Source organism: Muricoccus nepalensis (assembly GCF_006438825.1).
GTDB lineage: Bacteria > Pseudomonadota > Alphaproteobacteria > Acetobacterales > Acetobacteraceae > Roseomonas > Roseomonas nepalensis.
The window spans coordinates 1-50255 of the sequence record NZ_RCZP01000040.1; the positions used below are offsets into that span (position 1 = coordinate 1).

General features: G+C 65.2%; 41 protein-coding genes, 1 tRNA gene and 7 pseudogenes. 22 read left to right on the forward strand and 27 right to left on the reverse strand.

Going from position 1 to position 50255, the window contains the following annotated elements; genetic code table 11:
- The 8 genes from EAH89_RS24770 to EAH89_RS24805 form a co-directional block, all read right to left on the reverse strand.
- The coding region (locus tag EAH89_RS24770; protein ID WP_140886391.1) for a GDP-mannose 4,6-dehydratase at nt 1–682 on the reverse strand (682 nt) is incomplete at its 3' end.
- Between the two features lie 141 nt (nt 683–823).
- Nucleotides 824–1969: an alginate O-acetyltransferase AlgX-related protein gene (locus EAH89_RS24775; RefSeq protein ID WP_161993741.1), complete on the reverse strand. Its 1146-nt coding sequence runs from the start codon at nt 1967–1969 to the stop codon at nt 824–826.
- 62 nt (nt 1970–2031) lie between these two features.
- Complete coding sequence (locus EAH89_RS24780) at nt 2032–3441, reverse strand: MBOAT family O-acyltransferase (protein ID WP_140886393.1); 1410 nt, start codon at nt 3439–3441, stop codon at nt 2032–2034.
- A 6-nt stretch (nt 3442–3447) separates the two neighbouring features.
- Nucleotides 3448–4749 (reverse strand): glycosyltransferase, encoded by a 1302-nt coding sequence (locus EAH89_RS24785; protein WP_140886394.1) that lies wholly within the window; start codon nt 4747–4749, stop codon nt 3448–3450.
- An 8-nt stretch (nt 4750–4757) separates the two neighbouring features.
- Nucleotides 4758–5801: a glycosyltransferase family 4 protein gene (locus EAH89_RS24790; protein WP_140886395.1), complete on the reverse strand. Its 1044-nt coding sequence runs from the start codon at nt 5799–5801 to the stop codon at nt 4758–4760.
- A 33-nt stretch (nt 5802–5834) separates the two neighbouring features.
- Nucleotides 5835–6878, reverse strand: coding sequence for a glycosyltransferase family 4 protein (locus EAH89_RS24795; protein WP_140886396.1), 1044 nt, complete (start codon nt 6876–6878; stop codon nt 5835–5837).
- Between the two features lies 1 nt (nt 6879).
- Nucleotides 6880–8553 carry a class I SAM-dependent methyltransferase gene (locus EAH89_RS24800; protein WP_140886397.1) on the reverse strand — a complete coding sequence of 558 codons (1674 nt, stop codon included), beginning with the start codon at nt 8551–8553 and terminating at the stop codon, nt 6880–6882.
- Nucleotides 8553–9935: a class I SAM-dependent methyltransferase gene (locus tag EAH89_RS24805; RefSeq protein ID WP_140886398.1), complete on the reverse strand. Its 1383-nt coding sequence runs from the start codon at nt 9933–9935 to the stop codon at nt 8553–8555. Before EAH89_RS24805 ends, EAH89_RS24800 begins: the two co-directional genes overlap by 1 nt.
- A gap of 196 nt (nt 9936–10131) precedes the next feature.
- Between EAH89_RS24805 and EAH89_RS24810 the strand changes: the two genes are divergently transcribed.
- The 13 genes and pseudogenes from EAH89_RS24810 to EAH89_RS24865 all read left to right on the forward strand — a co-directional run bounded on the left by EAH89_RS24810 (nt 10132) and on the right by EAH89_RS24865 (nt 20335).
- Nucleotides 10132–11268, forward strand: a complete 1137-nt coding sequence (locus EAH89_RS24810) for a glycosyltransferase family 4 protein (protein WP_161993742.1) — start codon at nt 10132–10134, stop codon at nt 11266–11268.
- 379 nt (nt 11269–11647) lie between these two features.
- Nucleotides 11648–12450 (forward strand): annotated as a pseudogene (locus EAH89_RS24815) (IS5 family transposase).
- Between the two features lie 476 nt (nt 12451–12926).
- A complete protein-coding gene (locus tag EAH89_RS24820) occupies nt 12927–14198 on the forward strand; it encodes a DUF4214 domain-containing protein (RefSeq protein WP_140886400.1) in 1272 nt (423 codons plus the stop codon).
- Between the two features lie 260 nt (nt 14199–14458).
- Nucleotides 14459–14830, forward strand: a complete 372-nt coding sequence (tnpA, locus tag EAH89_RS24825; protein ID WP_140886401.1) for an IS66-like element accessory protein TnpA — start codon at nt 14459–14461, stop codon at nt 14828–14830.
- 17 nt (nt 14831–14847) lie between these two features.
- Nucleotides 14848–14910 (forward strand): annotated as a pseudogene (locus EAH89_RS33205) (hypothetical protein); the annotation flags it as partial.
- Between the two features lie 49 nt (nt 14911–14959).
- Entirely contained in the window at nt 14960–15223 is a 264-nt protein-coding gene (gene tnpB / locus EAH89_RS24830) for an IS66 family insertion sequence element accessory protein TnpB (RefSeq protein WP_277753891.1), read from the forward strand.
- 78 nt (nt 15224–15301) lie between these two features.
- A pseudogene (locus tag EAH89_RS24835) lies at nt 15302–16249 on the forward strand (IS5 family transposase).
- Nucleotides 16250–16625: 376 nt separating this feature from the next.
- Nucleotides 16626–17153, forward strand: a complete 528-nt coding sequence (locus tag EAH89_RS33555; RefSeq protein ID WP_140886429.1) for an acyltransferase — start codon at nt 16626–16628, stop codon at nt 17151–17153.
- Nucleotides 17154–17358: 205 nt separating this feature from the next.
- Complete coding sequence (locus EAH89_RS24845) at nt 17359–18069, forward strand: PEP-CTERM sorting domain-containing protein (RefSeq protein WP_140886402.1); 711 nt, start codon at nt 17359–17361, stop codon at nt 18067–18069.
- A 100-nt stretch (nt 18070–18169) separates the two neighbouring features.
- Complete coding sequence (locus EAH89_RS24850) at nt 18170–18559, forward strand: MarR family transcriptional regulator (RefSeq protein WP_140886403.1); 390 nt, start codon at nt 18170–18172, stop codon at nt 18557–18559.
- A gap of 248 nt (nt 18560–18807) precedes the next feature.
- Nucleotides 18808–18881, forward strand: a tRNA-Gly gene (locus EAH89_RS24855).
- A 181-nt stretch (nt 18882–19062) separates the two neighbouring features.
- The gene (locus EAH89_RS33780; RefSeq protein WP_140886404.1) at nt 19063–19647 is read left to right on the forward strand and encodes a PEP-CTERM sorting domain-containing protein; all 585 of its coding nucleotides are present in this window, start codon (nt 19063–19065) and stop codon (nt 19645–19647) included.
- A 343-nt stretch (nt 19648–19990) separates the two neighbouring features.
- The gene (locus EAH89_RS24865; protein ID WP_140886405.1) at nt 19991–20335 is read left to right on the forward strand and encodes a MarR family transcriptional regulator; all 345 of its coding nucleotides are present in this window, start codon (nt 19991–19993) and stop codon (nt 20333–20335) included.
- 520 nt (nt 20336–20855) lie between these two features.
- On the opposite strand, the gene EAH89_RS24870 is transcribed toward EAH89_RS24865, so the two are convergent.
- The 7 genes and pseudogenes from EAH89_RS24870 to EAH89_RS24900 form a co-directional block, all read right to left on the reverse strand.
- Nucleotides 20856–21374 (reverse strand): hypothetical protein, encoded by a 519-nt coding sequence (locus EAH89_RS24870; protein ID WP_140886406.1) that lies wholly within the window; start codon nt 21372–21374, stop codon nt 20856–20858.
- A gap of 304 nt (nt 21375–21678) precedes the next feature.
- Complete coding sequence (locus EAH89_RS24875; protein ID WP_140886407.1) at nt 21679–22047, reverse strand: hypothetical protein; 369 nt, start codon at nt 22045–22047, stop codon at nt 21679–21681.
- Nucleotides 22048–22080: 33 nt separating this feature from the next.
- Nucleotides 22081–24297: a DNA mismatch repair protein MutS gene (gene mutS / locus EAH89_RS24880; RefSeq protein WP_161993743.1), complete on the reverse strand. Its 2217-nt coding sequence runs from the start codon at nt 24295–24297 to the stop codon at nt 22081–22083.
- A gap of 17 nt (nt 24298–24314) precedes the next feature.
- A pseudogene (locus tag EAH89_RS33565) lies at nt 24315–24617 on the reverse strand (MutS N-terminal domain-containing protein); the annotation flags it as partial.
- Nucleotides 24618–24873: 256 nt separating this feature from the next.
- A complete protein-coding gene (locus EAH89_RS24890; protein ID WP_241667201.1) occupies nt 24874–25686 on the reverse strand; it encodes a replication protein RepA in 813 nt (270 codons plus the stop codon).
- A 365-nt stretch (nt 25687–26051) separates the two neighbouring features.
- The gene (locus EAH89_RS24895) at nt 26052–26894 is read right to left on the reverse strand and encodes a ParB/RepB/Spo0J family partition protein (protein WP_140886410.1); all 843 of its coding nucleotides are present in this window, start codon (nt 26892–26894) and stop codon (nt 26052–26054) included.
- A 4-nt stretch (nt 26895–26898) separates the two neighbouring features.
- Nucleotides 26899–27918 (reverse strand): AAA family ATPase, encoded by a 1020-nt coding sequence (locus EAH89_RS24900; RefSeq protein WP_140886411.1) that lies wholly within the window; start codon nt 27916–27918, stop codon nt 26899–26901.
- A gap of 1431 nt (nt 27919–29349) precedes the next feature.
- Here EAH89_RS24900 and EAH89_RS33570 point away from each other — a divergent pair.
- Together EAH89_RS33570 and EAH89_RS33575 are read left to right on the forward strand one after the other, a co-directional pair.
- On the forward strand, nt 29350–29541 hold the full coding sequence (locus EAH89_RS33570; protein ID WP_408906322.1) for a DUF3606 domain-containing protein: 192 nt from the start codon (nt 29350–29352) through the stop codon (nt 29539–29541).
- 330 nt (nt 29542–29871) lie between these two features.
- Nucleotides 29872–30039, forward strand: a complete 168-nt coding sequence (locus tag EAH89_RS33575; RefSeq protein ID WP_408906324.1) for a DUF3606 domain-containing protein — start codon at nt 29872–29874, stop codon at nt 30037–30039.
- Between the two features lie 481 nt (nt 30040–30520).
- On the opposite strand, the gene EAH89_RS24915 is transcribed toward EAH89_RS33575, so the two are convergent.
- The 4 genes and pseudogenes from EAH89_RS24915 to EAH89_RS24930 form a co-directional block, all read right to left on the reverse strand.
- A complete protein-coding gene (locus tag EAH89_RS24915; protein ID WP_140886414.1) occupies nt 30521–30817 on the reverse strand; it encodes a hypothetical protein in 297 nt (98 codons plus the stop codon).
- Nucleotides 30814–31095, reverse strand: a complete 282-nt coding sequence (locus tag EAH89_RS33580; RefSeq protein WP_161993745.1) for a recombinase family protein — start codon at nt 31093–31095, stop codon at nt 30814–30816. The genes EAH89_RS24915 and EAH89_RS33580 overlap by 4 nt, the downstream gene beginning before the upstream one ends.
- Nucleotides 31071–31412, reverse strand: a pseudogene (locus tag EAH89_RS24925) (transposase domain-containing protein); the annotation flags it as partial. The gene EAH89_RS33580 and the pseudogene EAH89_RS24925, both read right to left, overlap by 25 nt.
- A gap of 68 nt (nt 31413–31480) precedes the next feature.
- Nucleotides 31481–32197 (reverse strand): IS6 family transposase, encoded by a 717-nt coding sequence (locus EAH89_RS24930; RefSeq protein ID WP_140886415.1) that lies wholly within the window; start codon nt 32195–32197, stop codon nt 31481–31483.
- Nucleotides 32198–32333: 136 nt separating this feature from the next.
- On the opposite strand from EAH89_RS24930, the gene EAH89_RS24935 reads away from it, so the two are divergent.
- A complete protein-coding gene (locus EAH89_RS24935; RefSeq protein ID WP_140886416.1) occupies nt 32334–34988 on the forward strand; it encodes a hypothetical protein in 2655 nt (884 codons plus the stop codon).
- A 135-nt stretch (nt 34989–35123) separates the two neighbouring features.
- On the opposite strand, the gene EAH89_RS24940 is transcribed toward EAH89_RS24935, so the two are convergent.
- The 4 genes from EAH89_RS24940 to EAH89_RS24955 all read right to left on the reverse strand — a co-directional run bounded on the left by EAH89_RS24940 (nt 35124) and on the right by EAH89_RS24955 (nt 40451).
- Nucleotides 35124–35669, reverse strand: coding sequence for a nicotinamide mononucleotide transporter (locus EAH89_RS24940; RefSeq protein ID WP_140886417.1), 546 nt, complete (start codon nt 35667–35669; stop codon nt 35124–35126).
- 96 nt (nt 35670–35765) lie between these two features.
- On the reverse strand, nt 35766–37235 hold the full coding sequence (locus EAH89_RS24945; RefSeq protein ID WP_140886418.1) for a PAS domain-containing protein: 1470 nt from the start codon (nt 37233–37235) through the stop codon (nt 35766–35768).
- A 129-nt stretch (nt 37236–37364) separates the two neighbouring features.
- Complete coding sequence (locus EAH89_RS24950) at nt 37365–40004, reverse strand: histidine kinase dimerization/phosphoacceptor domain -containing protein (protein ID WP_140886419.1); 2640 nt, start codon at nt 40002–40004, stop codon at nt 37365–37367.
- Nucleotides 40005–40202: 198 nt separating this feature from the next.
- The gene (locus EAH89_RS24955) at nt 40203–40451 is read right to left on the reverse strand and encodes a site-specific integrase (RefSeq protein WP_140886420.1); all 249 of its coding nucleotides are present in this window, start codon (nt 40449–40451) and stop codon (nt 40203–40205) included.
- A 499-nt stretch (nt 40452–40950) separates the two neighbouring features.
- Here EAH89_RS24955 and EAH89_RS24960 point away from each other — a divergent pair, with 499 nt between their 5' ends.
- Together EAH89_RS24960 and EAH89_RS24965 are read left to right on the forward strand one after the other, a co-directional pair.
- Complete coding sequence (locus EAH89_RS24960) at nt 40951–41307, forward strand: hypothetical protein (protein WP_140886421.1); 357 nt, start codon at nt 40951–40953, stop codon at nt 41305–41307.
- 1131 nt (nt 41308–42438) lie between these two features.
- Nucleotides 42439–43815, forward strand: a complete 1377-nt coding sequence (locus EAH89_RS24965) for a TIGR03013 family XrtA/PEP-CTERM system glycosyltransferase (RefSeq protein WP_140886422.1) — start codon at nt 42439–42441, stop codon at nt 43813–43815.
- A gap of 360 nt (nt 43816–44175) precedes the next feature.
- On the opposite strand, the gene EAH89_RS24970 is transcribed toward EAH89_RS24965, so the two are convergent.
- Together EAH89_RS24970 and EAH89_RS24975 are read right to left on the reverse strand one after the other, a co-directional pair.
- Nucleotides 44176–45533, reverse strand: a protein-coding gene (locus tag EAH89_RS24970; RefSeq protein ID WP_408906323.1) for an IS3 family transposase whose coding sequence is annotated in 2 segments (ribosomal slippage) — nt 44176–45189 and nt 45192–45533 — 1356 coding nt in all. Because the reading frame shifts where the segments join, the coding sequence is not laid out codon by codon here.
- A 595-nt stretch (nt 45534–46128) separates the two neighbouring features.
- On the reverse strand, nt 46129–46461 hold the full coding sequence (locus EAH89_RS24975) for a hypothetical protein (RefSeq protein WP_140886424.1): 333 nt from the start codon (nt 46459–46461) through the stop codon (nt 46129–46131).
- Nucleotides 46462–46904: 443 nt separating this feature from the next.
- Between EAH89_RS24975 and EAH89_RS33785 the strand changes: the two are divergent.
- A pseudogene (locus EAH89_RS33785) lies at nt 46905–47042 on the forward strand (IS256 family transposase); the annotation flags it as partial.
- Here the strand turns inward: EAH89_RS33785 and EAH89_RS24980 are convergent.
- Nucleotides 47025–47481 (reverse strand): annotated as a pseudogene (locus tag EAH89_RS24980) (transposase); the annotation flags it as partial. The pseudogenes EAH89_RS33785 and EAH89_RS24980 sit on opposite strands and share 18 nt — an antisense overlap.
- A 54-nt stretch (nt 47482–47535) precedes the next feature.
- Nucleotides 47536–47901 carry a hypothetical protein gene (locus EAH89_RS24985; RefSeq protein ID WP_140886425.1) on the reverse strand — a complete coding sequence of 122 codons (366 nt, stop codon included), beginning with the start codon at nt 47899–47901 and terminating at the stop codon, nt 47536–47538.
- A 399-nt stretch (nt 47902–48300) separates the two neighbouring features.
- On the opposite strand from EAH89_RS24985, the gene ctrA reads away from it, so the two are divergent.
- The 3 genes from ctrA to EAH89_RS25000 form a co-directional block, all read left to right on the forward strand.
- Nucleotides 48301–49050, forward strand: a complete 750-nt coding sequence (ctrA, locus tag EAH89_RS24990; RefSeq protein ID WP_140886426.1) for a response regulator transcription factor CtrA — start codon at nt 48301–48303, stop codon at nt 49048–49050.
- A gap of 306 nt (nt 49051–49356) precedes the next feature.
- Nucleotides 49357–49998 carry a PDC sensor domain-containing protein gene (locus EAH89_RS24995; RefSeq protein ID WP_140886427.1) on the forward strand — a complete coding sequence of 214 codons (642 nt, stop codon included), beginning with the start codon at nt 49357–49359 and terminating at the stop codon, nt 49996–49998.
- A 54-nt stretch (nt 49999–50052) separates the two neighbouring features.
- A partial coding sequence (locus tag EAH89_RS25000; protein ID WP_140886428.1) for a transposase occupies nt 50053–50255 on the forward strand: 203 nt, incomplete at its 3' end.

The window sequence follows — 50255 nt, forward strand, 5'->3', positions numbered from 1 at the left end:
CGTAGTCGCGCGCGTGGCCCCAGTCGCGCTTGGCGTCGAGGTTGCCCATGAGCAGCTCCGAGGCCAGGCCGAGCTTGATGCGGGCCGCCGCGTCCGTGACCTTGCGAGTGACGAACTCGATGCCGCGCAGCGGGCTCTCGTGGTTGAACAGGATGCCCGAGGAGGCGTGCAGCCCGAAGCTCTCGCGGTAGTTTACGGTCAGCCAGTGGCCGTAGAGCTTGGCGACCGCGTAGGGGGAGCGCGGGTAGAACGGCGTCTTCTCGCTCTGCACGGGCTCCTGGATCAGGCCGTACATCTCGGAGGAGGAGGCCTGGTAGAAGCGCGCCTTGGGCGCCATGAGGCGGACCGCCTCCAGCATGTTCCCCGCGCCCAGCGCCGTGACCTGGCCGGTCAGCAGGGGCTGGTTCCAGGAGGTCTTCACGAAGGACTGGGCGCCGAGGTTGTACACCTCGTCCGGCTTCACCTCCTGCAGGATGCGCAGGAGAGAGGACAGGTCGATGAGGTTGCCGTCCATCATCCGCACCTTGCCGGCGATGCCGAGCCAGCGGAGGCGCTCATCGATCACGTCGCCAGAGGAGGAACGGCGGAGAAGCCCGAAGACCTCGTAGCCCTTCTCGAGAAGAAGCTGCGACAGGTAGGCCCCGTCTTGTCCGGTCACACCGGTGATGAGCGCGCGCGGCATGTTATCCAGTTTCGCTGGTGATCAAGCCGGGTGTCTATAAGGACAAACGGTTGCGCTCAGAATAGAGTGCCTAGCGAAGGGCGCACAGATGGTGGATCCGACAAGCGGATAATATGCCGCGTTCGCCGGCCGCTGTCGACATTACGGGACGCCCATTTGCTCGCGCACGAGTTCGTAAAACGCGAGCCCGTGATCTGATCGCGGGGCGATCTGCTCGTTTTCTTCCAACACCACGACTTCGGCTGCGTCCAGCAGCATCCAGGAACGACGCTTAGGATCGACAGGGAAGCGGGTGTCACCGGGATAGAAGGCCATGGTGTTCTTGAAGTACTCATATAGATCTACCCTTGGCGGGCAGGGCAAGCGCTGCATCGCCTTGTTGACCTGATAGGCAAAGCTGCCGCCGACCTGGGCCATCAGCACAGGGTGGCAGGATGGCGCCAACGGGGTCGTGACCGTGATGTCCGGCGCCAGCACCGGCGGGCCGGGCCGGGGGATGTTCAGTGCATCCAGGAGGTCGGTGTCAACCTCGTTGGGTGGGGCCATGTGCCAAGTGAAGCTGAGGTCGTCCATGCGCCGCCAAGAGCTGGCTCGGTTGACCGCGTCGATCACCGCCTGTGCCGCCCTGGCAGCGGACACCGTGTTGAAGTGGATGCCCGTGCGTGGAAAGGGTGGGAACGGGTACTCGCGCTTAGCGGCGTGTGTCGTTTCGATGCTGTCGGCAACGTTCACGCCGGCTCGGTCAAGGATCGCGCGATACGCCGCGTGCAGGCCCTCTCGGTCAGCCTGCCCGGCCGGGCACGGCCACCCCGCCGGCAGGTTCTCCGGCTCGACCGCCGCCTTCGACGGCGTCAGCAGGTAGACGAACAGCTTGCCACGCACCGCGTACCAGCGCTGCACCTCGGCCAGTTTCGCTGCCCAGTCCTCGGCGACAGGGGTAAAAGCAACAAGGTCGCGCGAGCAGTACTCCTCGATGTACTCGGTTTCAAACAGTGTCCGATTGCGGCCGATAGTGATGTACCAGGCTGGCGACTGCCTCAGCACCGACCAGTAAAGCTGCGCCTTTGCGCGCACTGCGGGGCCTAGAAGCGGGAAGTGCTGGCCAAAGTAGGCCACGAAGCTGCGCGAAAACTGGCCCGACAGCACGTCGTCCAAGCTCAGCGACGGCTTCGGCGCCGGGACCTGCACGCCGCGCAAGGCGGTATCGCTGTAGACCGGCACCCCCGAGACGAGCCGGTGCAGCGCGTTGCCGTAGACAACGATGCTTGGCCCCGCAATCATCGCCATGCCCAATAGCACCGGCAGCCGCCAGAGCAGGCCACTCCGAATCAGATCCCACAGCCTGCGCATTAAAACCGAAAGTAGAGAAAGGGGCGGAACGGGTCCGTGACTGCCTTGATTAGCGCCACTGCGAACAAGACGGCTCCAAACGCCTCGACCATGAAGCGCCCCGACCGACGTGCCAGTACCTGAGACAGCACGGCGTCCAGATACGGCAAACGCGGAGCAAGGCTGATCGCGATTCCGGCTGCCAGCGCGAGCAGTGTCGTGTTCTCCCAATGCAAGACGACGCCGGGCTGACCGGGATGGGTCATGGCATGGAAGAAGGCGCCCAGCTGCGGCAGAGATGAGGCACGGAAGATCGTCCAGCCAACCATAACGATTACCAGTGTCAGCAGATTAGCTATAATTTGCGGCATCCGGTCTAGCAGCCGCAACAGCACCAATCGGTCCAGGACGAGGAGTAAACCATTATAGGCGCCCCAGAGCACGTAAGTCCACGCAGCGCCGTGCCACAGGCCGCTCGCGAGAAAGCAGATCCAAAGGTTGGTCATGCGCCGCCACGGCCCCACTCGGTTGCCGCCCAGCGGGATGTAGAGGTACTCCCGTATCCAACTCGTCAGCGAGATGTGCCAGCGCCGCCAAAACTCGGTGATGCTGCAGCTGATGTAGGGTCGGTTGAAGTTCTCGCTTAACTGATAGCCAAACATGCGGGCGAGGCCGATAGCCATGTCGGAATAGGCGCTGAAGTCAACGTAGATCTGCACGGTGAACAGCAACACGCCGGACCAGGCGCTCGCGAAGCTTAGCTGGTTTGACGGAATCGCGAAGGCGGCGTCTGCCATGGGAGCGACAGAGTCGGCGATCAGTACCTTTTTAATCACGCCTAGCATAAAGCGCGTGAAGCCGTCGAAGACCGAGGTCTCGGCCAGCGGGGCGGGGCTGTGAAACTGCGCGTCAATCTCGTGATACTTGATGATGGGGCCGGCAAGAAGCTTGGGGAAGAAGAAGACGTAGGTCAGATAGTCCCGGAAGGCGCGCGCCGGCGGGCTGAGCCCACGCCAGATGTCGACGAGATAGGTGACCTTCTCGAACACAATGAACGACACGCCAATCGGCAGCGCGACCTGCAGGGTGGCCCCTGTTACCGCCGGGACGCCAAACAGGCTCAGCACGGCGAACAGGCTGTCGGTCAGGAAGCCCACGTATTTGTAGAACACCAGGATCGCTAGGTTCGCGACCAGCCCGAGCGCTAGCGCCCAGCGCGCCCGCCGCGCTACCAGTGGACCAAGGGCGTAGTCCAGCGCCGACGAGGCGAGGACCACGGGCACGAACAGCGGCTCTCCCCAGGTGTAAAACAGCAGACTGGCCGTAAGCAGCACAAAAAGCCGCCGGTCCGCGCTGTGGCGCCGCCGCCATGTTAATGCGAAGGCGGCCGGAAAGAAGACGAAGAGGAACAGCGGCTCGTAGAACAGCATGGAGCGTCAGTCGCGCGTTAGCTCGGCAATGCGCCGGGCGACCTCTGCCCCCAGCGGCCGGGCAAGCTCGGGCGGCGCGACCTGAAGCAGAGCGGCCGCCGCGCGGCGCGCAAGCGCGTGACCCTGGTGCCGAGCGTGCTGCGCCACGTGCTGGGCGGCAATGCGCAGCAGTCCGTCCGCGTAGGCGTCCGGCGCGTGCAGGCGCTCGAGCACGCGGCGTCCAGCCAGCCCGGCGCGGGCATAGACGGCGGGGTCACGACGAAGCGCGCGCAGGTGCGCCTCGATTCCGCCGCGCTCGTCGCTGGGGTCGATGTGGAACACTGTCTCGGGCGGCAGCTGAGCATACCAGCCGACGTCGGTGACCAGAGACGGGCAGCCGGCCGCCCAGAGGCGGAGCTGCGCGGCCGATGCCTCTCCCATGGTCGGCCAGCGCAGGTTCAGCGCCAAGTCCGCGGTCGCCAGCGCTGCGTCCAATTCCGCATCGGGCACGAAGCCGTGTCGGGTTACGCGTTCACTTAGTCCAGCCCGAGAGATCAGCGCATCCGCCTCGTCCGCCTGCTCAACGATGCCATAAATATCGAGGCGGTATCGATCCCGATCCGGCATGGCTGCCAACGTTTCGAGCACCGGTAAGAGCCGCCGATTGTTGCCAATATAGCCGAACATCACCAATCGGCTCAGCTCGTCACCGTCGGCGAGCTTGCGCCGTGCCGGCAGCGGGCCAAAGTCGGACGACAGCGGCAGGCTGTACAGCGGCACGTGCGTCTGCCCCTTCAGCGCCGCAAGCTCTGCGGCGTTGTGGAGTACGCCCCCGGTCGCGCCCGCCAAAGCTGCGAGCGTCATCGGCGCCTGGGAAACCAGTTCCTCAAAGTCGAGCCGGCCGGCGAGAAACGCCTCGCCCTTTTCGCGCAGCACCGGGCCGTGGCTCGCCTCGAGTTGGGCGAGGTAGTACTCGCGGTCAGCCCCCGGACGCTCGCCGTAGTTGGCGAAGAAGTGCTGCAGCTTAATGTCATGTAGCACGACAATGCCAGGCATACGCCGCGCCGCCTGGTGGATGTCGAGATGGAAGCGCGCATTGTTGCCTAGGTTGTAGAACGTCGCTTCCGCTTGATTCAACGTCGCAACCGGCAGGTCGTCCGGCCGAAAGCGGCGCACCTCCACCTCCGGCGCGGCAAGCTCGACCGGGCCCTCCTGCGACGTCCAGGCCCGGACCCGCACCTTGCGGCCAAGCGCGCGCAACACGCCAGCGGTATGGTTAGCGATTTCGGTCTGGAGCGGCGGCAGCGGGGAGAATACGTCGATCAGCATGGGTCGTGTCATGCCGTCAGGGCCTCAACCACCTGGGGCCAACCGATGCCAAGCTGGTGGTAGCGCTCCCGCCCCTGCGCACCGAGCCGGCGGGCGAGCGCGGGGTCGGACCACAGCCGGTCGATCGCGGCGGCGAGCGCGACCGGATCGGGCTCGGCGACCAGCCCAGTTTCGCCATTGGTCACGAACTCGAGCACGCCGCCACTGTCGGTGCAGGTGACGACCGGCTTGCCCGATAACATCGCCTCGAGCGTGACGTAGCCGTAATCCTCGTCATAAGGAACGAACACCACGCCGCGGCAGGTCGCGTAAAGTCGCAGTTTCTCGTCGTCGCTCACGACACCGGCGAAGGTCACACGGCCGGCCGCCAGCGCCGCCGCCCGGGCTTTCAGGCCTAGCAGCAGGTCCTCGGCCTCTGGGCGGCCGACGATCACCACGCGCACATCGGAGCGGACATGAAACATCGCTTCGAGCAGCAAGGATTGTCGCTTCGTCGTGTTGATTCGGCTCGGCACCAGCAGGAAGCCCTCGTCCGTGCCACAGGTGTAGCGGCCCGCATCCGGGGGCGGGTGGTAGAGTGGCTCGCTCGCGATGCCGTTGTAGCGCTGTAGGCGCTCGGAGACGCGACGCGAATTGGCATATACCCGGATCGCGCGCGGGATGACCCGATCGTCGGCAGCGCGGACAGCCTGCATCGCCGCCTCGCCGCCGGGTTGGCTGTGCAGGTCACCCAGGTTGGTGCCCCATAGATCGTAGGCGGTGCGGTGCTGGTGCAGGATCCACAACACCTTGTTCGGATGCTCCATCAGGTAGGCCGGAAATTTGAGGCCGATCACCCGGTCGATCGACATGCCCGAGCTTTCCGTCACGTCCAGCAGCCGCGCCGCCAAGATCTGCGGGGCGATGCGGTCGGGTGGGAACCACTTGAATGGCATCGAAAGAATCTCGGCCTGATGCCCGGCGTCGCGCAGTGCGGCGCACAGATTGCGGGCGTGCAGCTCGGCCCCGCCCTCAACAAACGGAATTTGGTCTGTCAGGACCCCAATCCGCATCGTCCTACCCTGCCTTCCAGCGCGGCGCGGCGGTCATGCTAGCAGCCCCGACACCACATCCGCCCAGCTAAATCCAAGCGCCCTGTAGCGCGCGAGGCCGGCCTGTCCCATGTCTCGCGCCCGGCGCCGGTCTTGCCATAAGCGGTCCAGCCCGTCTGCGACGGCGCTGGCATCGGGCGCGCAGACAAAGCCGGTTGCGCTGTCCTCCACGAAGTCCAACGGGCCGCCGCTGTCGCTGCAGGTGAGCACCGGCTTGGCCGATAGCATTGCCTCGAGTGTAACGTAGCCGTAATCCTCGTCGATCGGCGTGACGATCACCCCCAGGCAGCGCGCATACAGGTCGAGCTTTTCCGCCTCCGTTACGGCTCCGCGCCAAGTCACGCGCTCGCCCAAGCTGGTCTCACTGCGGCGCGCTAGGTCCGCTGCGTATGCCGGGCTATCGGGCACGCCGGTGAACACCACCCGTGCCCCGCTGCGGCAACGCAGCAGTGCGTCCACTACCAATCCCTGCCGCTTCGTCGGGTTGATCCGTCCAGGGCACAGGAAGAAGTCCTCCGCCTCCGCTTGGCGGAACAACTCGGCTCCCGGTGGCGGGTGATAAAGCGGCATGCTGTCGATGCCATTGAAGCGTCGTAGCCGGTCGGTGACGTTGCGGGAGATGGTGTACACTGCCCGGCTCTCCGCCATCGCGGCGGCGTCCGCCAGGTGAATCATGTCGCGAACTGCCCGGCCGGCGGGGGCGTTGCTGAGGTCGCCGATTGGCGACCCCCACAAATCATAGGCGCCGCGGTACTGATGCAACAGCCACATGACCTTGCAGGGGTGACGCATCAAGTAAGCCGGGAACTTCAGGCCAATCAGTCGGTCAATACGGCCACCGCACCACTCGTCGACCTCTAGTAAGCGGGCGGCTAGCATCCCATCGCAGATGCGCTCGGCAGGATACCACTTGAAGGGCATCGTCACGAGCTCGGCTTCGTGCCCAGCCTCCTTCAGGGTAGCCAACAGGTTGTCGGCGAGCATCTCGGCCCCACCGCGCACAAAGGGCGTCTGAGCGTTAACGATGACAACGCGCACCTCAAGGCCTCCGGGCGATCAGCGCATAGTCCTGCGGTCCGTGGAAGATCGCGTCGAGCTCCCGCGCGAGCACTTCGTCGCGCGCCTCGAACCGGGCCTGCATGGGATGGAGGGGGCGGATGCTCACCTCCACGAAGCCGCGCGCCTCGGCAATCATGGCGACCATCTCGCCCGGCAGCGGGTTGCGGTGGGTTGGGTCGAGATAGAACCAGCGGCTGGCCACCAGCAAGTTTGCGGGGTTGGGCGTCTCAAACACGATGATACCGCCAGGCGCGAGGGCGTGCAGGCTGGCGTCGAGCAGGGCGACCATGACGGGGAAGGGCAGGTGCTCGATGATGTGGAACCCCGTCACCGCGCCGAGGCTCCCGGGCTCAAGTCCGGCCAAGTAGGCCACAGCGTCGCCCTTGGTGCAGTCAAGGCCGGCGGCGGTGCACAGCGCCACCATATGACCGTTCAGGTCGACACCGCGCGCATGCAGCCCCTCATCGCGCAGGAGCTCCAGCAGCTCGCCCCGGCCCGATCCCACGTCGACGATGGGGCGGGCGGCCGTACCGGCGCCTGCGGCACGCAGAGTGTCCAGGTAGACGCTCTGGCGCTGCTTGATGTCGGCCCGCGTGCCGCGGAACCGGTCCTCGAAAGCAACATAAAGCGGGTCGAGCAGATTTGCCTGCTCCACCGCCGCTGTGGTGTCCAGCGGCGTGCCCGGCGCCAGGCGGCGGGCCTCATGCAGGATCAGGGACAGGCGCGATTCCTGAGCGTGCACGCGGGTCTCAAGCGCCCCCGCCGCGTTCGCGGCGCGGATCGCCAGGTTCCGTCCGTCAGTTAGCGCCTCCTCCACCATACTGGCGAGAGCGGCGGCATCCTGCGGCCAGCCCATGCGCTCGCGCAGCGCCCCAAAGGTGCCGGCCGCCTCCCGGACCAGGGAGCTCGCATCCTCATCGGCAATCGCGCGCGCCTCAGCCCGGCCGAGCCGCTCCCGGAGCCCATCGAGTTGCGTGGCAAGTTCCAGGATCGGAGGCGACCACGGCTCGCCCTCAATCCGGCGGGACAGTGCCGCGACCTCCGCAGCAGCAGCCTGAAATTGCTCCACGCCTCGGCCAGCGGGGCGGGCTTGGTTGCCGACCGCTTGCAGCCGCAACTCGGCATCGGCCAGCCCAGCGCGCAGGGCACGCACATCGGCGGTAAGCCCAGTCAACTCTGTGCCCAGGCGGGCCACATCGCGGAGCAGTCCCGGCAACGCGGCTATCCCCGTCAGAACGCGCAGCAAGCGCCCCAGCAGCCGGACGCGATAGGCGCGGTGCAGCAGGAAACGCCCGCGAAGGCCCGGAACCGGGGTGGCGATCCGCCGGCCTTCCGCGCTGTAGCGAAGCTCGCCGAGGACCAACACCCGGCTCCGGCCCGCCGCGAGCTCTGCTGTGTAATGCTGCAGGCCCGGCGCGTCGGGAGGCCGCTGCAGCAACCCCTGGTAGGCGGCCTGCAGGAAGCTTAGGTCATCGAGGCGGCTCAGCGCCTCAATCCGCAGCGGCTGTCCGAGCTGGGCCGGCACCTCGGCCGGCGCGGCGCCCATGGCGGGGGGCGGGGCGGCCGAGCTCAGTGGTCCCCGTCCGTCGATAGCATTCTCGTAAGCGGCCTGGAGCTCCGCCGGCGACAGGGGGCGCGCCGCTTCAATCGGCATCAGCGTGCGCCGTCTGGCTGGGCGTGGACCAGTCGGGCTTTCAGCGAGTTCATGTCCACCTCTACCTCCGCCGCCTTCAGGTCCGCGCGCCGGAACATCAACTCGTACTCGCGAAGAGAAAAGCTTTGCTCGTTCACGCCGCGCTCCAGCTCGGTCAGGAAGGCCGGATGGACCGCACCAGGCCAGACGTGCCCGACCGGCTCGCAAAAAAGCCCGATGAAGCCGCCGGGGCGGAGCCGATGGCGCAGCCGCTCGAGCAGGGCATCGGGCTCTGGGAAGTGGTGAAGTGAGGCGAAAATCACGATGGCGTCGAAGTGGCCGGACGGAAATGGCAAGTCGAAGGCATCGGCGCAAACATGGTGAAGCCCGGCGCCGCGCTGCAAATCGCGCAGGCGCGCGATCTGTAAGCCGAGGAGGTCAACGTCTGCGTTCACTAAGTCGGTGCCGAAGCCCTCGCTCAGGCGTGCCAACATCGGGGCGGCGTTCCCCCCTACCTCGAGCACGCGCGGACGCGGCGAGGCATGGCGCCGCAACCAGTCTTGCAGCAGCGCGCACCCGAGGTCGTGATCGGCGTCGTAGCTGGCTGGGGGGTCGGGCCGGACGAGCCAGCCCTCAGGTACCGGGCCAGGCACGTCGCCGCTGACCTTCACGGCCAAGGTCAGCGCGCCTTCGTCGAGCCAGCGCACGTTCTCCTGCACCAGCGTCGCCGTCAGCAGGTACGCGCCGGTACGCTCCGGCGGAGCGATGTGGATCGCAATCGTCACCGCACAGCCCGGCGCGAGATCGATCGGCAGCGGTGTGCGCATGTCCGGCGCCGGAACGGACGCGCCATCGCGGTGTTGCCAGCGCAGCGCAACTTGGGCGCAGCCCTCACCAGATCGGTACAGCGGCACAGCACCGACGTTTTCAAGCCGGATGTTCGCTAGGATCGGCACGCTAGGCAGGAAGCGGCGCGGAAGATAATCCTTTGTCCATCGGTAGCGCGGGACTGCGACCATGTCGCGGACTGTGTTCGTATCACCCCTCGGCACCCTAGCGGCCTCTACCTCATGACCGGAGTTGCGCACGCGATGCAGGAATTGCTGGCTCTCCGCCTGCACCAGCAGGTTGCCGAAGCGGACTTTCATGCGCAGCATCGTTCGGATGCGTAACAGGGTCAGGGGGTCGTCCGGCAGATCGAATGCGCCGGCCACCTGGCGCGAGGCAAGGTCATCCTCGGCTCCGGCCTCGCTGTTGACTGCAACAGCGTTGAACATGACAGGCACTCCGCCCAGCACCGGATGGTCCTGCCCGCAGGTGCGGCAGGTCAACGTATCGCTGCCGTGGTTAAGGCGGTCGGACCGGCAGACGGTGCACAGGAGGCCGCTGATGGATATGCTCATGCGAGTGACAGGCTACCCAGCAGATGCCAATTGTGCATAGAGGGCGAACTCAGCCGAATCAAGCCGCCGCGCGCAACAGGCTTAACCTTGTCCAGTCGTGACTAGGCACTTATGAGGAGGGATGCAGCAAGCTTCTCCCTTCAGCGCTATTATTGGGGCGGACAGTCTGCGTAGTCAGCGCTCTGGTGTAGGGCGCATGACACTCGAAATCATCCGGGCCACCCGGTACCGACCCGAGCTCGCCAGGCTCGATCTGCTCCTGGCCGGTCGGCTGCGCGATACGGGTACCGTGCTCGCGCAGGTGGAGGCAGGATTAGATCCTGTCCGTGTGCCCTCGCCGCTGCTGCGCTTCAAGCGACTGGTCGCCGACGTACCCGGCGTCCAAGCGGCGCGGCGCCTGAAGCACCTGAGTGGCCAGCGCCAGCGCATGGCCGCGCTGCGAAGCCGTGGGGGTGGCCGGGTCGTGTATCACGAACCGAACATGATTCCCGAGCTGTTCTACAGCCCCTTTGAGGGCCCAACCGTTGTGACCATGAACGACCTGTCGTGGCACCACCATCCCGAGTACCACCCACCCGAACGTCTGCGTTGGATTGACCGCAACCTGCGCCGCATGCTCGACGGTTCGGCCCGCTTCGTCGCCATCTCCCATTTCACCGCCGGTGCACTTGTGCAGGAGTTCGGCATCTCACCCCTGCGGATTGACGTCGTGCCGCTCGCCGCGGGGAGGGAGTTTCGGCCGGTCAGCCGTGAGGACGCGGCGCTTGTACTGCAACGGCACGGTTTGGAGGACCGTCACTACTTTCTATCAGTTTCGACGCTGGAACCGCGCAAGAACTTTGATCGACTTGTCGCCGCGCACGACAGTCTGCCCATGGCTTTGCGGCAGCGATTTCCACTGGTTATCGTGGGCGGAAGCGGCTGGGGCAACGCCCTTGCCAATCCCTTAGCGCAGCGCGCCCGTGACACCGGGACCTTACGTCTGCTTGGGCACGTGCCCGACGCCGACCTCGTAATACTTTACGCTCGTGCAGCGGCGTTCGCTTACGTGAGTATCTATGAGGGCTTCGGGTTGCCGGTTGTTGAGGCGATGGCCACCGGCACCCCAGTGCTCGCGTCAAGCACGACAGCGACGGGCGAGACGGCCGGCGATGCGGCCGCGCTCGCCGACCCCCTGGATGTCCATGCCTTGACCGTTGCACTGCGGCGCTTGGCCGATGACAAAGACTACGCTGAAACGCTCCGCGCCCGCGGCCTGGCACGCGCGGCGGAGTTCAGCTGGGACCGGACTGCGTCCGGGCTGATCGCAAGCTGGTCGCGCGCCTTGGCCTAATTCTGCGGGCGCGCCGAGGGTACGCAACGTCGGGTTCACCGAACCACGACGACATGACCGTCCCAATCCGTTGAGCCCTCTGACTAACCGGAAGGTGCCACCCCTTAGGCCGAGCCGCCGTCGCTTGCGTGCCCGAAAGCTCGTAGAAGCCAGGGCGCTCGGCCACGCGCTTTCAGTTGATCAGGCTCACCTCAACAAGGCTCATTGGGCGACGACCCGGTCAACCCATCGCAGTGAAGCCCGCGATGTGGAGCCGTGTCCCGAACGTGCGTCCTTCCGGCGCCGCAATCGCGGGAGAGAGATGGCCAGGACGAACATAAAAGGTTCTCGTTTCCGGCTTAAAGCTCGGGACACAACCTGGGTTGAGGCGTTGAGGGGGATGGCACTCCTCGTTCCTGATGACCTCTGGTTGGCGGTGGAACCGCTGTTGCCGCGGGCGCGGCCGAAGCCCAAAGGAGGTCGGCCGCGCGCGCCCGACCGGGCGGCGCTGGCGGGCATCTTGTTCGTGCTGCGAATGGGCATCCAGTGGCACGAGGTGCCGACCGAGCTGGGCTGCTGCGGGAAGACCTGCTGACGTCGGCTGGGTGAGTGGCATGCCGCGGAGGTCTGGAGGGGGCTGCACCGGGTGCTGCTGGAGCGCCTTCAGGATGCAGGTGCCCTGGACTGGAGCCGGGCAGCGCTGGACAGCGCCAGCCTGCCCGCCAAAAAGGGGGCGAGGAGGTTGGGCCGAACCCGACGGATCGCGGCAAGCCCGGCACGAAGCGCCACCTTGTCACGGACGCTCAGGGCACGCCGCTCGGCCTGACGCTGAGCGGGGCCAACCGCCACGACAGCCGCATGCTGGCGCCCACGCTCGATGCCGTTCCGGGCGTGCGAGCCAGGCGCCGCAGGCGACCCCGCCGCAGGCCCACCAAACTTCACGCCGACAAGGCCTACGACCACCGCCGCTGTCGCCGTGAGTGCCGAGCCCGCGGCATCACGCCGCGCATCGCACGGCGCGGCATCGAGAGCAATGCCCGCCTTGGCCGTCACAGGTGGGTGGTCGAGCGCACCTTCGCCTGGCTGGCCCGGTTCCGGCGCCTGACGGTCCGCTACGAGCGCCGCGCCAACCTCCATCTCGCCCTCACAACCCTCGCCTACGCTGTCATCTGCCTGCGCCAGATCAGGAGGTTTTGTCCCTAGCTTTTAGACGCGAGCCTACTGCCGTGCCAAACTTAGCTTTGACGCGCTTTGGCTCAGCAGGTGAGGTGCAGCCGCTCCTTGCCGCGTCCGATGTCTCGCGGCCACTGCCCTCGGCAACGTCACCTAACGACGGCCAATCAGCGCTGTTCAACTCGCGGCCAGACGTTTGGGACCGAGCGACAGGAGGCCCTCGTCAGGAGGACGGCGTGAGGTCAGCTGACCTCGAGCGCAACCCGAACCTCACTTTCATTTCCCCCGAACACTGATTGGGGGCTGACACTGTGTTTCTGACGTGAAAGCGGAGGGAACCTTTGTCTCCGAAGTCGGTGCGCCAAGTCGAGCGTAGGCGTTTTGAGAGAGGCGCATTCACTACCAAGTGATTAGAGATCTGTTAGACGGGCCTCGCACAAAGGATATCATATCGTTATTATTGCGTTATCATTGGGTGCTCCCCTGAGCCAATTGGAGAAAGTGCAGTGTCTTTCAGCCCCCTTCCTACAAATAGCGACGATAATGTGATCGGCGATGGCGACAACGATGTTATTGACGGGCTGGCTGGTAACGATCGCCTTGCAGGCGGCGGCGGGAATGACTCACTTCACGGAGGCGATGGGAATGACACGCTTCTGGGAGGAAGCGGCAGCGACGTTCTCTATGGAGAAGGCGGAAATGACCGCCTGGAGGGCGGTGATGGTCCCTTAGACACCTTTTTTGGCGGCAGTGGTAACGACACCCTGATCGGCGGCAGCGGTGCAAACGCGCTCTTTGGCGAGGATGGCAATGACGTCTTCATCCGAGGCGGTGTCGTTAACCAGTTTAATGGCGGTCTCGGCTACGACATTGAGCTTGCCTCTGGTGTAGGCCGAAGAGGCGCGGATTTCAGCTATTCCGCATCGTCAGGGGTGACCACGCGTACGATCAACGGGACGACTGACGACTTCCGAGACGTCGAGGAAATTCAATATGCGGATGGTCGCGTGGTGTTCGACCTCAACGCCCCTGCGGCCCAGGTTGTCCGGCTCTACCAATCCGGTCTAGGCCGCGGACCTGATCAAGGCGGCCTGCATTTCTGGAACCAGGAGTTGGAGTCAGGGCAGTTCACTCTCACTGACCTCGCGAGCGGCTTCCTGTCTTCGCCCGAGTACGTGAGCCGCTTCGGCACGAACCTCAACAACCATGACTTTATGGTTCGCATTTATGAAAACATCCTCGGCCGCGAGCCTGAACAAGACGGACTAAGCTTCTGGGTGAACTCCTTAAACCAAGGAAGTTCGCGGCCTCTTGTGCTCTCCCTCGTTTCCGAGTCACCGGAGAACTATACTCACACTGCGCCGTTGATTGGGGCGGGCGTTTGGGATCTGTCCGAGTCCGCTGCACAGGTTGCACGCCTCTACGACACGGCCTTAGGTCGTTTGCCTGATGTGACTGGACTCCAGTTCTGGCGCAACGCAATTGACAGTGGACAAGCGCATCTCGCCGACCTCGCCGATACTTTTGTAAAATCGAACGAGTTCCAAGCCACCTATGGCGCGCTCTCCAATCGCTCTTTCGTGCAGCTCATCTACCAGAATACGCTCGACCGGCCCGGCGAGCAGGAAGGGGTCAATTTCTGGACCGCCATGCTGGATTCCGGGACTGCACGCCGCGATGTGGTTATCGGCTTCTCCGAAAGTCCCGAACATCAAGCACTCACCGCGCCCAATATTATGAGCGAGGACCCAAGCCACTTCGGCATCCTCTTCGCATGACACAGGTGAGTGTCGTGATGAGGTCTTAGCAAAACACTAAGGGGCGAGGGCTCTGGACCAGTAGGTCGTGGTCCAGGGGCGGCGAAGCCTTTTCAGGAACGCGGCACCCTCGCCGTTTCCTGGGATGGCTGGGGCGGCTCGACAATCTCCATCTGGTCACCTTGGTTTGTAACCATCCGGCGAGGGCCGCCTTTTGTGGGGGATGATGACCTCTGACCTTAGTGACGCTCGTAAGGGCGACGCTAAGGACGGGGGGCGGGATGGAGCTCATCACCGGAGTGGAGCGGCGTCGTCGCTGGCGTGCCGAGGACAAGCTGTGGGTGCTGGCCGAGGCGGCGCAGCCGGGAGCACGGACGCCGGAGGTGGCTCGGCGGCACGACATCAGCCGCGGGTTGCTGTGGTACTGGCGGCGTCAGCTGCGGCAGGGGCGCCTAGCGGTAGCTCCGGCGCCCGAACCGGTGTCTCTACCGGTACAGGTGAGCGACCCGATCCATCCTGGGCCTGTGGCACCCGCCGTGGCGGTCGCCGATCCGCGGATCGAGATCGCGCTGCCGGATGGCACGCTTGTTCGGGTGGGGGCTGACGTGGACGCGGCGGCGCTAAGGCGCGTGCTGTCGGTGTTGCGGCGGTGATCCCGGTTCCCGCTGGTGTGCGGGTCTGGCTGGCAGTGGGCCACACCGACATGCGCCGCGGCATGAACGGACTAGCGCTGCAGGTGCAGGAGGCGCTTCAGGCGCGACCCGCACGCGGGCGATCTCTACGTGTTCCACGGCAAGCGCGGCGACCTGCTCAAGATCCTCTGGCACGATGGGCTCGGCATGTCGCTCTATGCCAAGCGGCTGGAAAGGGGACGCTTCCTGTGGCCCGCGCCCGCGGCTGGTGCCTCTCCATTTCGTCGGCGCAGCTGGCCTACATGCTGGACGGGATCGACTAGAGGAACCCGCAGCACACCTACCGGCCACAGGTCGCGGGCTGATCCTGGCACGACCAGGGCGATTGTGCTGGCGGTAGGTTCCGCCCTTTGATGAAACCTGTGCGCGGATGTTTGTGAACCCGGCGCGACGTAGGCTGATTCACTGCCTGTCTAGACGAGGAAGGTCGACATGGCGCGGCAGCGGATCGGTCAGGAAGACCTCGTCGCACGGGCGGAGCCGCGAGCGGCCCTGCCGCTCTTGGACCTCGCCGCCTTGCTGGATTGGACTGAGATAGATCGTCACCTGGCCGGTATCTCGGCTGCGGCAAAGGGCGAACGTGGCTGGCCGCCACTGGCTCTCTTCCGTGGCTTGTTGCTGGCCACCTGGTATGACCTCTCGGACGTGAAGCTGGCCGAGGCGCTGGACGACCGGACCAGCTTCCGCCGGTTCTCTGGCTTCGCTGCCCACGAGCCGACGCCCGAGCGCACCACCTTCGTCCGGTTCCGGCGGGAGTTGGCGCGCCGCAGCCTCGGCCGCGGGCTGTTCGAGGCGGTGACCCGCCAACTCGAAGCTAGGGGCTTGATGGTGCGCACCGGCACGCTGGTGGATGCGACGCTGATCCCCTCGGCCAGCATCCAGAAGGACGATGGTTTGACGTGTACGTCAAACCGCTGGGCCGGGCACCGCCGCCGCAAGCCCGTGCACGGCTACAAGGCGCATGTGGCGACCGATGAAGGTGCGGGCCTGATCCGCGGCCTGGAGGTGACCACGGCCAACATCCATGGCGCCGCCGAGCTGGTAGCTGTGCTGCCGTTCGAAGCGGGAAACGTCTATGCCGATAGCGCTTTCAACGGCGACAAGCCTTGGAAAGCAATCCGTGCGCGTGGCGGCATGCCGCAGGTCGTGCAGACGGGTACCTGAGGCGGGGACGCGGCGCTCGCCCGGCTGAAGAAGCACAACGCCCGGGTCCGGCGCATACGCTGCCGGATTGAAAAGGTGTTCGGCACCTGCAAGCGCTCCTATGGCCTGCGGCGCATGCGGTGGCTCGGTCTGGCCAAAGCCGGACTGCAAGCCCGTCTCACCGCCACTGCCTACAATCTCCGGCGCACGATCACGCTGTTGCACGCCGCCGCTTAACACAGGAGAGATCTGTCTGGATCACGCCAGCAGGCCGTACCACGCTGCCATTCGGGCACACCTGCCACCTAGACAGCGCCCAGCACAAGAAATAGCAGCTAAACTCTCGCCTGTCCGCACATCCGCGCACAGGTCTCATAATAAGGCGGTCTGGCTGCCGGAAGCTGCTGCCTTGATCTGCCCCACCTCGCGCCAGGTCGGCACCAACCGCGAGGTACTTCGGCAACGACCCGAGGCGGGCGCCACGCCGACCTTCCGCCGGCCACTGCGCGGCAGCCTACTTGATCCTGACCGCGAGCACCTCTCCTGCCAACTTGACGGCGTCCCAGACACAGGTACTAGGCTCAAGGTCCAATGCCGTTTGGAAGAAAGAGGAATGGGTGATTCATCTCAAGATCTCGAGCGCTTGGCTGATCAACTCGCACCACACATTGTACAAAAGTTAGCCAATACTCCTTCCGTATGGGGCGATAAAACGCGCCTGTACATTGGAGTCAATGTCCATCTGGTGAACACCCTCTTCAATCTCAGTTCAGGCGACATCTACCTCGGCGACAATGTTTTCTTCGGTCATAACGTTTGCCTACTAACGGGAACCCATGACGTATCCTGCTTTGGTGTCGAGCGGCAGACGGCCTATCCCCGTACAGGTCGTGACATCGTCATAGGGCGCGGAGCTTGGGTCGCTAGCAATGCGACAGTTATCGGTCCATGCACAATCGGCGAAAATGCTGTGGTCGCGGCCGGCAGTCTCCTGCTGCGCGACGTGCCAGATGGCTGGATCGCCGCTGGCAGTCCAGCCGTTCTAATCAGGCCCGTTTCGCCCGAGTACGCTACGACCGAAAAGCCAAGTCTCCTTAGGCGGCTCTTAAGGTGGATTGGACGTCACCGGTTCCCTATGTGAATCGCGCGGGCCGTGCGCAGCGGGGTCTCGGCAATGCGCCATGCACGGTGTCGAAATAAATTACAGATTAAGGCGGTAACGTATCCAGTCGATCTTAACTTCTTGTAAACATATGCCTTTTTTTCTGGCACATTCATTGCCATTACGGTCTGCAAGGCGGCAACAATGCCCCTGTCACCCCACAGACCCGAAGGTCCCCTGCTCTATGCGCAAGCTCCTCCTCGCCACCGCCGCCGTGCTCGCCATCGGCGTCGCCTCCCAGGCCCAGGCCGCCCCCGAGCTCTCCGCTCGCGTCTTCCAGGACGGCATCGCGGGCAACGCCCTGACCCAGACCAGTGGCAATGGCTACCTCTATGTCTCGGGCTCGACGAGCAACTTCTCCATCGTGACCGCCAATGCCTACGGCGTGCCCGTCGTCCCCATGCCGGCTCTCGACGTGCAGACCGCCAGCATCAGCAGCATGGGCAACTTCACCGGCTCGCACACTATCACCTTCGAGATCACCCAGACCGGCCTGACCAGCTCCACCGCCGGCTCCCCGCTCGCCAGCCTCATCAACACCTTCACCACCAACAACCTCATCAACGGCGCCTTCATCTCCAGCGTGACGCTCAGCAACTACGTCGACGCCAACAACAACGCCTTCGCCACCTCCCAGCTCCTCGCCAGCCGCACCTACACCGACGGCGTCACCCACGCCTCCGGCCCGATCCTCGGCAACGCCACCCTGCCGAACAGCCTCTTCTCCGAGACGGTCGTGATCACCGCCACCTTCACCGGCGGCGGCGCCTCGCTCAACGCCAGTTCGCAGATCGTCGCCGTGCCCGAGCCCGCCTCCCTCGCCCTCTTCGGCGCCGGCCTCCTCGGCATGGGCCTCGCCTACCGCCGCCGCGAAAAGGCCGAACCGACCGCCTGATCCGAGCAGCGGGCGGCGCGAAGCCGCTTGAGAGCAGCACAACGGAGGCCGGGTGCGCAGGTGCCCGGCCTTCTTGCGCCCCCTAAAACAGGAGCATTCCATGAGCGTGCAAGGCACCCCGGACGAGCTCGTCGAGATCCTGCGGGAGACCGTGGTGTCCCTTGTCCGCCGCGACGGACCAGACCTCTCGGCGCGCCAGCTCGGTGTCTTCCTCACCGTCTATCTTGGCGAGGGGCCGCACACCGTCCGCGGCCTAGCCGAAGCCCTCAACATCGGCAAGCCCGCCATCACGCGCGCCCTGGACCGCCTCGAGGAGTTCAAGCTGGCTCGTCGCAAGATCAACCCTGCGGACAGGCGCTCGGTTCATGTCCAGCGCACCACTCGGGGCGCGGCCCTGCTGCGCGAGATCAGCGTCACCATGGCCGAAGCTGCCAATCCCCAGAGGACGGCAGGAACTCCGACGGGATCTCAGCAGGGCCTCAAGCCGTAGGACCTGCTGAACCCGAGGACGAGCAGCCGGCATGACGCCTCCTCAGGAAATAACCTACAACAGAGCTGCCGGTCGGTGGTGCTGGTCGAGCTGCGCCATGGTGGCTCTGGGCATCTCCCAGCTCCTCTGGTGGATCGTGGCCCGCGCGCTTGCCTGTGCGCTGGGCTAAACCGCGAAGCCGACAGAGCCGGAACAACGGTATGTTAACCGACGTCGCGCACAGTGGGTCGCGTTCGGTGACCGGCGCGGCGGGGATAGCTCAACGGTAGAGCTGCGGGTTTCCAACCTGCTGATGGGGGTTCAATTCCCTCTCCCCGCTCCAAGCCTTGGTCAGCGCTCCCCTTGCCGCGCTAGCGCAGCAGTCTGACATCATGTCGGCGGATCTTACACTCCATGTCACTACCGAACCGATGTTAACGAACCTCCGTTGATTTAATTGCGTGTCCGCATCTGGCACACATATCGCTATCGCAACATCACCACCGGAAAGGGAGGGTGGTGACATGAACCTCAAGCCTTATCTGATCGCCGGCCTTCTCGCCCTCGGCGCCGCAGCCCCCGCCAGTGCCGCCATCACCTATGCCGGGAACTTCGAGGGCAACGACTGCAGCGGCGGCGGCTTCGCCAACTGCTACGCCACCACCAAGGGTGTCACCAACAACGCCGAGGCCGGCGGCTCCCCCACCATTTACAAGCAGGACAGCGGCCGCAACGGCGACGAGGATTTCGGCCGGTTCAGCAGCATCACGGGCCGTGAGTTCAACATCAGCTACAGCGGCAGCAGCAACATCATCTCCTTCGTCTACACCCCCGGTGCCAACGATCCCGAGATCCACTACTTCACCGTCAAGCAGGCCAACGGCTACGCCCTCTTCTACGACCTCGCCAACGCCATCACCTCGGCCACCCTCGACCTCGACAACTACTTCCGTAATCGCGGCTACTCACACATCACCTTCTACGACACTGGCGCCAAGGCGCCCCCGCCGCCCGTGGCCGTCCCCGAGCCCGCCTCCCTCGCGCTGTTCGGCGCCGGCCTGCTCGGCCTCGGTATGGTCCGCCGCCGCAAGACCGCTTCGTCGATCTGAAAGAGGGAAGAGCCGTGCTCAAGACGGTGCGCCGGTGTGCTGCGCTTGTGATAGATGTGTTGTCGTTCGACGAAGTCACACACTCGGAGCAATCGCGCTCGTTCCAGAAACGCAGCTCGCAGCGTAAGCCTTCTTACCGCATGCGCCGGATGTTCTAACCTTTGCGTTGGCCGATGCGCAGACCCCATTTGCAGGTCTGACGCTGAGAGGGCGCTCACCTCCTAACCGACCGCACGACAAAGCTGGGTGCGCGAGCACCTGGCTCTTTGCTGGCTGCTTTCACACTGCTGGCAGTCCCCTCCCGCTAGGTCAGTCAAGTCAATCGCCATCGAGAAAGGCCACTATGCCACTGCAAGGCACCCCAGATGAGTTCGTGCTGCTTCTACATAAGACGATTATGGTCATCATCCGCCATAACGGCCCGAACCTCACTGCGCGACAGCTTGGTGTATTCCTCCGGGTCTACGTCTATGCAGAGCCGCAGACAGGAACTGATCTCGCCCTCGCCCTGAACGTCCACAAGGGCATCATCTCACGTGCTCTGGACCGCTTGGAGGAGGCGGAGCTCATCCGCCGCGAGCCAAACCCTGATAACTACCGGTCCGTGCTCGCCGGGCGCACGGTCAGGGGTACCGCCCTATTTCGCGAGATCCGCCAGATTATAAGCGAGGTTGCCGCCAACCTGTAGAAGGGCGACAGCATCCGTTAGCGTGCGCGCTCCTCTGCTACGTGCAAGCCGTTCAGAGGCCGTCGGCTAAGAAGCGCTGCTTGGCGGCGCAACGACTGACTCCGGCCGCCCCCATCAGTTGCGACGTCGCCTCAATGCCCCTTTTACCTTCTCGTGCTCTGATCCGGGCACGAGAGGGCCAAACAGCTTCCTGCGGAAGGATGTCTCCGAGCAATGGCCTGGGCGGGTGTGGCTGCGAGAGCTGCCGCGCCAGTCCCCCTCGGACTTCCTGGGGCGAGGTTGATCGTCGAGCTCTGGAAAGTAGGAAGGCCGGCAGGGTCCCCATCTGCCGGCCTTTCGGCGTCAGGTGTTCAGAGCCGGCTGACCGCGAAGTGCGGCTTGGCCGAAGATGGGGACAAGAACAGTCCCTCAACCACGGATCGTTAGCGCGGAATCAGCACCGTCATGCCCTCACTCGTAAACCGCAGGTGCTCGCGGTCGATCCCCACCAGCTCGGAGCGACGCAGCGCCCCGGCAAACCCTACCAGCAGCAGCGCCTTGTCGCGGACCCCGGCCACGTCGGTGCCGCAGCTCGCCAGCAGGCGCTTGACCTCGGCCGAGGTGAGGGCTGCCGCCGGGCGGGCTTGCCATGGGTGGTGAGGGTACCGCGCATGGTGGCGCTGATCGCCGGCTGGCGCGTCTCCCAGGGGTGACCGGCCTGGCGATGGTGGTGGGCGATCGCCGCCAGCCGCCGGCGCAGCCCGCTGCGCCCGAGCGTGGCCGCGAGGCTCGCCAGGTGGCCGCCGATCACCACGGGCGCGGCCGGCAGGGCCGCCACGTCGCCCGCTTCGCACCAGGAACAGAAGGCGCGCCAGTCGGAGACGTCGGCACGCCTTGTGTTCTCCGACAGCGCCCGTCCGACGTAGCCAGCCGCCTGCGCCACCGCCTCGCCCACCGGCCCCGCCAGCACCGCCAGCACCTCCGCCGGCAGCGCGCCTGCCGCCAGGCGCACCACCGACGCGGGGATGGCTGGCGGGCTCGACCCGGGACGCTCCGTCATGCCTTAACCCCCGGGCAGTCCAGCAAGCAAAGGCCTATATTGGCTGGCGATCTCGACGCTATCCGTACCAGAGTCCCCGCTCCCCTGCCCCGCTTCGGTCGGTTCGGCGCATGCCCCCAAGCCGCCGTTCCGCCCCTCCCGAGTGTGACCGGCCGCTCACCCCTGTGGCAACCGCCCCCTCCCCGCCCCTTAGGCACGATAATAGATAATTATCGTGCGTAGCCGGCCGTGGAAGGCCCGCTGGCGGGGCAGGTTTGGCCTGCATTTACTGGGTTTCTCGGGGCTGACGGCAGGGTGAGCGGGGCTACCTCCCTGCCCTGCTGAGCGAGGAACTCACCGCTTCGACGCGCCGGGGGTCCTTGGCCGCGACGACCAGGACGGCACAGGCTCCGTCAAGGGTCGCCGCCAGCGCGGCCGCGACATCGGAACCGCCCATCGCCCGGCGCGCGAGGTGATCCAGCAGGGCCGCGACACGCTCGCCCACCCTCGTCCGCTCGACCGTGAAGACGCGCATGGTCCAGCCCTCCACCTTCGGGACGGCCGCGAGGGCCGATCGCTTCAGTGCCGCCCGGACGTCAACGCCGGGTGCCAAGCGGAAGGTTTTGCCGGCATCGCGGACAGCGTCGCGATAGGAGCGGACACGAACGGAACGGGACAGGGCGGCGTCGCTCATGCCATCAGCTTGCCATGCTGAGCCACGCGACACCTATCCAGATGTGCCTTCCTCGTGGTCCTTCGTGCCAGTCACCTGTCCAAGCAGTTCTGCTGCTCGACGCAGCACGGTCGCTGGCATCCCGGCATGAGTGGCCACCCTCAGCCCATATGATTGCCCGGCTCGTCCTGCCCTCACCTTGAAGGCGAACATCTCGTCGTGCCGTCCAGGCGACGCGTCCATCGCCATGCACACCGCCCAAGGCATGGCCTCGGCCGCGTCCGCCAGCTCGTGAAAGTGTGTCGCGAACAGCGTCCGGCATCCCACCTCATCGTGCAGGTACTCCATGCTCGCCTGCGCAATCGCCAGCCCGTCGTGGGTCGACGTGCCACGCCCAACCTCGTCCAGGATCACCAGCGACCGCGCCGTTGCCTGCTTCAGGATCGCCGCTGTTTCCAGCATTTCCACCATGAAGGTCGACCGGCCCGCGACCAGATCATCGGAGGCTCCGATCCGGCTGAACAGCTTGTCCACCACCCCTACCCTCGCCCGCGTTGCCGGCACAAACGAACCCACCTGCGCCATCAGGACCACCAGGGCCACCTGCCGCAGGAAGGTCGACTTGCCCGCCATGTTCGGGCCCGTCAGAAGCCAGAGCCGATCATCGCTACCGATGCGGCAGTCGTTGGGCACGAAGCTCCGCCCCTCCGCCTCCAGCAGCTGCTCGGCCACCGGGTGCCGGCCGCCCTCGATCTCCAGCAGCGTGTCGTCGGCCAGCTCGGGCTCAACCCAGAGCCCTTCGGCCGCCGCTTGCCCGAGACCGCAGACGAGATCCAGCGCCGCCGCGGCGTGGGCAATCCGCGTCACCGCCATCCGCTGAGCAAGCGCCGCCGACACCAGTTCGCGGAACACTCGCTCCTCGATCGCGGCAACCCGCTCCGCGGCGCCCACCTGCTCTGCCGCCAGCCGGTCCAACTCGGTCGTGGTGTAGCGGGCCGAGGAGGCAAGACCCTGGCGCAGGGTGAAGCCGTCTGCCAGGCCCTTCGCGGCCGCGGCGGGCACCTCGACGTGGTAGCCGATCAGGGTATTGGTCTTGATGCGAAGCGACTTGATGCCGGTCTGCTGCACGTAGCGGTCCTGCAGCTTGCCGATGGCTTCCTTTGCCGCCGCCGCCTCCATTCGCTCGGCGTCAAGTTCGACATGGTATTCCTCGACGACGAAGCCGCCTTCGCCAATGGTCGCGGGGGGAGAAGGCACTAGGGCCCGGCGCAGGGTACCGGCGAGGGCACCTTTGCCGCCGTCATCGCTCACCCGGAGTTCGCGCGCTGCTGTCGCCAGCCCCACGGGTAGGTTCTCGCCGGTCGCAAGGTGTGCGGCGACGGCCTGCGCCCGTTCCAGCCCGTCGCGGATTGCCGCCAGGTCACGCGGCCCTGCCTTGCCCAGCGACAAACGCCCATAGGCGCGCAGCACATCTGGCAGACCCGACAACTCCTCCCGGCAGCCCGCCCGAACCGGCGGGTTGTTCACCATGAAGCGCACCATGGCCAAGCGGCGGCGGATGGTGTCCGGCTTGGTCAGCGGTGCCGCCAGCTGTCGGGCGAGCAGGCGGGCGCCGGCCGGTGTGACGGTGCGGTCCAGCACCGACAGCAGCGTGCCCTCCACGCTGGCACCGGAGGCGAGAACCTCGAGACCCCGCAACGTCGGCGCGTCGATCTCCATTGTGTCGTTGATGGCCGCCCGTCGCGGCGGCGGAAGTGCCTCGGGAAGACGTCCGGCAGTGGCTCGGACGTAGTCGAGCAGGGCAGCCAAGGCGCTCAGCTCGGGCGGTGAGAAGCCACGCAGGGCGTCCGGGGCGCCGGGACCGTAGGCCGCTGCAAGGACCCCGTCGGCAGCCGCGCCAACCAACTCGGGTCGGTCCAGCTTGCCGAAGCGGGTGCCGCCGCTGCGCAAGGCCACGGCCAGGGCGTCCGAGGTCTCCGGCCATCGCGCGACCAGCACCTCGGTCGGGGCAATCTGCGCCAGCGCGGGGCCACAGCCCTCCACCGACGCCATAGCCGTGCCCCCTTCGCCTGTGGACACGTCCAGCCAGGCAAAGCCCACCGTTTCGCCGGCCGTGAAAGCAACGGCGAGGTTGTTGGTCCGACCCGGCGCCAGCACCGCTGCGTCGACGGACGTGCCCGGTGTGAGCCGCTGCAGCGGGCGATCCCCTCCCGGCGAGGGCGGCTGCTCGGATAGGGCGACCTTGTGCCCCGCTGAGAGCAGCCGGCCCACCGGGCGTCGACGGTCGAGGCAGGAACGCCGCACATCGGTATGTCGGGACCGTCCTTCTGCCGGCGCCGGGTGAGTTGGATGCCCAGTACCCGGGACACCAGCGCCGCGTCCTCGGCGAGGACCTCGTAGAACTCTCCGACCCGGTACAGCACGAGGTGCCCGGGGGCGGCGGATCGGGCGGCGGCGTAGGACGCGATCAGGCCGCCGGCCAACGGAGGGCTGGCGGGAAGCTCGGCGGTGTCTCCGGCGCGAGCGGCCGGCACGTGCATGGGAGATGACATCTTGCTAGATGTGCGTCGGAAGGCGTGCCTGTCCAACATCAGGTGCTGGTACCAGAGAGCGGCGTTCCTGGCCCGAGGAAGCGGTGTTCCTCCAATGGCGGTAGGCCCGGAGTGTCAGACTGGGCATAGCGCCCGTGTAACTGGGAACGTGTCCAGCGTTCCTCGCCGTGAATAGGCAATTATGGCGAAGTCCTCTGGCTCGCCATTCGGGCACGCCGTTACAACGCTCTCCTCCGGCGCCTAGCTGAGCGAAAATTCTGACGTCAGAAGTGCGCGTGGTGCGTATTGTGGGCAGCTACCCCGCCAGGAGTTTCCTCTCTGGTACTGGCGGTGCCGACGGATAAAGCGTGAGGCCTCGCCTCTCATCAATGTGGACTTTCGCCTCCGGGTAGGCTGCCAGCGCGAGATCAAGCGAAGGCAGCACATCTCGCCGGAAGAAGCGCAACTCCTTGTAGCTCTCGCCGAACTGCGACTTGAGTGCTGGCCAGCTAACTTCCACCGGTCCAGGTAGGACGTGTAGCCGGTAAGCTAGCCAAACATAGATATCAATTGCCATGGAACGGCCCGAAACTGCTTGGATCGCTTTTTCCCGAAGCGGTAGTGGGTGATCAATCAGCGACTGGTAGAACCCTTCGTCTAGCGTGACCCGCTCTTGCCAGAGTGGCATCTGTCCGTGAGTAGAGTCCAAGGGCAGTATTGAGTCCCGTACGAACGCACCATTCGTCACCAGCTCAGCCCCACCGGAGCGGCGGAAAAACGTGAGGCGACACCGTGATAGCCGACGCGACTGTTCGCGGACCAGCTGGTAGGTCTTCCCACCAACGGGCAAGCCCATCGCGCTAAGCCAAGCATTCATCGACGCGCCGAGTTCCACCTTGCGGCTACGGGTTCGGACGGCTTGCGTCTGCAAATAGATCAAGATCAATCGAGCGAGTGACCCGTAGGGGATCCCGATCGGCTGCCGGTTCATGTCGAGACCGCTCTCGACAAGCAACTTAACCGAGCCTGCCTCTCGCTCCCAGACTGTCTCGGACGTCTTTTTGTGCGGCAGGGCTGCCATGGCAAAGCCAGCGTGGGCAATGCCAATCTTGCCTGCTTCGTCACCCATGACCTCGAAGGCGGCCTCGACACATAGGCGCTGGTTGGCGCAGGCACTACTCGCCTCGCGTCTAGCTTCCTCTATGCCTCTGGTGAGGATCAGGTGATGAACAGCCCCCATAGCCGCTATCCGAGACGAAGTTACTCGCTAACGCAAGTTGGACTGTCCTCACGCAAGCTATTTGAAGGCTATTAGATAATTCTATTAGTTTGTGTGAGCGGAGTCCTGGGGATAAGCCCGATTCGCGTGAGTTCAGTCCAACCCTGGAGTGTGAGTGGAGTCCAAGCTCATCGCTGTGGATGAACCTAACTACCGTGAGCAGGGTCCAACCGAATCGATTAAGCCCCTTGCACCGAAGCCGGCGAGTTCTGACGTCAGAATTCCAGCAAAGCCTCGATGCGAGTGCGCAGCGTCATTAGTCCATGTCGCTCAGCCTCGCTCAGCTTCTCGCCCTTCGCCTTCCGACGCTCCAACTTGAGCGTCATCCGCTCCAGCGCTGACCAGTAGTCGGTCAATGGCGGTCGCCTGGGAGGTGGTGGAGCTGCCGCGCGGGCGTCACGGATCGCCCGCACCGTTAGGGAGCCATCGCTCGCCATCTGCATCAGACGGTCCCGCACCGGACCATCCTTTAGGCGAGCCAACTCCACGAGTACATTCCGCGGCACATCGGCTGCTTGCTCCAAGAATGCAGGCGGCAGGGTTAGCAGTCGCAAGCTCGCACTTACCTCTGCTGGGCTGCGTCCCAGCATCTCCGCCGCTGTCGCTTGGTTTACGCCCCTCTGCGTCAGCAAGCGCTGCAGTCCGCGTGCCTCCTCAACGGGCGTTAGGTCAATTCGTTGAAGGTTCTCCAGGAGCGCAGCAAGATCTGCGTCGCCCGTGTGCTCGATGGCCAGGATCGTGGACCATCCGCTAAACTGTGCAGCACGCCAACGGCGCTCACCAGCCACCAGTATCCAGGCGCCGCGCTGTTCCGGATCACGCCGAACGAGCACTGGCTGTAGCTGCCCCTCGGCCTGCATTGTTGCGGCCAGAGCCGCGATATTTGCGTCGTCAAAGCGCTTGCGCGGTTGGTCTGGATCAGAACGAACGCGAGCGAGTGGTGCTTCGAACGAGTGGCGGAAGCGGCTATTACCCGCCACTAGTCCTTCTGTTGCCTCACCGATAGCTGCCATTGCCGCGCCCAGCATTGGAGAAGGGGTCTTACGCTGCTGAGCCATGGCGTTAGGCCTCCACCGGCTGAGGCACGAGGTTGGCGTAAGGCAAGGCGCTGCCGGTCACGAGCGCAGCAGCCAAGCGGCCGTAGACGGCCGCTGCTGAACTGGGTGAGGCCTCGAGAGCGATACGGCCGTTGCGGGCGGCGTGACCGAAAGCGGCGCTGGCCTGCACTGGCTCTAGCACCGGTGCTTTGCCGGCCATTACAGCCGCCAAGTGCTCGAGCACCTCCCGGTCCACCGATTTACGGGCACCGAACTGGGTAGGCAGGATCCCGCTGAGCCGGAGAGCAGGGTTGAGTCGGCGCTGCACCTTGCTGATTGTGCCGAGGATCAGGCCGACACCCATGCTGTCGTAAGGCTCGGTGCGGACGGGGATGATTACCTCATCTGCGGCAGCCAAACCCATCACCGTCAGCATGCCTAGGTTGGGGGGCGCATCCAGTACGATGAAATCGTAGCGCTCGCGTGCGACCTCCAGCGCCTCACGGAGCGCGACGTCGAAGCCAGGCTCGCGGCGCCCATCAGTCTCCGCCAGGTCAATATGGCTCGGCACCAAGTCGAAGCCACCACGGGCAACCAGCAGCGGGCTATCTTGGCCGTAGATCGCCTGCTCCAGCGGAAGATCGCGCAGGATGACGTGGGCCATCGTACGTCCCTGGCGGTAAGCATCGACACTGCCACTAGCCATCATAGCGACCGTTGCAGTGGCTTGTGGGTCGAGATCAACCAACAGCACCCGCGCGCCGCGACGAGCCAGTCCGCATGCGAGATTAACAGCGGATGTGGTCTTGCCCACACCGCCCTTCTGATTGGCTAGTATCAATATACGCGCATGACGCGGCTGACCATTCACCAAGCCCGCTGCCGCATGGGCTACTTCTTCAGGAATGGGCTCGCGGGCGTTCTCCCAGCGCGAAACACGCGGCTTGTCATAGGAGCGCTCAAGCACGGTGTTTAGCGCATCAGCCATTTCCGATTGGCTCAAGCGCAGCTGCTGTCGCAGCGTCCTCAGCTTGCCTCCGTCCATAGCCCGTCCCCAGTTCAAGGAGTTCTGACGTCAGAACTCCCTTGTGCATGGAAGTTGTCCTTTCCTAATCGTCAGGTCAACGTCAACAGTCAAGGTTGACGTTGACTGATCTGCAAAGTAGCGGGGGCGGCGCACTCTGCTGATGCAGCAGATTGGCCGCACGACCCGCGCCACGGTCTATCGATGGCTGCCCTCCGAGGTTGAGGCGTCCTCCGCCCCAGTTGGCCTCGTTTCGTGTGCCGTGATGATGCTGATTGCCCACCATGACAGTCCAGCAGACGACATTACTGGGCTGATGAACGGCGATCCGCGAAAGGGAGCGGCTGAACCTCACCTACTCTGCGGCGGCGCTAACCACCTATACAGCCTGCTAATGCCGAGCACGGCTGGGGCAGAGATGACGCTCGTCGTCTTCCGCAGCTTCACGCCTGCGATCCGGCGACGAACATCGTACCCTGCCTCCGCTATCGGCGCATTGACGCCTTTGCCACAACGCCCACCAACGGGCGGGTGGTCTGGACCTGCGCCAACCCTTGGGTTCGGATCGGCCCTCGACGACAGCCATGCCGTTCTAACGGTGGCAGCCCGGGGTGCTAGGCGAGTCAACCGGGTGAGCCGTGGTCTCGGCGGGGCAGGGGGCTAGCCCTGTATTGGCCTGCGTGACTCACCAAAAACCCAGAAGAACTAGGCGAAAATTGCCCCACCAGCCGACCGTCCGCTGCCTCTCACGCACGATAATCCTCCCGCATCGTGCCCACTGCGTGCGGAACCGAACTGGCGCGCCGGTCATGGCCCATCAGTAGCCAGCACGCGAGGCGCTGCTCGACCCCGTGCCCTTCCATTGAAGGCCGCGCCGTGCGCGCTACCTGGCTGTGGCGGAGGAGGGCGTCGCGGAGAAGGAGAGCGCGCAGTACGTTGGGTTTGAGGCTGCGCCCCCGCATCACCGTATTGCCTGCATCATTTGCTACTAGCCCAGTCCTTTCTGCGCCCTGTGCGCGCTGGATCATTTTGCAGATCCTCTACCATTCAGTAACGGCGCGTTCACTCAAGCACTGCCATCATGACCAATAGCAGCAACCAAAAAGGCTTTAGCCTGCGTTAAACCGAATTCTGGGTTACTAAGCCATGACCGAAATTTTGCACACCATACAACGCGCTCCCGTCGATGGCAGCTTTTTCGGGCTGAGCGGAATGTCCGAGGAGAACCTGCTTCGACAGCTTGAGGCGGCGGAGCTAAAGATCATCGCGCTCCGAGAGGAGCTCGGGACGCGCCAGTCCAAATCCTCCCCAGTATCTTCTTCCGCCGATTAGCTCGAAGGCCGGCCCCAAATTCGCAATGCGGGTGCTAGTCAAACAATGCCCTGTGCTTGTGGTTGGAACCCGAACGGGTTCACCGCGCTCCAAGCTCTAGCAGCTTTAGTGGGTTGCCCGATGTCGAACCGAAAATGGTTGATGCGTAGCAAGATTAACCTCGATGACGAGGCTAATGCTCGCTACTGGGCCACTATCTTCAAGGTCAGTGACCTGGACTTGGCGACTGCCGTGATGATCGTGGGATCGGACGCGAAGGACGTTGCCGCATTCCTGGGAATAGCACCCATCGCCTCCTCGCCTGCACGCTAAAGGGAACAGGCCTTGCCGGGAATAGCGAAGCGGTTGTTCAGCGAACGGTGAGGATTTCTGCTTCGATCGCAGGGCAGCTCCCAAACGACCTCGTCAACCCCTTCAGGCGGGGCATCACGTCGCTCACGACCTATAAGCCTGCCAACATTTTCAGGGCTTGCATGAAGGTGGGGGCGGCCCGCTTCGGCTTCGCCATGTTCACTGTGCCTTATTAGCTCAACCGCTTGTAAAAATTGGGCTGCGTTGGCTTGACGTGAGTAGCTTCGAGCTTAGTTCCTGGGCCAAGAATAAGAAGCGGAAAAGCGACGTCCGATGGTACTCGAGAAGGCTATGGCGCTCCCAGCTGGAGGCGCGAGGATAGACCTGCAGGATCCGGAGAGCGTCCGGTACTGGGCTGAAGTCTTTGGTTTGGACGAAATCGACCTTATGATGGCCGTCCTGACGGCTGGGCGTCGGCCTCAAGATGTGGCGCTACTGCTCCGCCGGCCCTGGCGCTGAAGTGCAAAACGTCGAGATCAAAGAGGGTCTTTGGGCGTCAGACACAGTATGGCGTGCTAATTTGCTACTTAGTTGCAGGAAGCGGTGAAGGTTGGTTGTCGGGTAGCGCCTCAACGGCGCGCCAGCCCTAGCTGGGACGGGCGGCTTGTCGCAAGCGTGACGCTAACCCTCAGTGGATGGCGTCAGGCGATTTCATTATCGTTGGGCACGGCTGGGCATCGAGGCGGGCCGGCCTCTACCGCGAGCATGGCAAGCACCGCTCCGCCCGTCGTTCTGAACGTCCCGAGGAGGTTGCCCCAACCATCGAGAACCATGACGCCGGGGGCTGCCTCGAAGACCTGCCACTCAAAGGTGGCATCGGCGCCGGCTGGGACCTTTCTGCGTTCCATGTGCGGGCCTCGGATCCGCGTTTTGCGGCCGCGCTCAGTAAGCCGCGAGATGGCTTAAGGAAGCGTTAGCGGAGGCAGAAGGGTGAGAACCGTCAGTTGGTGCCCTGCTCCAGGCTGCGCTTGGCTTCGGTGACCAGATGGCGGTCGCTGTCAGATGCAACGAGGCCAGCCGCCGAGAACAGCTTGAAGGCTTTCATCACCTCCTTTGCGCTGGTCTCCAGCGCTGTCTCCAGTTGGCGTCCTGGCCCGTCCCAAAAGTCTTCCACCTCGATGGGCGGCTGAGTTTTGAGCTTGCGATGGGCATTGAGATAAAACGTCTGGGCGTGTTTGAACCTCAGCAGCGCTCGCCGAAGCTGATCTGTCGCCTGTGCTTCGTCTCTGCTGCTCATGCCGCCTCCTGATCAATTGCCGTTTCCTGCACGTGAGCCAGGACGCGACGGACTGCCGTGGCGGCCCAAGCGCCGGAGCGTGGTGTCTGGATACCCTCGGCGTCCAGCTTAGAGGCGATGGCTCGGAGGGACAGGCCCTCCGCCTGTGGCGCGGGGATAGGCGACGAATCCTCCGCCTCACGGTTGCTTGAGACATCCCGCAAGCGGACGGTATCCGCCAATGGGGTAAGCGATGTGCTGAGGCCCTTGGTGGTCAGGTGGTCGCGGGCCAGTGCCAAGGCATGAGCTGGTCGATGCGGCTCTGAGGCGAGCCGTCGACGAGGCGGGTGAGGAGATCGGCGAGGTAGGTCTGGGGATCGACGCCGTTCAGCTTGCAGGTCTCGATGAGCGAGGCGACGGCAGCCCAGTGCTCACCGCCCTCGTCAGATCCCGCGAACAGCGCGTTCTTGCGGCTCAGCGCGATGGGTCGGATGGAGCGCTCGACGGCGTTGGTGTCCAGGTCGATGCGGCCGTCCTCGAGGAACCGGGTCAGCCCCTCGCGACTCTTCAGTGCGTAGCGGATCGCATCCGCCAGATCGCCTCGTCCGGGCACGCGGTCGGGCATCGTCAACTTGCCGGCCTCGGTGCGAGTACTCTGACTGATTGGCAGCAGGCCCAAGGTGATCAGGCCCGCGCGGCGGCCCCGCTGACGTCGGACCACACCTCGAACGCACGCACTCTTGCGGCACGGTGCTCGCTGGCGTTGAGGTGGGCGCGGCGAAGATAGAAGAGGTTGTTGATCCCGTCGTGGGCTGAGAGGAAGCGCTGTGCCTGGCCTGCAGACTTGAACCGTTTCATCTGGCGCTCTCGTCGTCGCGTCGGCTGATGCGAGTTCTCTGCCCGATTGTTCAGCCCCTTATGCTGCCGGTGCTCGACCGAGGACATCACCTCCTTCTTAGCTGCGCCATAGCTGGCCAGTTTATCGGTGATCATGACGCGCGGTGGCCGCATCTGCCGCTTCAGCAGCTTCCTGAGTAGCCGCTTGGCAGCTTGCTTGTCCCGTCTGCTCTGCACCAGCACGTCGAGTACCATTCCGGCTTGGTCGACGGCGCGCCAAAGCCAGTGCGTCACACCATTGATCTTGAGGACGACCTCATCCAGGTGCCACTTGTCACCGGCGCGTGGCAGTCGGCGCCGGATCCCGTTGGCAAAAGCCTGACCGAACTTGCGGCCCCACTGGCGCAGCGTCTCGTGGCTGACCACGATGCCGCGGAAGGCCAGCATTTCCTCCACCATCCGCAGGCTGAGCGGGAAGCGAAAGTAGAGCCACACCGCCTGGCTGATGATCTCGGCCGGGAAGCGGTACCCGGCAAAGCTGGGGCACGTTGCGGGGGCAGTCATCCCACTCGCCTACCTGGAAGTGAGCCGCTCGGGCAAGCCGGCAGCCGGCCAAGTTGACGATGCCCTTGGCACAGTGTCGGATTAAGATCGGCTTCACACTCTTCCTTCATACTGAGCAGGTTCCACGGGGGCTTTCATGTCTGGCGCCGTTAGCAACGGCACATCTGCCTTCTACACCAGCCTGCCGAGCGGCTATGCCGTGACCCCGGCCACGACCGGCAGTGCTGCGCCAGCGGCAAAGCCTGCCGACATCATCGACATTCGCGTCCCGCTGCCCTCCGGCACCTTCACGGTGCGCGAAGGCGACAGCTACTCCGTGCGCGAACTCTTCGGCTTCCCCAGCGCGGATCTGATGCGCGTAGCCCTTCGAGGGGATGCCGGCGGCAAGTTGACGCTGCGCGGCGAGGACGTGACGGGCCGGACCGACTTCGACCCCATGGATTACAACCAACTCCAGTACCTGGCTGGTTCTGACGGAGGCACGGAGGAGCTGGTCGCCGTGGCCCGTTCCGGCACGAAGAGCCCTGGCGGCACCTGGACGAACATTCGGGACAGCGCGCCCCTGCAGCTTACCGCCCAGGTGACAGGCACGCGCTCCCTCGCTGCCGCCGCGGCCCTGCGCACGGACGTGTCCGGGGGGACCGACGCCGACTACCTGCACCTCGCGCAGAGCGCCGCCGTCTTTTCGGCGGTTGTCAGCCGCAAGGCGCCCACTCTCGCCAGCGTCGGCGACATCACCGTCAAGGCCGGGGACAGCCTGGCGGTGCATGACCTTTTCACCGCCGGCGCCAACACCGCCCTCTACCGCGTGGCCATCCGCGACGAGGACGCGGGCTCGGGCGCGCGGCTGCTGCTGGGCGGCAAGGACGTGACCCACCGGGTCGATTTCACCCCGGCGGAATTCATCAACCTCCAGTTCGTCGCCGGCGAGAGCGGCAACGCGACCGACCTGATGGTCGTGGCCCGCGCCGGCACGCAGGGCGCGGATGGCACCTGGCGCAACACCGTCGACAGCCCGGCCCTCAGTCTCACGGTTGCCGCCACAGGGGCGCGGTCGGTCAATGTGGCGGCGGCGCTGCGCACGCCGGCCGAGGCGGGCGATGCGGATGCCGCCTTCCTCAAGCTGGCACAGGACGCTGCGGTCTTCGCTCCCTCCGGCGCCCGCTCGGCGCCCAAGGTCACGGCCAGCGGCGACATGACGGTGAAGGCGGGCGACATGCTCTCCCTTCGCGACCTCTTCCCCACGGGCCGTTCGCCGGAGCCCGCCCTCTACCGCGTCGCCCTGCGCGATGATCCAGACGGACGCTCGGGCGGGCTCCTGCTGCTGAACGGCAAGGAGGTGACCGGCCGCACGGACTTCTCACCGGAGGAATTCCTCTCCCTGCAATACGTTGCCGGGCCCGAGGGCGGGGCTCAGGACATCCTCGTGGTGGCGCGCGCGGGCAAGTCCAACGGCAGCGGCGGACTGACCGCCGTGGTGGACAGCCCGCCGGCCGTTATCCGCTCAGAGGTGACGGGCACGCGCTCCCTCGGCGCCGCGCAGGCTCTGCGCTCGGAACTTGACCCCGACGACTCGGATGCTGACTTCATGAAGGTCGCCACCGAGGCCGCGCTCTACACGCCGTTCGGCAGCCAGACGGCACCCGGCCTTGTCACCGCCGGCAACTTCACAGCCGCGGCAGGGGACCATTACGCGCTGCGGGACCTCTTCGCCTCTCCCTACGATGCCAAGGTCAACCTGACCGGCTACCGCGTGGCCTTGCGGAACGAGGATACCGCATCCGGCGCGCGCCTGATGCTGAACGGAGAGGACGTCACCAGCCGGCTCGACTTCACGCCGGCCGAGTTCAACTCGCTTCTCTTCGTGGCCGGGGAGGACGGGAGCGCGCAGGACCTTCTGGTGGTGGCGCGCAGCCAGACGGCAACCGGCATGGTCGTGGACAGCCGCGCGGTGCAGGTGACGGCCAGCGTCTCGGGGGAACGCTCGATCAACGCCATGCCTGCCCTGCGGGACCTCCCCGGCAGCGACGCCTACGCCCGGATCGCCCAGGACGCGGCGACCTACGCGCCGCTGGGTAGCCAGAAGGCGCCTGCCCTTTCCACGCTCGGCGACTTCACGGCGGCGGCAGGCGATCTTTTCTCGATGAACATCCTCTTCGACACGGCGGGTGGGGTCTTCGACACCGGCATGACTTACCGTGTCGCCATGCGGGACGACCCCTCGGGCACGGGAGGCGGCGCGCTGCTGCTGAACGGGCAGGAGGTGACGGGCCGCACGGGGTTCACCGGCGCGGAGTTCGCCGCCCTGGTCTACCGGGCCGGGCCCTCCGGCAGCGCGCAGGATCTGCTGGTGGTCGCCCGCCGGACGGACGCCAGCGGCCGCGTCGTTGACAGCCCGGCGACGGAGATTACGGCGCGGAGCACTGGCACGCGCTCCCTCAACGCCCTCTCCGCCCTGCGCACGCTCGGTGCCACGGGCTTCGATGCGGTCGTGCAGGATGCCGCCGTCTATCGCCGCAGCGGCGCCGCCACGCTGGCCAGCCCGGTCGGGCCGGCTAAACCCAGCCTGCCGGGTGCCGCGCTGGCCGCTGCGATCGGCGCCTACAAGGCGAGCGGCGCGTCGAAGGGCACCACCGCGCTTGACCTCTCTCCCCTCTTTGCTGGCAGCGGTGCCACGAAGGGAATGGCGGAACTCGCCATCCTGTTGGGCAGTGGCACGATCGGCGGGGTGAGGACGACCGGGGGCGACATCGCCAAGCTCTCTGCGCTGGCCATCAAGTACGCGCCCTGACCCAATCTGCGCGCGCCTCGATCACAGCGCACTCTTCAAGGTCGGCGTACCGCCAAAAAGTTCCGCGCAACCAAGCTTGCCCGATCAGCTCGGAGGACAGGTCTTCGGCATGGGCTCCTGGCTGCGATGCAGCGTTCACGCGGTGTTGGCCTCGGCGTCAGGATGGCCGGCGGTCATGGAGCGGCGCTCGTTCCCTTGCTCGTCAGTCCAGAGACGGGTGGTGACGGGCCCGGGAGCATGGAGCCGGCCTTTAAGGCGCAGGATGTCGCCGCTGCGGCTGCCGCTGAAATCGCTGAAACGGACCTCGTTCGCTGTCTCGGGCGGAGGCGTCACGCTGATCCGGAGCCGGGTGTCGTCGTTGTGCGGAACAGTGGCCGTGATGCGATAGCGGCGGAAGCGGCCCAGCTCGTCACAGGTAGTAGCCGTGTCCTCCCCGTACGGCCGGCAGCCGCTTCCACGGCAGCCGGAACTGCGGCTGTGCAGCGCAATCGAGAGCCAGAGGCGGAGGAGGCGACCGGTCGGGGTATGGGCGGTGCCGGCCCACTCACCGGTCAGGGTGCCGACAGAGGAGAACGGGTTCGCCCAGGGCGTGGTCAGCCGGTCCAGCAGTCCGGAAAAGGCAGCAATGCCGACGATGCCGATGAGGCTCCACAGGATGCGGGAGCGGAGATTGGCAAACATGGTGCTCTCCTTCGTAAGGCACCATGCCATCGGTTTCGCTGCAGCGAACCATCACGTAGTGGGTGAGCGAGCGTCAGGCTCGGTAGGGTAGGGGGCCTAATCCTGCCTCTCCCGCAGCTGTGTGGCCTGCGTCAGCGGCATAGCAATCTCGCAGACGAGCCCCGAACGCTGCCAAGTGAGGAGAATACTTCCGCCAAGCTGGCCACGCACCGTGCCTTCCAGCACACGCGTCCCGAAACCGCGCCGATCCGGAGCACCCTCGACGGATGGTCCACCTTCCTCGGCCCAGCGGAGCCTCAGGCAATCGGGCGGACCGGGGCCTACTTCCCAGCTGATCACCACCTGACCGTCCAATGCCGAGAGCGCACCGTACTTCACGGCGTTCGTCGCGAGCTCGTGGATTGCCATGGCAAACGGCTGGGCGGCACCAGCTGGGAGCGCAATCACAGGTCCGCGCAACGAGACTCGCGGTCCACCACCTTTATCTAGAAAGGCCGTAAGCTCGCCCCGCAGCAGGGTCCGGAGGTCGGCCCCGGCCCAGCGGTCGTCGGCTAGCAGCGTTTGCGCCCGGACCAGGGCGCCCACCCGTCCCTCGATCGCGTGAATGTAGGAGGCCAGGTCAGGGGCGCGTGTCAGCCGCAGGGCTGCTTGCACGACCGAGAGGGCGTTCTTGGCCCGGTGATCCACCTCGCGCGACAAGAACACCTGGCGCTCCTCGGCGCGGTGACGCTCGGTGACGTCGCGCAGCAGAACCGCGACCCGTCCTGACCTCAACCGGAAGGCGATTACCTCCAGCCAACGTTCTGCAGGGGCGAAGTATCGCTCGATCTGTTCCGGCTCGCCTGTGGCCGCGACCTGCCCGAATAGGGGGATCCAGAAGTCGGTCTCCTCGCCCGGGAACACCTCGGTCGCACGCCGGCCGACTACCATCTCGCGCCGGAGGCCGGACTGCCGCTCCCAGGCAGGATTGGCGTCAACGTAGACAAAGTCCACCGCCTGCCCGTCCGGATCGAGGATCATTTCGTTGATCTCGAAGCCCTCTCCCATTCTCTCGAACACGTCGTGCCAATGCGCCTCGCTCTCGCGAAGCGCCGCCTCGGCACCCGTGCGAGCCGTGACATCCGTGACGTGGTGGATGATGGCGACAACCCTTCCCGTCTCGTCGAGCAGCGGCGTATTAAGGGGATCCCACCAGCGCTCCTCGAAGCCGCCCCTCGAATTCAGGATGTCGTATTTCTGCACCGCCATCGCGTCCGGCTGTCTGGTGGCAAGCACCCGATTGAGCGAGGCGCGCAGGTTAGCAACACCCGTTGCACTGCCGTCATCCGGGTTGTTGGGAAAGGCGGCGAAGACCTCATGCCCAACCAGAGCATCTCGCGTCCGCATGGTGGCGGTGAGATAGGCATTGTTGACCTCCAGGATGGTGAAGCCCGGTGCGTCAGGGGAGAGCACAAGCAAGGGTGCTGGAGACGCGGCAAACAGCTGCCGGAAGTCCAGTCCTGTAGCCAAAGCCGAACTGTCCACGAGGCTACTCCGGGCCGATCCAAGGCTGTCCTCAGCGGTCATGAAAGGGACCCTGCTGAGGCGTTCCAGGCCAAGGAGGCACCCTCATCATCTGGGGCCACTGCCCGCAGCACCCCTTGTCCGGCAGCAAACGCGGAGTGTCCGTGAACTGGCCCGGACGCTTCACCATGGTCACGCCCGCACCGTAAAGCACGCGCCAGGGTTCCGGTCGCCTTCCACTGCCATTTCCGCGCCGATGCGGCCGAGCATCGCCTGTATGACCCGCATGCCGAGCCCGCCTGACGCGCCAAGGGCGGGCTTGCTCTCCCAACCGGGAGCGAGCCCCCGTCCCGCATCGCAGACGCGCAGTTCTACCCCTCCACCATGGCGACCCCGTATGCTCACCTCGACAGGTCCCTCCTCCCCGGGGCGGTAGGCGTACTTCAGCGCGTTCGTCACGAGCTCTGTGGCAATGAGGGAGAGCGCGACCGCAACCCGGCTCGGCACCATCAGCCCCGGCTCCGTTGCCACCGCAAGCCTGCGTTCCGCGCCGGTCATCCCCGACGCGAGGTCGTCGCAGAGGCGGTTCAGGGTCGCACCGAGGTCTACGCTCTCGATGTCCTCGGCTCGATGAAGGGTGTCATGCACCCGTGCGACGCTCATCACGCGGGCGTAGGTGTCCTCGAACGCGGCGCGGGCGACCGGGTCTGACACGCCACGGGCCTGCATCAGCATCACGCCGGCCACGATCTGGAGCGAGTTCTTCACCCGGTGGTCGATCTCGCGCGCGAGGATATCCTTTGCCTCCAGGGCGCGGGAGAGTTCCTCGCTCTTGGCGGAGAGTTCCGCAATCTTGCGACCCTGCCGGAGCACAACGCCCTCGATCGCCGCGGCGAGCGCGCGCGCTGCACCGAGCTGCCAAGGTGCCCAGGGCTCCGCGCGTCCACGGCGCTCCTCCACCCAGCGCTCAAAGGAGCGGCGGGGGAGGACGACGCGGGTCGAGGGGTCCGCGAGGACCGATTTGCGGGGATCCCCGCCCCAGACCACTGTCGCCGTGACTTCGGGGCGCAGCCAGACGAGGAGGTGCTGTTGCGCCGCGTCCACGAAGGCAGCGAGCACCCCCGAGGCGCTCTCCCGCCAAGCAGAGGCCGGGGCGTGATGCGCGGAAAGGTCGTCGGTCGCGAAGACCCGCTGATCCGAAGGCAAGGTGGCCCGCAGCCAGGAAGCCAGCTCCGCCAGTCCCTCGCCAGACGGCGTCACACCGACGCATGCAACCCGATCTCCACTCACCACTGCCGCGCCGGTTGCACCGAAGAGGTCGAGGAGCGAGGCCGCCTTTCCCTCGGAGGAGGTGAGTGCCGCGACGAAGTCGTCCGCGCCGGCGAGCCGCTCGAGGAGCATGTTCTGAGTTGCGAGAGCAGCTCCTTGCTCGCGCACCGCCTCTAAACTCGCGAGTTCGTGGAGGCGGAGCGCAAAAGCTTCAGCGACGAGGCCAGCAAGGGCGCGCGTCTCCGGTGTGACGTAGTGCGGGCGCCGGTGATGGCCGATCACGAGGCCCCAGAGCGCGCCCTCGACCAGGATGGACGCGGACATGGAGCCGTTCACGCCGAGATTGCGCTGGTACTCGAGATGCACGGGCGAGAGAGCGCGCGAGGCGGCATAGGTGAGGTCGACCGCCGTGTTCCTGGTCGGTGGCCCGGAGAGCACGGCCGCGGGCACCGCGTCACGGTCTACGACCCAGCGGGCTGGGGCGCGGGTGTAGAGAGCGCGCGCCTGGGCGGGGATGTCAGAGGCGGGGAAACGAAGGCCAAGCAGGGTGTCGTCCCAGCTCTCGACCCGACTCTCCGCGATCGCTTCCCCGTTCCAGTCGGCATCGAAGCGATAGACGAGGATGCGCTCGAAGCCGGTCATCGCGCGGATCTCGTCGGCGCAGACGATCGCCGCGCGGGCGAGGGTCGGGGCGGCGCGGAGTTCGCGCACGGCGTCTGTCACCTGAAAGGGTGAGGCAGCCCCGAAGTCCTCCGGGCGGTCGGGCAGAGGTTCGAGCTCGACGATGAGACGGTCGTCGTGCAGGTGCGCTGTCATGGCGAAGGGTCGCCCCTCCGCTCCGAGCCGGATGTCGCGCCGGAGCGGACGCGCCGGGTCGGCGAGGGTACCATTGGTCAGGGCGGTGCGAAGCGCGGCCGCAGCCTCCGCAGGCAGCAGCCGCTCGAGCAGCTCCCCGAGCAGCTTGTCTGGCCCGCGCCCGAACGTATCGGCGACGTTGTCGCTGCAGGCGTCGACGGTGAGGGCAACCGGGTGGAACGCGAGCATCACCGCGTGCGGCTGCACAGCGCCGGGCTGATGGATCGGCTCGCGCTCGCATACGTCGGGACCGATGGGCTCGGCGCGGCTACGCCGTTCCACGACCTCTTCGGCCGCCTGGGAGACAAGGCGCTGGGTACTCGGGGCGAGAGCGCCGATCGGATGAACAGTGATCCAGTAGCGGCCCGGTACGTGGGCACTCCGCATGGCCACCCGGACGCGGATTGGCGGGTCGAACCCGAAGACGAAAGTGAACTCGGTCGCAAGCTGGCCACGGCGGACGCCATCGAGAAACCGGCCGTGGAAGGAGGGAAGGTGCGTGCAGGGTGCGACGTCTCGGAAGAAGTCGCGCCCGGTGACCCTGTCCGGCGCTCGGCCCGAGAGGCGGCTCTCCGTGGCGTTGTAGAAGGTTACCCTCCCCTCGGTGTCCACCCCGATGACGCCGTAGGGGAGCGCGTTCAGTTGCTCCTTCGAGAGGTCGTCAAGGTTGGCGTCAACGCCGTTCGCCCAGTCGTCAGTCCCGGTCATGCCTTCGGGAGCGCCCCAGAAGCCGAGTTCAGGCGAACCATCCTCATGCAGAGGTCCTCGCAGGGTGTACGCAACATCAGGAATATATCCGTTTCCGGTTAGATCTGACCACTGCACTCGCACTCGTTGCAGGCACTGCAGGCTGGAAGATCCGGTGCGGGAGCGTTAGCCCGGTTCGCTCAGCGCGGCCTTATCCAATCAGCCTTGCTTTCCTGGCCCTCGCCAGATGACCTTCGTCGGGTTGTTGCGCCAGAGGTCGGCGGGGCGGAGGTAGCCGAGAGCCACGTCGGCCGAGCGGTGTCGTGTCTGTCGCATGACCTGGGCGAGGTCGGCGCCGGCCTCGCCGGCCGCCGTCGCGAGCCCTGCCCGCAGCGAGTACCCCGAGAAGCGCTCCCACCCCTCCAGCCCTGCCTTGCAGCTCGGCGGCCTGCTCCGGGTTGCCGGCACACAGAGGTCGCTGAGCAGGCGCGTGGGCAGCAGCAGGGTTTTGGCCAGCCGGGGTGGGGGAGGGGGGCTCTTCGTAGGGCATGCGCGCTGGGGACGCGCGCCGCGTTCCGTCCGGAAAGGGTGATTAGCGGATGGAATGGAGGGAGCGGGAGCGTGCATAGGCCCGCCGCCACGTGATGCTGGGAGAAACAGCGTTCAGGGACAGGGTGATAGCCCAATCAGACATCCCATTACGCACGATAACTACTGCTTATCGTGCCCAAGGGGTAGGGAGGGGGCGGTTGCCACGCTGCTGCGCCGATTGAACTCCGGACAGCACTGCCATGGGCTTGCTGGAAGCCAATCACCGGGTGGGGCAGGGGAGGAACGTTGCGAACCGCGAGGCTGCCAAGCTGTTCATGGAACTCCCTTCCGTCTCGCAGCGCTTCGTATTCAATGAGCCGGAACGCCCTTAGGGACCAGGACAAGGGCCCAGCAAAGATCATCGGAGACAGGAACCATGGACAAGGACAGGACGGACCAAAAGCGTGATGAGGAAACGGGGCACTGGGTTTCCGACCTGAAGCCCGGCGCCACTCACGAAGCCAAGGTCGACAAGGGGGTGGAGGACACCTTCCCCGCTTCGGACCCTGTCCAGAAAGCGGGTGCTACGGGTTTTATCTCTCCGGACGGGACGGACACGGCGGTCCATGGCAGCCTTGCGGAGCACGCCGCGGCCGGTGCGGCGGAAGCCCTGGTACAAGCCGGTCAGGCAGGGGGTGCAGCCACCGCTGTCAATCAGCATCCGCTACCGGCCCTGCTGATTGCCGGAACAGTCGGCTTCGTGTTCGGACTACTGGTGAATGGCAAGCGGTGAGAGGTCTCTCATGCGGGTCACGCCAATCAAGACGGACAACGTACACTCTGGAACCGTCGCCGATCAGCGCACCGCGTCGGTCACATAGGCTCGCCGGCCCCGAAGGGCTGTCCCGGCCCCCAGGCGAACGCTACCGTCACGCTGAGGAATAGCGAGTGGCGCGACTTCGACCTCAGTCCTGGCTTTGGCGTTCATACCGAGGAACCGCGCAACCTTCGGGGTGATGCTGATGATGTGGTTACCGGAGGCCGGCAGCCGATCGCGCACGCGCACCATGGCCACTCGGCCATTGCGGAGGTTCCGCACCCGAGCCGTGTGCCAAGCGGAAGCACGTTGCTCGCTGCGGTATCCGAGTTCAGTTCGATCCGGCCGCCATCGGCCATCCTGCGACCGGCGGAACTAGGCGCGAAGACTGATGTCTGGCCACGTCGAGCCTGACCTGGGGGATCAAGGGCGGTGGCCGGCTGCGCAACCACCGGTGCAACCAAGAGGAGCGCGAAGAAAGCTGAAAGAGCCGCGGCTGGTGCCATCATCGCCTCAGGGGTGCAAGCAGTCTAACGCGGACCTGCTTCTCCGGGTTGTGCCAACAGCATTACCCTAGCCCCAGCGAGACAATCAGGGTGAGGTTCAAGGCGCTCGGTTACCCACCGGAACCTGAGCCGGAGATCCTCGCTCTCTCCATGAGGCGCTTGGGTTTGGTGCTCCGGGTCCAGCGTTAGCCCTCGGCGAAATCCGCCGAAGGCTAACACTTCAGCCGGACCACTTTCGCCGGGTCACCTCAGTGTCGCTTGGTACATCACGGCTTGAGGATGCTGGGATCACCGTGAGGGGCATGCTACCCAACCGATCTTCGCCTTAAGCCTCTCTCAACGTCTGCCTGCGATCTTGCAAGAGCCTGAACGCATCGGTCGGACCAGCGTGGTTCGAGAGGCACCAGGCTCCGATGAGGTGCGCCACCCTTTCCTCCATGGTCGGTATCGGCTTCCAAATGGATCGGACAGGGATGGCACTTCGGAGGCCGAGGCAGGACGCCGGCGGCGCCACTCCATTCTGGCTAGCTGGGATGGAGATCTCGTCACCACGCTGCTGAGCACATGCTCACGCGAAGTCCTGCCAGGAGTCCCGCTTACCATGAAGAAAGGCTCGGGCCTGGGCGCTGCTCACGTCCTGTTCCTTTTGGACGTCGCCTTCCTGGCAGCGGCCTGTGCCGCTGTGTTGCGGCTCGTCCCGACGCTGCGTCCGATCGGCTTGGGTGCCGTGCTCTTCCCGATTGCCGATCTATGCCTCCTCTACGCCCTTGGCCTCTACCGACGCGAAGCGCTTCTCGACGTCGGTAAGGCGCTTGGGCGGTTGCCAATAGCCGCTGGAGCCGGGGGCTTAGGTGCCTGGGCCGCAACGGCTACCCTGCCCACGATCTTCCATACTCCCGAAGCGCATCTTCTTTTCGCCGCTTCTCTGCCCTCCTTTGCCGCTGCCGGGCTGGCCTCGCGCCTCGTGCTGCACCTTCTCCGTCGGCGGGGTGTGTTCCGGCGCCGCCTTCTCGTCATCGGCGCCGGACGTCGTGCCTGGGACCTTGTTTGGATGCTGCGCCACGAAGCTCGGACGCTCGCCTTCGACGTCGTCTTTGTGCACGATCTTCGCATGGGGGAGATCGACGCCCGGATCGCGGCGGATCCCGCCAGTAGCATTCTGGCAAGCGCTTCGAATCTGCTCGCTACCACTCAAGCTATGAACCCGGATCAGATCGTCGTTGCTCCCGATGAGCGCCGCGGCCTCTCCATAGAGGGGCTGCTCGCCTGCAAGATGGCAGGCTTCCCAGTAAGTGAGTACGCCGCCTTCGTGGAGAAGGAGATCGGGCGCATTGACCTCAAGCGCCTCGACCTAAGCTGGCTCCTCTACGCCGACGGGTTCGTCGTGCGGACGACGGACCGGCTGCTGAAGAGGGCGCTCGACATCGGCGTGAGCACAATCCTACTCGTTTGCCTCAGCCCCGTGCTGCTCGCTGCCGCCCTTGCCGTAAAGCTCACCGATCGCGGGCCGATCCTTTATCGCCAGGAACGCGTCTCCGGCGGTGGGCAGGTGTTCCGCATCATTAAGCTCCGCACCATGCGAACGGATGCCGAGCGCAACGGGGCGGTCTGGGCGGCCACCGACGATCCGCGAATTACAAGGATCGGCCAGTTCCTTCGGCGCACCCGCCTCGACGAGCTGCCGCAGCTCTTCAACATACTCCGGGGCGACATGGCTTTCGTCGGTCCCCGACCAGAGCGGCCAGAGTTCGTTCGGGAGCTCGCGTCACAGCTGCCGCTCTATGAGGAAAGGCACCTGGTGCGCGCAGGCCTCACCGGCTGGGCCCAGATCAACTATCCTTACGGCGCCTCGCTGAACGACGCTCGCTCGAAGCTCAGCTACGACCTCTTCTACGTGAAGAACTGCGGCGCTCTGTTCGACATCCGCATCATCCTGCAGACCCTGCGTGTGGTGTTCTGGCCAGGCGGTGTGAGGTAGAGCTGAGACAGCAGCTTTTCTGGCCAGTAGTTGTCCAGACCGACGGGCGCCTATACGTGGCGACCCGGCAGCGCCAGGAGCAGCTGGCCGACGCCTGATCCTTCTGCCACATCCAACTCTGGCGCCGTGGAGGGAAGCTGAGGTGGCAGAGGTAGTGTGCGGCCGATGCGGCGCGATCTTCGACGTGGACAAGACAATGGGCCGCGCGGGCATGAACCTCGAGTGGAGGCACGCTCCGAGTGTCAGACATGGCATGCACGTCATGGTCCATCAGATCTGCCCGGTGTGTCCGTCGTCGAATGCTTTGGGACAGGGAGGGTGCTGGCTTAGTGGAGGCTCCGGCGCATCTGGTGGTTGACGTTAGGCGGCTCGACGTTGGTGCAGCAAGCGTCGCTGCTGGATGGTCTGGCGCTTGATGCGTTCTCGCTCGAGCAGGATGGTCTGCCCTCGGCCGAGATAGACGTCGGCCGGGGTGAGGTTCTGCAGGCTCTCGTGGTAGCGCTGGTGATTGTAGTGCGCGACGAAGGCCTCGATCTGCGCCTCAAGGTGGCCGGGCAGGAGGTAGTGCTCGAGCAGGATCCTGTTCTTGAGCGTCTGGTGCCAGCGCTCGATCTTGCCCCCGGTTTGCGGGTGGCAGGGAGCACCGCGGACATGCGCGATGCGCTTCTCGTCGAGCCACTTGGCCAGGTCGTCTGCGATGTAGCAGGGGCCGTTGTCGGAGAGCAGCCTTGGCCGGTGCAGGGCCTTTGCCTGATCGCAGCCGGAGGCGGCAAGGGCCTCCTCCAGTGTTTCCGTGACGTCGCTCGCCGCCATGGTGGTGCAGAGCTTCCAGGCGACGATGTACCGGGAGAAGTCGTCGAGCACGGTGGAGAGATAGAACCAGCCCCAGCCGGTCACCTTCAGGTAGGTGAAGTCCGTCTGCCAGAGTTGGTTCGGCGCCGTGGTCTTGGTGTGGAACTCATCGGCCGCCTTGACCACGATGAAGGCCGGGCTAGTGATCAGGTCGTGCGCCTTGAGCAGGCGGTAGACGGAAGCTTCCGAGACAAAGTAGCGCTGCTGGTCGGTGAAGCGCACGGCGAGTTCGCGCGGGGACAGCTCGGGCGCCTCCAGCGCCAGATCCACGATGCGGGACCGCACGGCGTCGGGGATGCGGTTCCAGACCCGCTCCGGTCGGGATGACCTGTCCTTGAGCGCCTCGGGGCCGCCGTCCTGGTACAGCTCGTACCAGCAATAGAAGGTCGCCCGTGGGATCCCGAGCCGCTCCAGGGTGCGCCGGACCGGCAGGTGTGATCCCTCGACCAAGCGGATGATCTCGAGCTTCTCGGCAGCTGGGTGCCTCATTCGCGGCCGTCCCCATCCGCGATCATGCTTTTTTTAAGCAGCCGCAGCTCGAGCGCCTGCTCCGCCACCACTTCCTTGAGGGTGCGGGCCTCCTGACGGAGGTTCTTGACCTCGTCCGTCGTGGCCGCCCGGGCCGTGTCCCCAGCCAGGCGGCGATTGCCCGCCTCCAGGAATTCCTTCGACCACGTGTAGTACAGGCTCTCGGCAATGCCCTCGCGGCGGCACAGGGCGGCAATGCTCTCCTCCCCGCGCAAGCCCTCCAGCACGATCCGGATCTTGTCCTCAGCTGAGAGGTGCTTGCGGGTCGCCCGGCGGATGTCGCGCACCACCCGCTCGGCGGACGGCTTCGCGTTCAGTGTCGCTGGCTTCTGGCTCATGGCTCGTTCCCTGGCGGTTACGATGAACCGGAAACTCTCCTTTCCTCAACCATCCCCCTCTGTCTCATGAGCCCTGACGGCGGACACTGCCCGGTGCGACATGCCGCAGTTGGCGGTCCGATCCCAGCCTGTCCGGATGAGGACATAGCTGTCCGGAAGGTCATGGACCACGCAGAGAGGCCCTCCCAGTGAGCAGCACTTGCCGAGGCTAGCCAGCGCCGGACAGCTTCATAACAACATCATCAAAGGTACCCTTCACAACGATCGCGTATGAGAAGCCTGACATGTGGACCTCCGTTGTCGCCGTGAGGCCCACCGGAAGAACGGCGACAACCATCGCCGGGTTGATGGCAACGGGGAGGCTGTTCGATTGTACAAAGTGAACCAAAGCGAGCATGAGGCACTCCCAAGGAGCCTTCGGTTGGCAGCCCTCTTGCCGTAATGCGGCAGCCGCCTGTTTAGAGAAAGCTTTCACACGCATCTTAGTGCGAGCCAGTCACGTTTCATTGCAGATTAGTTACGGCGGACTTACGCCGTGGTGTCAGCCGTTCTCTCGCATTGCGTTGGCCGTGAGCCGGGAAATGCTTACCCCGCCTCAGCGCACCCCGACGGCGTCGATGGCCAGCATCGGCGAGGCACCGACCCGCCAGCGCTCAGGCACCAGCAATACCCGTTCACGTGGCGCCGCCTCGAAGGCTTGGGGTGGGCGGCTATTGTCGATGAAGCGGCCGATTTGATCCTGGAAAGCAGCCTCATCGCGCCACATCCCCACATTGTAGAACGAGGTCCAGCGTGGATCGAGGCCGCTCCAGTTGATCCACACCAGCCTTTGGCGATCGGCCGGCGAGCTGAGGAACTCCGCCACTAGGCCGGACCTGTCCGCCACCCTGGCGCGGGTGGACCAATACTGCAGGAACTGATCCTCCATTCCATGGCGGATCTTCCAATGCACAACAATGATCCGCAGGGGCGTCGTTGCGACAGGAGCGGCAACAGCTGCAGTACCGGACGCACTCGCCGAGGGCTGGGCAGCGACGATTGGTGGGTTACTGACCGGGGCGCACCCAGCCAGGGCGGCCAAAATCAGGATCGGAAGCGATCTCATCGGGTCACCATGTGTTACTGACTGGTAGGGTCTGCACAAACTCAGGACGTGGCAACCAAGAACGTGCCCGTCTCCGTGCCCCAAGTTCGTGGCCGGCGCGCTCCAGCGGCTTCAGCTGTGGTGGGAAGCGGTACTGCCGCGAGATGACCAGCTGGGTCGTGCCGCTCTAGTGGTGTAGGAGGCGGCCGCTCGGGTTAGGGCAGCCATCGTGGTGAACTTGGCTAGAGTTAGGTTGCGAGACGCAACACTGACCACAGGACACCACGATAACCGATGAGAGGATTGCCTTTCGGCAGGTGGTAGAGAAGGGCTCTGACGCAACGTTTCTGCGAGAGATGATCGGCTTTGCGGCCCACCGGCGGATGGGGCTGGATGCCGAGGGAGCCTGTGATGCCGCCCATGGTCCTCTTCACCACCCAGCGACGTGGGAGGACGTGGAAGCCTTTCTGATCGGAACGCCGGACGATTTCGACGACGAAGTCGAGAAAGGCCGCCTTGTCCATCAGCTTGGTGCGGTCGTAGCCTGCGTCGGCGAAGAGGTGCTTCCTGAACAGGAGGCGCCGCACCAAGCGCCGAAACCCCCAGTACACGGTCTGCCACGGCCCAAAGTGGATCGGGAGCATCCGCCAGCCACCGCCCGAGCGCGCCAGGGAGCGGATCGCGTTCAGCACCTCGCGCAGGTCCACCGAGGGCTTTCTACCCCGCGTCAGCGGCTTCGGCATCAATGGCTCGACCCGCGCGTTGGACGCAGTGCCTCCAACCCTCATCCGTCAGGTCAGACGGGTAGCGCTTCGTCTTGCGGGCAAGCTCAGCCATCCGGCGACGCGTCTCTCGGGTCCATATCCCGAGCTTGAATCACCTTGCCCGCGCCCTGCCAAGCCATTCTCAAACGGTCACTCAGAGCAGCCTTGTCTGAGCGCGAGCAAGGAAGGGGGCAGCGACCTGATCGATGCTGCTCTGAATGGCAAGCAGGACGGCCTTGACGGAGCTGAAGCTTTGCACCGTGACCTGCTCGTCGCCGCGCATGGTGCTCATCTGCAATTCAGCGCCGGAACGCCAGACGGCAAACAAGGCGTCGCATGTAGTGTCCGCGGAGGAGATGACGAGGGTCAGGTGCCCGTCATAGCCCTCCTGCCGATCGATCTCCCAAGTGCCGGGGACCCGGGACATTCCCAGTTCGAGTTCGCTCGCCTGGGCAGCGGAGAGGCTGTGGAAGGCCCGTAGAGAGGCTGTAGTGTTCGACTGGTATTGCTCGGGGCGCATTTTGTGCTCCTGACGTCTCGCGCCGGCCTTCGGAAACCGGCGTTGACTGGCATCCAGGACAATTGCGGCGGAAGGTTAACAAGTCATGACTACCGGTCTGCCGGTCTTCGCATCCGCAACCAAAAGCCTGTCAGAACCACAATCATAGGTTGTATGACCTTGGGCAGCGCTTGCCGTGTGGCCGCTGGTCCTCGGACACAGCTTCGACCACTGAGCAGAAGCAGTTGATCCAGCATAAAGGCGGATTGCTCTTGGTTCTTCGCTGTCCAACCCAGCAAACCTAACCGCGGTCCCGATGCCTTTCCTCATGGCTAAGGCAAAATTTGGCATCGAAACGACTTGTCAACTTCGCGCTATGGTTGTATCAATGATCACGAGTTAGTGATTGGAGCCCGTCACATGCGTGTCCTGCTCGTCGAAGATGACCTGACCACCTCGCGTGGGGTGACCCTCATGCTCAAGACCCAGGGCATGATCGTGGACGCCGCCGACACCGGCGAGGAGGCGCTCGAGCTCGCGCGCCTCTACGACTACGACATCGTGGTGCTCGACCTCATGCTGCCGGACATGGAGGGCTACGAGGTGGTCCGCCGCCTGCGCGCCGGCCGCAGCGCGACCCCGGTGCTGATCCTGTCGGGCCTCTCCCGCCCGGGCGCCAAGGTGCAAGGCTTTGGCCTCGGCGCCGACGACTTCATCGTCAAGCCCTTCGACAGCCAGGAACTCATCGCCCGCATCCAGGCCATCGTCCGCCGAACGAAGGGCTTTGCCCAGCCCAACATCTCGGTCGGCCGCCTCAACCTCGACCTTGGCGCTCACGCGGCCACCGTCGGCGGCAAGCCCGTCCACCTCACGGGCAAGGAGTACGCCATCCTCGAGCTCCTCACCCTGCGCAAGGGCATGGTCATGACCAAGGAGGCCTTCCTCAACCACCTCTACGGCGGCATGGACGAGCCCGAGGTCAAGATCATCGACGTCTTCATCTGCAAGCTCCGCAAGAAGCTCGCCCAGGCCGGCTGCGAGGACCTCATCGGAACCGTCTGGGGACGCGGCTACGTCCTGCGCGACCCGGCGCAGGGCATGATCCGCAGCCCGTCCGTCGACCTGGCGCCTAGCTCTTACCAGTATACAGCCTCTCAGGCTCAAGCCTGAGAGGCTGATACCCGCGGGCGAGCCTCGCCCCCAATTAGAGGGGGTTATGCCTCGATAGGTGCGGCCTTGCGCCACACGGCACGCGGGTGCCTTGAAGAGCGTCACGGCCTTCCAAATGCGATCGCTCCTCTGTGCCATCCGGCACGAGCCTTCATCGCGTGTTGATAACATCGCTCTAGCGTCGCAGGTCACCCTCATAAACGTCGGTGTGCTGGGACATCCTTCGTGGCCAGAACCGCTTCTCCGTGCAGGATGCTCATCCGTCGCTACGCATCTGTGCGACTAGCAGCGGTGACGGCTGGACTGTTGTTCGCTGCCGCTGCCGCTTGCGTTCTGTGGCTTGGCGCGGTGGCAGAAGGCGAGGCGCAGCAGCACCGCGTCCTCGTTTTGGACGATCTCGCGCGCCAAGCGGCCATCCAGCTTGACCACGGCATGGCCGAACGCGTCTCGCAGCTCACCGATGTGGTCGCCAGCGGCGATCTACGGAGCCTTCACCATCCGCCAGGCATTCGAGACCTGCTCGAGCGGGTGAAGGAGAGCTGGGCTCCTTACGCTTGGATCGGCGTCACGGACGCCGCAGGCCGTGTGGTTGCTGCCTCGAATGGCTTGCTGGAGGGGAACGACGTCTCGGTCCGCCCTTGGTTCCAGCACGGCCGTGCCGGCCTCTTTGTCGGGGACGTGCACGAGGCTGCTCTACTCGCCAGCCGCTTGCGGGGTCCGGAGGGGGAGCCGCTCCGCTTCGTCGACATCGCGCTACCCCTTCGAGATGCAGATGGCGGCCTCTTGGGCATGCTCGGTGCCCATATCTTCTGGGACTGGGCGAAGCAGGTGGAGCAGTCGGTCCTCAGCCCATCTCAGGAAGCTGGCGGGGTCGAGCTTCTCATCGTGTCAGCAGACGACCAAGTCCTTCGTACTCGTCCGGCGAGGGCCGCCTTCTGTGAGGGATGATGACCTCTGACCTTAGTGACCGCTCGTGAGGGCGACGCAAAGGACGGGGGCGGGATGGAGATCATCACCGGGGTTGAGCGGCGTCGTCGCTGGCGTGCCGAGGACAAGCTGCGCGTGCTGGCCGAGGCGGCGCAGCCCGGGGCGCGGACGTCGGAGGTGGCCCGGCGGCACGACATCAGCCGCGGGCTGCTGTGGTACTGGCGGCGTCAGTTGCGGCAGGGGCAGCTCAGGGTGCATGACGCGCCTGAGCCGATGTT

Bases quoted from the DNA above. Each gene is read 5' to 3' on its own strand.
- EAH89_RS24775 (WP_161993741.1), bottom strand. From the start codon at position 1,969: ATGGCGATGATTGCGGGGCCAAGCATCGTTGTCTACGGCAACGCGCTG.
- EAH89_RS24890 (WP_241667201.1), bottom strand. From the start codon at position 25,686: ATGGGTGACGAAGCAGGCAAGATTGGCATTGCCCACGCTGGCTTTGCC.
- ctrA (WP_140886426.1), top strand. From the start codon at position 48,301: ATGCGTGTCCTGCTCGTCGAAGATGACCTGACCACCTCGCGTGGGGTG.
- EAH89_RS24780 (WP_140886393.1), bottom strand. From the start codon at position 3,441: ATGCTGTTCTACGAGCCGCTGTTCCTCTTCGTCTTCTTTCCGGCCGCC.
- EAH89_RS24895 (WP_140886410.1), bottom strand. From the start codon at position 26,894: ATGGCTCAGCAGCGTAAGACCCCTTCTCCAATGCTGGGCGCGGCAATG.
- EAH89_RS24785 (WP_140886394.1), bottom strand. From the start codon at position 4,749: ATGCTGATCGACGTATTCTCCCCGCTGCCGCCGCTCCAGACCGAAATC.
- EAH89_RS33555 (WP_140886429.1), top strand. From the start codon at position 16,626: ATGGGTGATTCATCTCAAGATCTCGAGCGCTTGGCTGATCAACTCGCA.
- EAH89_RS24985 (WP_140886425.1), bottom strand. From the start codon at position 47,901: ATGCGCCCCGAGCAATACCAGTCGAACACTACAGCCTCTCTACGGGCC.
- EAH89_RS24805 (WP_140886398.1), bottom strand. From the start codon at position 9,935: ATGAGCATATCCATCAGCGGCCTCCTGTGCACCGTCTGCCGGTCCGAC.
- EAH89_RS24965 (WP_140886422.1), top strand. From the start codon at position 42,439: ATGAAGAAAGGCTCGGGCCTGGGCGCTGCTCACGTCCTGTTCCTTTTG.
- EAH89_RS24870 (WP_140886406.1), bottom strand. From the start codon at position 21,374: ATGACGGAGCGTCCCGGGTCGAGCCCGCCAGCCATCCCCGCGTCGGTG.
- EAH89_RS24915 (WP_140886414.1), bottom strand. From the start codon at position 30,817: ATGAGCAGCAGAGACGAAGCACAGGCGACAGATCAGCTTCGGCGAGCG.
- EAH89_RS24975 (WP_140886424.1), bottom strand. From the start codon at position 46,461: ATGGAGGATCAGTTCCTGCAGTATTGGTCCACCCGCGCCAGGGTGGCG.
- EAH89_RS33570 (WP_408906322.1), top strand. From the start codon at position 29,350: ATGTCGAACCGAAAATGGTTGATGCGTAGCAAGATTAACCTCGATGAC.
- EAH89_RS24940 (WP_140886417.1), bottom strand. From the start codon at position 35,669: ATGTTTGCCAATCTCCGCTCCCGCATCCTGTGGAGCCTCATCGGCATC.
- EAH89_RS24960 (WP_140886421.1), top strand. From the start codon at position 40,951: ATGGACAAGGACAGGACGGACCAAAAGCGTGATGAGGAAACGGGGCAC.
- EAH89_RS24865 (WP_140886405.1), top strand. From the start codon at position 19,991: ATGCCACTGCAAGGCACCCCAGATGAGTTCGTGCTGCTTCTACATAAG.
- EAH89_RS24930 (WP_140886415.1), bottom strand. From the start codon at position 32,197: ATGACTGCCCCCGCAACGTGCCCCAGCTTTGCCGGGTACCGCTTCCCG.
- EAH89_RS24900 (WP_140886411.1), bottom strand. From the start codon at position 27,918: ATGGACGGAGGCAAGCTGAGGACGCTGCGACAGCAGCTGCGCTTGAGC.
- EAH89_RS24790 (WP_140886395.1), bottom strand. From the start codon at position 5,801: ATGCGGATTGGGGTCCTGACAGACCAAATTCCGTTTGTTGAGGGCGGG.
- EAH89_RS24875 (WP_140886407.1), bottom strand. From the start codon at position 22,047: ATGAGCGACGCCGCCCTGTCCCGTTCCGTTCGTGTCCGCTCCTATCGC.
- EAH89_RS24950 (WP_140886419.1), bottom strand. From the start codon at position 40,004: ATGACCGGGACTGACGACTGGGCGAACGGCGTTGACGCCAACCTTGAC.
- EAH89_RS24800 (WP_140886397.1), bottom strand. From the start codon at position 8,553: ATGCCGATTGAAGCGGCGCGCCCCCTGTCGCCGGCGGAGCTCCAGGCC.
- EAH89_RS24945 (WP_140886418.1), bottom strand. From the start codon at position 37,235: ATGACCGCTGAGGACAGCCTTGGATCGGCCCGGAGTAGCCTCGTGGAC.
- EAH89_RS33575 (WP_408906324.1), top strand. From the start codon at position 29,872: ATGGCGCTCCCAGCTGGAGGCGCGAGGATAGACCTGCAGGATCCGGAG.
- EAH89_RS24850 (WP_140886403.1), top strand. From the start codon at position 18,170: ATGAGCGTGCAAGGCACCCCGGACGAGCTCGTCGAGATCCTGCGGGAG.
- tnpA (WP_140886401.1), top strand. From the start codon at position 14,459: ATGGAGCTCATCACCGGAGTGGAGCGGCGTCGTCGCTGGCGTGCCGAG.
- EAH89_RS24845 (WP_140886402.1), top strand. From the start codon at position 17,359: ATGCGCAAGCTCCTCCTCGCCACCGCCGCCGTGCTCGCCATCGGCGTC.
- EAH89_RS24810 (WP_161993742.1), top strand. From the start codon at position 10,132: ATGACACTCGAAATCATCCGGGCCACCCGGTACCGACCCGAGCTCGCC.
- EAH89_RS33780 (WP_140886404.1), top strand. From the start codon at position 19,063: ATGAACCTCAAGCCTTATCTGATCGCCGGCCTTCTCGCCCTCGGCGCC.
- EAH89_RS24935 (WP_140886416.1), top strand. From the start codon at position 32,334: ATGTCTGGCGCCGTTAGCAACGGCACATCTGCCTTCTACACCAGCCTG.